Below are 57671 nucleotides of genomic sequence, written 5' to 3' on the forward strand. Positions count from 1 at the left end.
GTCTGTCTGTCTGTCTGTCTGTCTGTCTGTCTGTCTGTCTGTCTGTCTGTCTGTCTGTCTGTCTGTCTGTCTGTCTGTCTGTCTGTCAATTATATCCCTGTTCACGCTTTTTGTAACCCCCTTCTTCCCGGTTTTCGTTACATTTTTATAGTCCGGCGGATACTCGGAATCCGCTTTGCTGTTTCCTCGTAATCTTACGCAGCTTTTGTAAAGTTATTCTGCATACAGCTTCACCAGCTCTGTCACAATATCCACAGACTTTTCCATTCCCTCGGCTGTGATGTGCTCATAAGGACCGTGGAAACCGTGTCCGCCCGTCCCAAGATTCGGGCACGGCAGCCCCTTAAAGCTCAGCTGTGCTCCATCTGTGCCTCCGCGAATCGGAAGAATCTGAGCCGGAACCCCCGCTCTTTCGCAGGCGGCCTTCGCCCGGTCAATCAGATGCATATGTTCTTCAATGATCTCCAGCATATTTCGGTACTGCTGGGTGATCGTGAGCTCCACTGTCCCTGCTCCCCATTTCTCGTTCATGATTTTTTCGATGTGGCGAAGGGTCTTCTGACGTGCCGCAAAGGAAACCGTATCGTGGTCACGCACAATGTACTGGAGTTTTGCCTCGCCCACCTCACCGCTCATGCTCAGCAGATGGTAAAACCCTTCATATTCTTCGGTATCCCGCGGTGTCTCGCAACCAGGCAGCATGGCGTTGATCTCCATAGCAACCAGACTGGCATTGACCATCGTATCCTTGCTGGATCCCGGGTGAACATTTACCCCTTTTACCAGAAAGTCCGCCGCACATGCGTTGAAATTTTCATACTGAATCTCTCCCTCTGTGTCGCCGTCCAGTGTGTAGGCAAACTCTGCACCGAATTTTTTTACATCGAAGCGTGCCGCTCCCATTCCGATTTCTTCATCCGGAGTAAATGCGATGGAAATCGGTCCGTGCGGGATATTCTCATCCCTGAGCCGCTCAATCAGCGTCATGATCTCAGCGATCCCCGCCTTGTCATCCGCCCCGAGAATGGTCGTCCCATCGCTGGTAATCAGTGTACGTCCCTTGAGCAGCGGCAGTTCCTTGAAAACATCTGTACGGATCGTGCGCCCGCTTTCCCCAAGAACCAAATCCTTTCCGTCATAATTTTCCGTCACGACCGGCACGATCGCATGGCTGCAAAAATCCGACACCGTATCCATATGTGCAATAAATCCGATACTCTGCCTGTCCTCATACCCTTCCGTGGCCGGGATGTGTCCGTAAAGATAACACTGCTCATCGACCACCGCATCTTCCACTCCCAGTTCTTTCAGTTCTGCTGCCAGCATGCGTGCAAGTTCAAACTGGCACTTGGATGACGGCACCGTGTCGCTTTCCTCATCACTCGGAGTGCGCACCACCACGTAACGTAATAATCTTTCATAAGCTTTCATTATATTATTCTCCCTGATTTTCTTTTTATTTTTCTCTGTAACCAGCAGAAACTGATGCCGGTTCTGGCATTCACTATTACCTTCCTAAGTATACCATGGAAAGAATGGTTTATCCATAATGAAACGAGGTTTTCATCCGTCATGCATAGCGGATAAAAACCTCCTCTCAACACCCTGTAATTTTCACTTCTATAGGTAATGCAGACACTCCTGAATCTGCTTCGCCGTCTGATTGTGAACCTTCCATGCTATATCTGAAGCAGCACCGCTGAAAATGCCGGCAGAGAAAATACTAGCTTTCCGTCCACCACGCGATAGCACGCACTGTCCTCCGGTGTCTCTCCACTGAAGCGCTGCCAGTCACTGTTCAGCAGTATCTCCACATCCTTCGGTTTTGCACCCGGAATCTCCAGGATATAATCCTCCTGCATCTCCGCACCCAGATTAAACAGTGCCGCCAGCCGCTCTTTTTCCGTTTTTCTCTCTATCGCGTAGATGCACCGCTGCTCCTGATGGCAGTCCAGCCACTGAAAGCCCTGCTCTTCATAGTCCTCTGCCCACAGTGCCGGATGCGCCAGATAAATCCGGTTCAGCTCCGACATATAATGATAGAAAGAATCGTGTATCGGATATCCCAGAAGCTCCCAGTCCTGCTCACGCTTCTCATCCCACTCCCGCAGCTGACCGATTTCATTTCCCATAAAGTTCAGCTTCTTGCCCGGATGCACCATCATGTACAGATACAGTGCTCTCCCCTGTGGGAATTTTTGTTCATACAGCCCGTTCATTTTCTGTAGGATGGTCGCCTTGCCGTGCACCACCTCGTCGTGTGAGAATGGCAGCAGGTACTTCTCATTCCGGAAATACATCATGGAAAACGTCAGTTTATGGTAGTTCGCGGACCGGTACTCCGGATCCATCTGGAAGTACTCCAGCGTGTCGTGCATCCAGCCCATGTCCCATTTATAATCAAAGCCCAGCCCGCCCTGCTCCACAGGCTTCGTCACGTCCGGGTAGCTGGTGGAATCCTCCGCCATGAGGATGCAGTTTGGATTCTGCTGTTTTAGTCCGCTGTTCATGAATTTCAGAAAATCCACACCATTTCCGTTCACGCCGCGGCTCTCCTCGCCGTTCCAGAAAATGATCCGGCTGATGGCATCCATACGCAGGCCATCAAAATGATACTCCTTCAGCCAGTAATTTGCCGCCGACTGCAGAAAGCTTCGGACTTCGCCGCGGGAATGCATGAAATTGCAGCTTCCCCACTCGCTCACGCCCACATCATTGCTAGGATACTCATATAAAAAACTTCCGTCATACCGTGCAAGCGAGTAATCATCCACTGCAAAATGCACCGGAACAAAATCCAGTACCGCACCGATTCCCGCCTGGTGAAGCCGGTCGATCAGTTCCATAAGCTGGGCGCCCGTTCCATACCTGCTGGTTGGTGCAAAAAATCCGGTGTTCTGATATCCCCAGCTCTCATCGCAGGGATGTTCGCTCAGGGGCATAAATTCCACATAGTTGTAACCACTTTCTTTTAAGTGAGCTATCAGCGGCTCCGCAATCTCATCGTAGCGGTACCAGGGTCTTGCCGGGTCTGTCTTTCTGTGCCAGGACCCCATGTGAAGTTCATAGATATTCAGCGGCGTATTCTCGCAGGTCGTTCTCTGCCGCATCCATTTCGCATCCTGAAATGTATATTTCGACAGGCTGCTGACAATCGAGCGGTGTGCCGGACGCAGTTCCATCTCGAATCCATAGGGATCACAGTGGTCCGTGTAAGTGCCATCCTTCTGGTAGATACGAAATTCATAGGTTGTCCCCTCCCCGCAGCCGGGCACCGTCACTTCATAAAAGTTACCGTCATAGGCGCGGTTCATGGGGATTTCTATCTCCTTCTCCCCATAGCGCAGGCACACCCCCGCCGCAGCCGGCGCAAAGGTGCGGAAGGTCACTCCGCCGTCAGTTGCATGGGACCCCAGAAATTCATATGCATCAAATCCTTTGCCTGTATAAAAGCCATACATATCCATAGTGTTTTTCTCCTTTTTTTCTCATCAAAAATTGTGTAACTTTAATTGACTATCATCTATTATCTTCTTATAATTAGTATAACAAGTTTTTAACATGATTAAAATTCTCTGTTTTTGTTATTTGTCAATTAATGGACATTTAGTGGAAATTGGCCAGAAAGTGGGGTTCTATGGATCTGAGAGAAAAGAAAACAAAACGAAATATCACCAACGCATTTCTGCAGCTGCGTGCGCAGAAACCGCTGGAGCGGATTACCATCAAGGAACTGGCCGGGCTGGCGGAGATCAGCAAAGCCACTTTCTATCTGCACTACCATGACATTTATGACTTGTCCGATACTCTGGAGAAGGAAATCATTCAGGACATTCTGGACGGGCTCCCTCACGCGGACTCCGTCCTGTCCGATACCTCCCAGTTTTTCAGGGAACTGATCATCGCCTTCCACGCGCAGCAGCATTTGATCGAGATTCTTTTTTCGGGTTCCCGCGCCAATATTCTTCCCTATAATATTGAACAGGGCATTCGGCAGCACATCTTTCAGCGCAATCCCGATCTGCGGGATGATGCCGCATTTAACACCCGGCTGACTTATCAGATTCTGGGATGTTATTATGCATATACAGAAAACCGGCATCTGTTCGGCGAAAAGCAGGTATTGGACGCGCTGGACCAGATCATGCAGACAATGATGGTCTCGCCCACCACTTAGTGTTCTTCACACTTGAAGTGGGGGACTTCCTTGATGAGGTTAAAAAATCCAGAAATGAATGTCCTGCGACTTCATTTCTGGATTTTTTACTACAGCTCCTGGAACAGCCCCTTGAGTGTGGGATAAATCTTACGGAATTTTTGATATTTTTCCTCATACTTTTTCACCAGTTCTGCTTCTGGCTCCACCGTATCGACCACCTTCACGAGTTTCCCGGCCGCCTCCGCGACGGACGCATACTCCCCGCAGCCCACTGCCGCCAGAATTGCACCGCCGAAGCCCGGGCCCTCCTCGCTCTCGATCACATCCACCTTCAGGTTCATGACATTGGCAATGATCTTCTTCCAGCGCGGGCTCTTCGCTCCACCGCCGCAGATCTTCGTCCGCTCGATCTGGATGCCGAGACTTCGCGCCACCTCCAGCGAATCGCGGAGTCCGAACGCCACTCCCTCCAGCACAGCCTGTGTCATGTCTGCACGCGTCGTGTCCATGGTCATGCCGACAAAGGTCGCTCTCGCTTTCGGATCATTGTGCGGGGAACGCTCCCCCATCAGGTACGGAAGATAGTACACATTATTTTCTCCCAGTTTTGTGATGTGTGCCTGCTCCTTGGCATAGTCCTTTGTCCGAAGGATCTCATCCATCCACCACTTGTTGCAGGACGCCGCGCTGAGCATACATCCCATCAGATGGTACGCGCCGTCTGCATGGGCGAAGGAGTGAAGCGCATTGTGCTTATCTACCCCGAAGTTCCTGCTGGAAATGAAGATTGTACCTGATGTTCCCAGGGAAATGTTGCACATCCCGTCGCCCACCGTTCCGGTTCCGACTGCCGCCGCCGCGTTGTCGCCCGCCCCGGCGATCACCTTCACCTCTGCAGAAAGTCCAAGCGTATCTGCCACCTCCGGCTTCAGCGTTCCGACCACCTCATAGCTCTCGTAAAGTGTTGGCAGCTGATTTTCCGTCACACCGCAGATTTCCATCATTTCCTTAGACCAGCAGCGGTTTTCCACATCCATGAGCAGCATGCCGGATGCATCCGAATAATCGCTGCAGAACACGCCGGACAGCTTATATGCCAAATAATCCTTGGGCAGCATGATTTTTGTGATCTTCGCAAAATTTTCCGGCTCATTTTCCTTCATCCACAGAAGCTTTGGTGCTGTAAAGCCCGCAAACGCGATATTTGCCGTATACTGAGACAGTTTCTCCTTTCCGATTACTTCATTGAGATACGCCGTCTCCTTTCCAGTTCGTCCGTCGTTCCACAGAATTGCCGGGCGAATGACATGATCCTGTTCATCCAGTGCAACAAGACCATGCATCTGTCCACCGAAGCTGATACCGGCCACCTGCGATCTGTCGCAATTCGCCGTCAGCTCCCGGATCCCCTCCACAGCATTCACATACCAGTCCTCCGGATTCTGCTCCGACCAGCCCGGATGTGGGAAACTGAGCGGATATTCCTTCGAAACAATATTTTCAATTTTACCAGCTCCGTCCATCAGCAGTAATTTCACCGCGGACGTACCTAAATCAACTCCGATATATAACATAAATTACCTCCTTTTCGTGTCAATTGTCAATTGGGGACACAGCAATGGTCAATTGGGGACATAGCAATGGTCAATTGGGGACGTAGCAAAGTTGCAACTTTGCTACGTCCCCAATTGCACTTTTGCTCTGTCCCTTTTTATGCAAACGGATTCTCTGTCGGGTACAGCATGTCTTTTGGCTGGTTAAAACCGATCTCTTCTACCGGCACTCCGATGTATTTGAATACTTCGTACAGTGTTTTACCCCAGTGACCGAACGCCACAGCACCGTGATGCGGATAGTTCTTCTCAATCAGCACGTGGCGGTAGAATCTGCCCATCTCCGGGATTGCGAACACACCGATGGACCCGAAGGATCTGGTTGCCACCGGAAGTACTTCTCCCTGTGCCACATATGCTCTGAGCTTGCAGTCTGCGGTGCTCTGCAGTCTGAAGAATGTGATGTCTCCCGGCATGATGTCACCCTCGAGTGTTCCATTCGTCACCTCGATCGGAAGACTTCTCGCCATGATCTTCTGGTACTTCATCTCACAGAAGGACAGCTTTCCGGCTGCGGTATTTCCGCAGTGGAATCCCATAAATGTATCTTTGTGTGTATATGGGAATTTGCCGCTGATGTCCTCGTCGTACATATCCTTCGGCACGGAGTTGTTGATATCGAGCAGTGTCACCGTATCCTGGCTGACTACGGTTCCGATAAACTCGCTCAGTGCTCCGTAGATGTCTACCTCGCAGGATACCGGAATGCCCTGTGCAGTCAGCCTGCTGTTCACGTAACACGGAACGAATCCGAACTGGGTCTGGAATGCCGGCCAGCATTTTCCTGCAATTGCCACGTACTTGCGGTATCCTTTGTGATCGTTGACCCAGTCTTTCAAGGTCAGCTCATACTGCGCCAGCTTAGAAAGGATCTCCGGTTTCTTGTTGCCTGCACCGAGTTCTGCCTCCATCTCTGCCACTATGGATGGGATTCGCTTGTCTCCCGCATGCCTGTTAAATGCTTCGAACAGATCCAGCTCTGAGTTTTCCTCAATCTCAACCCCCAGATCATATAATGGCTTAATCGGTGCATTGCACGCAAGGAAATTCAGCGGACGTGGGCCAAACCCAATAATCTTCAGTTCGCTGAGCGCGATGACGGCTCTTGCCACCGGCGCGAACTCCGCGATCATGTCAGCACATTCTTCCGCTGTGCCGACCGGATATTCCGGAATGTATGCTTTGATGTTGCGAAGCTTCAGGTTATAGCTTGCGTTGAGCATCCCGCAGTAAGCGTCTCCGCGGCCGTCCAGCAGACTGTTTCCCGACTCCTCGGCTGCGGCAACGAACATCTTCGGTCCGTCGAAATGTTTAGCGAGCAGTGTCTCGGCAATCTCCGGTCCAAAGTTCCCAAGATATACGGCAAGCGCGTTACATCCGGCCTTCTTGATATCCTCCAGTGCCTGTACCATGTGAATCTCACTCTCCACGATGCAGATCGGACATTCGTAAATGTCGATATTGCTGTATTTCTCTCTGCAGGCCTTCATCAGCGCCTCTCTTCTCGACACGGACAGACTCTCCGGAAAACAATCCCGGCTGACCGCAACAACTCCGATTTTTACTTCTGGCATATTCATTATTTTTCCTCCTATAATGGTGTTATATTACCCTCGGCTTCTCTAACGCCGTGTAATAAAGCACATGAATTAAAATTGACTCTTTTACATTTCCGTTTTATTATAGCAAAGAACATATTCAATTGTGTTCAATATCTTCCTGACTTCTGTCGTTTTTTTACGGAAGTATCTCCGGTTACACAGACAGTAAAGCGGACGGTTACACCGTAAGATTCTCCCCTGTCAGCCCGTGAAATGCTCCCTCAATTCCCGCATCCGGATGCGCGATGAGCCATTTGTTCTTCGCCGTCATCAGGCAGTCATCGTCCGCGCCCTGCAGGGTGAAATCCAGTTCCAGATTTGTCCCCTTCGGCAGGATGACCACGCATTTAAATCCGGTCTCCGCTGCGCTGCACGGTGCATAGTGGAGAGTGGTTGCATAGACCTCGATCGCCGTTCCCGCCGGAACCCGGAATGCCTCCACAGCAGAAGTATCATAAGTGTGATCCTCCCGGATGTCCTGCTGTAATCCGAGCAGCAGAATCAGGTCCGTCACCGCCACATTGATTTCTGAAGAACGGTGATACTCCAGCGCATTCAGCGCATGATTGTCACCGTTACAGTACCCGATCTCGATGGGCAGTCCGCCGTAACCTCTGTTCTGGAACTCTTTTGCGACCGGCAGTGCTTCTAATTCCTCCACACCTGGAACATAGATGACATCCTCAGGGAGCGGTGTATGCTCCATCTCTTTGATGAGCCGCGTGCAGTCGTACCCTTTCAGCACTCTTCCATATTTTCCGAACGCGGTATCTGTTACATTTTGAATCTTCATTCTGAAAACCTCCTTTTGCGATATGTCGCACCCTCACGTCATTTTCCATGTCTCTACTATAGCAGTCTTCCTTATTTTTATCGACCGAAAACTTGACTTCTCAATGTCACTTTCTTGTCTTTTATTTATCCCGGACAGCAAAGTGGAGCACACGCCAGAGGGGCGGAAAAGATCCCTCTCTTCCGCCCCTCCGTATTTTTATTTCACACATCTCCTATTTTGCACATCTCCTATTTTCCACGCCCACTATTTTGCACGTTTCTTGGAAACAACATCGAAGATGACAGCCGCAAGAAGTACACAGCCCTTTACTACCTTCTGCCAGTTGGCATCCACACCCATGATGGACATACCAAGGTTGATAACGCCCATCAGTGTTGCACCGATGATAACGCCCGGAACCGTACCGGTTCCGCCGTATGCAGAAGCTCCACCGATGAAGCAGGAGCCGATGGCATCCATCTCGTAGTTGGTACCCGCCGTCGGGTTCGCTGAATTTAGTCTGGCGATAGTGATCATCGCTGCAACTGCCGCCAGCATTCCCATGTTGGCATAAGCGAGGAAATATACCTTGTTCGTATTAATACCGGATAACTCTGCCGCCTTCTCGTTGCCGCCCACCGCGTAGAAGTGACGTCCGATGGTTGTCTTCGAGGTGATATATGCATAAATCATAATGATCAGTGCAAGCCAGATCAATACAGTCGGAATACCTTTATACTGTGCAAGTCTCCACATGAATACCATGATAACCGCACTGATTACCACGCAGCGTCCGACAAACCCGCCCATCGGTTTCAGAGCATAGCCTTTTTTTGCCTTTGCGGCTCTTCCCGCAAAGGATGCAGCAAGGAATCCCACTGTGGCAATGAGACCAACCACGATACAGGTAATGTTAATGCTGTTCCCGTGGAATACATCTACAATATAGCTGTTGAACAGTGCCAGATATGACGCCGGCATCGGCGCAAGGGTCAGACCGTTCAGTACCACGTTGGAAAGACCACGGAAAATAAGCATTCCGGCCAGAGTTGTGATGAATGGAGGAATACGTACATAGGCGATCCAGAAGCCCTGCCATACACCGATGACAATTCCCACCAGGAGCATGACGACCATTGCCATTCCCGGGTTCCATCCCTTATTTACCATCAGCTGTCCACCGATTGCTCCCACAAAGCAGACAACCGAACCAACGCTAAGGTCGATGTTACCACCAGTCAGAATACAAAGCAGCATACCGGTTGCAAGCACGAACACGTATGCGTTCTGTGCAATCAGGTTATTGACATTCTGCGGAAGAATCATATTTCCGCCCGTTCTCCATGTAAAAAACAGTGTGATGAGAATCAGAGCGATGACCATCGTGTATTTTTTAAAAAATGCTGACATATTTGTTTTATCCATTGTCTACTCTCCTTTTCCTGATTTCAAAATATATGACATGATCTTTTCCTGTGTCGCCTCTTCTGCCATCAGTTCTCCCGCGATCTTCCCCTCATTCATAATGTAGATGCGGTCGGACATTCCCAGAACCTCTGGAAGCTCAGAAGAAATCATAATCACAGATTTCCCTTCCGCCACCAGATCATTGATGATACAGTAGATCTCGTACTTTGCACCGACATCGATACCACGGGTCGGCTCGTCAAGAATCAGGATATCCGGCTCCGCGAACATCCATTCCGACAAAAGAACCTTCTGCTGATTTCCTCCGCTCAGGTTCCCCACGTTCTGCTCCACTGTCGGACATTTTGTTTTCAGCTTCTTCCGGTACTCCTCTGCGACAGCGTACTCCTTGTCATGGTCGATCACGTGATGTTTGCTGACGCCCTTCAGGTTCGCAAGTGTGTTGTTTATTTTTATCGGGTTGGAAAGAATCAGTCCGTTGCCCTTTCTGTCCTCTGTCACATACGCGATCTTATGGTCGATTGCCTCCCGCACATTATGTAAATGAATCTCTTTTCCGTCCTTGAACAGATGCCCTGAAATACTCGTCCCGTAGCTCTTACCGAAAATGCTCATGGCAAGTTCTGTTCTTCCGGCACCCATCAGTCCCGAGATTCCCAGCACCTCACCCTTGCGCACGTTGATGGCCACATTGTCCACCACCTTGCGGTCCGTGTAAACAGGATGATATACCGTCCAATCCTTCACCTCCAGTGCCACTTCGCCGATGTTCTTATTCTCGCGCTCCGGGAACCGGTCTGTCAGATCTCTTCCTACCATGCCCTGAATGATGCGGTCCTCTGAGACATCGTCCACCGCTTTGTCCAGCGTCTCGATCGTCGCTCCGTCACGGATTACGGTAATCTTATCTGCAACATATGCGATCTCATTTAATTTGTGTGAGATAATGATCGAGGTCATTCCCTGCTGTTTGAACGCCAGAAGCAGATCGAGCAGGGCCTTTGAATCCGCCTCGTTCAGTGAGGAGGTCGGCTCATCGAGAATCAGGAGTTTGGCGTGCTTGGCAAGTGCCTTCGCGATCTCCACAAGCTGCTGCTTGCCGACTCCGATATCCTTGATCAGTGTCTGGGAAGATTCTGCCAGACCGACCTGCTTCAGATATTTGTCAGCCTCATCGTAAGTCTTATTCCAGTCGATTGCCATCGGACTTCCCTGTTCATTTCCAAGGTACATATTCTCGCCGATGGTCATATATGGTACCAGAGCCAGCTCCTGGTGGATGATTACGATTCCTTTCCCCTCGCTGTCTTTGATTTTTCCGAATTTACATACTTCCCCTTTGTAGATAATGTCCCCCTCGTAGGATCCATGTGGATAGATTCCGCTGAGAACATTCATCAATGTGGATTTTCCGGCGCCGTTTTCTCCTACAAGTGCATGGATCTCTCCCGCTTCCACCTGCAGATTGACATTGTCAAGCGCCTTTACTCCCGGGAATGTCTTGGTTATATTTTTCATCTCTAATAGTATATCCGCCAACTATATCCCTCCCTTTCCGATACTTCTAACTTAATGCAGGCGGGAATTCACCCGCCTGTCAGTCATTTTTTCTATCTGTTGCTATTATTTCAGATCATCCTCTGCATAGTAACCGGAGTCAATTAAGATTTCTTTGTAGTTGTCTTTTGTAACTACGACTGGCTCACACAGGTATGAAGGAATGATGCCTGTACCATTGTCATAAGTCTCATTGTCGTTTGTCTCAGCTTTTCCGCCGCCCATGAGTGCATCTACCATAGCTACTGTCTGTTTTGCAAGATCACGTGTATCTTTGAAGATGTCCATAGACTGCTTGTCTGCGATCAGGTTCTTTGTGTTTGCAACGTCACAGTCCTGACCTGTGATTACCGGCCATTCGCCATTGTAGTTTGCTTCCAGTGAGTTTTCAACACCAAGTGATGTAGAATCGTTTGAGCAGAGTACTGCGTCAAGTTTCTTGTCTGCATAGTTTGAAGCGATGATGGCATCCATTCTTGCCTGTGCCTTCTCTGTTGCCCAGTCTGCTGTTGCTACTTCTGCGAAGTCGACCTGTCCGGACTGTACTACTAATTTTCCATCATCCACGTATGGTTTCAGAACGTCCATTGCGCCATTGTAGAAGAATTTTGCATTGTTGTCACCAGGATCGCCTGTGAAGATCTCGATGTTGAATGGGCCTGCTGCGTTTTTCAAATCAAGTTTTTCTTCTAAGTATTCGCCCTGTTTTGTACCTACCATGTAGTTGTCAAATGTAGCGTAGTATGAAACTGCGTCAGAGTTCATGATCAGACGGTCATAAGCGATTACCTGGATTCCTGCGTCCTTTGCTGCCTGGAGTGGAGTTCCGAGTGACTCACCGTCGATAGAAGCGATAACCAGTGCTTCGCATCCACCGGAAATCATGTTCTCGATCTGGGATACCTGTGTTGCAACTTCGTTGCTTGCGTACTGAAGGTCTACTTCATAGCCAGCTGCCTCCAGCTCTTTTTTCATGTTCTCGCCGTCCTGATTCCAGCGCTGCAGATCCTTTGTCGGCATTGCCACACCGATCTTTCCGGTTCCAGCCTCTGTCTTCTTCGCTGTGTCTGCTGTTGAGCCGCCGCTTGATGCAGCCTTGTCTCCGCTGGTACATGCAGCCAATGAGAACATCATTGCCGCTGCAAGTCCGATTGCCACTAATTTTTGAAATCTTCTTTTCATAAAAAAACCCTCCTGTATAGTGTATTTTGCAATCGCTTTCGCAATTACTTGTTGAAACTACTATATCACGAGGGTAACAGGACATGTTTGTCATGTCCCGCACAATTTTATGAGGATTCTTTCATCCTGTTTTTTATTAGCACATTTTTGTTTTTTTGTCATATCAAAAGAATGCTACTCCACATTCAGATATACCTCATCGCGGAGATGAAAGCCCGAGTCGACGATCACCTCGTCCATATTTTCCCGGGTCACCGCAATCGGATCCAGGCCATAATACGGTATCTCCGCCACCTGATTATCCCTGGTATCCTTCACGGACTTGATCGTCCCTTTGTCCGCCAGCTGCACCGCGAACTCTGCCGCCATCCTCGCAAGTTCTCCGATGGGCTTGAAACCGGTCATGGCCTGGGTTCCCTCCACAATCCTCTGGCAGGCCTCCAAGTCCGCATCCTGACCGGTCACGACTACTTTCCCCGCCAGCTGCTGCTCGCTGAGCACCTGAATGGCAAAACCGGCCAGCCCGTCATTTCCGCACATCAAGCCGTCGATCTGGTCCGTCTGGCTCAAAGCCTCCCGCATGGCCTGCGTTCCATATTCCGAAGTCCATGCCTCCACGTGCGTCTTATACACTACCTTCAGATTGCTGTCAGCGATCGCCGTCTCGAATCCGTGCGCCAGCCACATGCAGTTGGTGTCCATCTCCGGTCCGCAGATCATCACCACATTGCCGCCCTCCGGCAGCTTCTCCACCATGATCCGGCCCATCTCTTCTCCCACCTTCTCACTGTCGACCGTGATGTACAAATCGGTTTTCGCATTCTGGATCATGCGGTCATAGGAAATCACTTCGATTCCATGATTTCTCGCATTCTCCACTTCCTCTCCCAGTTCATAGCAGTCCACCGGAATCACCACGATCACATCCACCTTGTCCTGCACGAACCGGTTGATCTGTTCCTTCTGCTTCTCCACATCCCCGTTGGCGTTCTGCACATTCACCTCTGCCCCCATCTTCTGGGCTGTGGCAACGAACACATCGCGGTCCTTCAGCCACCGCTCCAGCACAAAGGTGTCAAAGGTGATCCCGATCTGTGTCTTTTGAAGTGCTGACTCCGCGGTGGTCTTCTCCTGCGGCTCGGTCTTGGCACAGCCCGCAGCAAACACAAAAACAGCACTGAGCAGTACGCAGAGCATGCGCACACGTTTCTTACTCATAATTTATTTCCTCCCTGAACTCAGAGGGGGTCTTCCCCACACTCTTTTTAAACAGCCTGCTGAAATAATTCGGATCGCTGTAGCCCACCTCGACGCAGATGGATTTGATGCTGTTCTCCGGATTCATCAGCAGCTTCTTCGCCTCCTCGATTCTTGTTTTCGTCACATACTCTATGTAGTTGCCCCCGGTCTCCTCCTTGAACAATTTGCTGAAATAGTAGGGGCTGATGTTGACCTCCCGCGAGATTTCATCCAGAGACAATTCACTCGCATAATGCTCTGTGATATATTCTTTCGCTTTCTCCACGATACTTGTATTTTTTTCTTTCTGCTTGCTCTTGACGTTGCTGCACGCCCGGAGCATCTTCGTCATGAACCACGTCATGAGACTCTCATAGGAATCGCACTCCAGCACCTCCTCCAGGAATCCGTCCCGGCCACGGAACTTGTACACCATCCCGCCATGCCGGTATGCCTGCTCCTCTGCACGCAGCACAAACTCCACGGCCTTGAGCCTTACATTGTTGTCCAGCTCCGGCGTATTCTGCTCCATCCACACCACGAACTTCTCACACTGTACTCTCAGCACATCCGCATTGCCCTTCCCGAGCGATTCGAAAATAAGCTCCTCCACTTCCAGCGGATACTCCGTCTCATAGCTGCATCCGGCCGGAATATCCCGGATATGGGTCACCTTTCCGATACTCTGGCGCACTGCCGCCACTGCCTCCCGGTAGGATTCGCCGATCTTTGTCATGGGCTTGAGCGAACCGATCCCCATCTTGAACTTCAGGCTGATCCGCTGTTCCAGTTTCCGGATCATTCCTCTGGCCGTCTCAATGACCTTCACGCGGTCATCATATTCCAGCACCGTCTGCTCCGTGGGCACACAGATCATCACCTTGTTCGACATGGGTGCCCCGATGACGCAGTCCAGAAACTCCTTCACGATCTCGCGAAATTCCTGATAATACTTCTGCATCTTCACGTTGGAGCCCACCGGTTTCGTCATGCTGCCCTCTCTCCGGTCATCGCCGAACTCGACCACGATCATGTAGCCATGCTTTCCCTGAATATCCAGCAGATTCTCGTATCCGGTCTCCTCAAAGCACCCCTCATCCTGCAGGATCACGTTGTAGATAAATCCGTTCTCGATCATGGGGATTACTGTCTCCAGCTTCTCCCGCACCTCCAGCTCCTGGCTTTTCTTTTTCTTGTGCTCCTCCACCACATTCATTGCACGGCGCAGCACCTCCACCACCTTATCCCGGCTGATGGGTTTTGTCAGAAACTCCAGCACCCCCAGGTCGATGGATTCTTTGGCATAACAAAATTTGTCGTACGCCGTAAGCACAATGAACTGCATGTTCGGATTCTCCCGTTTCATCTCCTTCATAGCTTCGATCCCGTTGATCCCCGGCATCTGAATATCCATGAACGCCACGTCCGGGCGGACACTCTGGGTGAGCTCGATCGCCTCGCGCCCGCTCTTTGCCTCCGACACCCGGCACTCCTCCCCGAACGCTTTGTTCATAATAAACCGCAGCGACTGCCGCACGATTCCCTCATCATCACATACCAGTACTTTGATCATCTGCGCTGCTCTCCTCCTTTTGTTCTGTCTGTGTGGCGGGAATAAATATCTTCACCGTTGTCCCCACGCCATCTGTTCCTTTTTCTATTGTAAATACTTTCTCTCTCCCAAAGGAGCGCTTCAGGCGACTGATCACATTGCTGAGTCCGATGCCGCCCTCCGGGCTGTCCGACTGTGCCTGCTGCGCCTCCGCTCTGCTCGTCATGAGCATCTCAATGGTCTCGTCTGCAATTCCGGCTCCATTGTCGCTCACCTCCACGCAGACATCGCCCTCCTGTGCATACACGGACAGAAGGATTCTTCCATCGCCCTCCATTCCCCGGATGCCATGGTTTACCGCGTTCTCCACGATGGGCTGCAGAATCATGCCCGGCATGGTGACCTGAACCAGCTTTTCATTCACTCTCTTCTCGAAATGAATGTCGCCCGCGAACCGCACATTCAGAATATAGATGTAGCTGTCCACCAGCTCCAGTTCTTCGGCCAGTGTGGTCTCCTGTCCAGTCTTTCGCACATTATAACGGAAAAAGTCCGCCATATTCTCAATGAAAATGCAGGTTTTCTCCGCCCCCTCCATCATGGCAAGCTGTGCCCCCGCATTCAGCGTGTTGAACAGGAAATGAGGGTTGATCTGGGACTGGAGATAGCGCAGCTGTGCCTCATTTAAGTCGTTCTTCATGCTCAGTTCATTTTCAATGTGCTCCGCCTCCCTCTGATAATTTTCCATAATACGGGCGATAAAGTCCCGGATGCTGTCCATCATCTTGTTGCAGGCTTTTGCCACAATGGCGACCTCATCGCCGGTCTCCACAATAGGAAATCCTACGTCTATGCTCCCGCACGCGATTTCATTGGCCGATTTTGCAAGCTCCTCCAGCGGTTTCGTGATGCTCCGGGTGATGAACGTCATCCAGAGTATGGCCACCGTCATCGCGGCTGTCAGCAGAACGAGCGCGCTGACCATTAGTGAATTGAGGCTCCCACGGAGCACCGTATACTTTTTTGAATTTTGCTGAAAGTTATCCGCATTCAGCGTATCGATCGATGACCGCAGATATTGGTAGAGCTTCTGGCTCTCTGCATACCCTTCTTTATATTTTGAGACATTTCGTCCCCGCTTCGCCTGCACCGCCCCATCCGTCTTGCCCAGGTAGGTATTCGATATATTATAGATATTCTTCTCCAGCAGGGCGCCCTGACTGCCGGTGATCTCCGTGTTGAACCCACTGTAGAGATCCTGATAGCTCTGCTCGTACACATAATATTGCTCCAGAGCGGCAGAGCTTTTCGTCTCCAGATACTGGTACAGAGACTGCTGCACCCCATCCAGACTCGCCATCAGCTTATTCAGTTCCAGATTGCTGCTGTACACGCCATCCACCTGGCCGATGGTCTGCCGCAGATTAAAATATACGATTCCGTTGACCAGGACCAGCAGGATGCACACTCCCAAAAAGGAGGCGCTCAGCTTGTATCGAAGAGACATGTTGTGAAATCTTCTTTTCAGTTTTCTCATAAGCTAGTCGCCCCCGTCTTTATTCTGTTCCAGATACGTTCCCACGTTGTCCTTTGTGATCATTTTGATCTCCACGGTCTCGTATTCGCTGACGTAACCCTTTAGCAGAAATTTATTCAGACTGGACACACAGGTCTCTCCCAGAGCAGCCGCATCCACATCCACCGAGGAGCGGATGGTTCCGTTCTGGATTCCCGACAGAACCTCCGGCGCCGAGTAATAACCGATCACTTCGATCTCTCCCGCCAGATTGTACTCGACGATCGTCTGGCTGCAGCTGATGGTATCCACACTGCTGAGGCAGACCACCACATCCGGTCTCGTGTTATGGTTGACCACAATATTACGAATCTGCTCCTGGGACTCAAAGTCTTCACTTTTATCCAGATCCAGGCTGGTCACCTGAACGGAGTTCAGTGAGCGTGATATGGTCTCCCGAATGCTGGAATAAATCAGCGTGACACCGGAGTCCTCATTGGAGGAATCCGTCAGGATCACCACCTTCGGTTCCCCTTCCGAATAATCCGTACTTCCGTTTTTTTTCTGCAGCGCATCCACCACCTGGTTTCCGTACATTTCTCCCAGCGCGTAGGTGTTGATCCCGACGAAGGTCTTTCGCTTGCTGTCCGCCACGTCGTGCATCATCGTCACCACCGTGATATTCTCCGCCTCCGCCCGGTCGATCAGCTCTTTCATCTCCGCGGACTGGTTTCCCTCCACGATGATCCCGTCCACTTTCGCTGCGATTGCCATCTCCATCAGATCTTCCGTGGAATAATCCTCCGACACCGCCGCCCCGAAATCCTCCACGTAAGCACCGGACTTTTCCCCTTCTTTTCTGGCTCCTTCATAAAGTGACTTCCAGAAATCATCATCCACACCCGAATGGATCATCACCAGATGATATTCATATTTCTTCCCGGTTCCCGACACTTCCGGGCTCTCCACGTGGAGTGTGATTCTAATGGCATATACCGCCATTCCGATTGCCAGAATCAGTATTCCCGCACAAACCAGAAGCATCGCCCTGATTTTTTTGCTTTTTCCACTCATCTTCCTCCAACCTCTCATCTGTTCTTCCTGTACTCACTGGGGAGCACCCCATAACGCCTGTAAAATGCCCCGGAAAAGGCCTTGCTGCTGGCAAAACCGTTGTCCGCGGCGATATCGCTGATGGTATGCTCCGTGTTCATCAGCTCCCGCATCCCATACTCCAGACGAATATTCTGCAGATACGTCTTATAATTGATCTTCGCATACTTCTGAAACATTCTGGACAGATATGTCGGTGAATAACCGAATATTTCTGCCAGACTCTCCAGCGACAGTTCTTCTCTGTAATTACTCCGCAGATACTCCGTAATCTGCGAAAGGCGGTTCAGACGCTTATTCTGCCTGACCGCCTCCGGGTTTACCTCGGTCTTGCGATACTTGCTGACCAGAAGGTACATAAGCTCAAAAAAGAGGCTCTGCACCTTAAAGTCATATCCTGTTTTTTGCTCCTCATAATTCTTATACAGCTGACCAAGCACACTCATGAACCGCTCATCCTGCTCCCGTGGACTATGGGAGAACAAAATGAACCGCTCATCTGTATAGTAATTTTCAAATGCCCCCAGCGGAATCTGCAGCACCAGGGTCCTGTTCGGCTCCGGTGCCAGAATCGAGTGTACCTCGTTGGTGTTGACCAGTATAAACTCGCCCTGCTGCAGCGGGCATTCCTTTTCATTTACCATAAATGTCAGCGTCCCCTCGAAGACTGCGAAAATCTCAATGGAACGATGCCAGTGCTTTTCCCGGATATAGCCGCCGTCCTTCCCCTCGAACAAGAACAGCTTGAAGGGTAGATTGTCATTGGGAATAATCAGTTCGTGTGTATACTCCATAGGTTCTTTATGCCTCCTGATTTTCTTATTGAGCGGACAGCCTGGATCCGCTTCGCTTAAAAGCAGTCTACGATAATCGTTCCGGGTCGAGATACATCTCCAGCGTCGCGTACAGAATCTTCGGATCAATGGGTTTCGAGAGATGTGCATTCATCCCCGCATTCTTTGATGCCTCACGGTCCTCCTTGAACGCGTTCGCCGTCATTGCGATGATCGGAATGCTCTGCGCATCCTCCCGCTGCAGCGCGCGTATGGCCTGTGCTGTCTCCAGCCCGTTCATCCGCGGCATCCGGATGTCCATCAGGATTACATCATACGTACCCGGGTCCGTATCCCAAAAGCGTTTCAGCCCCTCTGCCCCGTCGCGTGCCTCCTCCACGATCATTCCTTTGCGCTCCAGCAGGCGCCTTGCAATCTGAGCATTCATCGGATGATCCTCACAGAGCAGAACACGCCTGCCAGACAGCACCCCGGATTCTCCCGGTGCGCATACCGTCTGCTGTCTGGTCTGCACTTTTCCATTGCCGTTTTGCTCCCCCTCAGCACTGCTCTGCATCTGAGCAATGCGGCTCGTGACATACAGTTCGAATGTGGTTCCCTTCTCCGGAACGCTCACACAGTTCATGGTTCCTCCCATGAGCGTGATGATCTGTCTGGCGATGGCGAGCCCCAGCCCGGTTCCGCCACCGGTACGTCCCTCCTGTGCAAACGGCTCGTACATCTTTTCCTGAAATTCCTCACTCATCCCACAGCCGTTATCACTCACCCGGATGAAGTTCACCACCTGCTCCTCGTCCTTCCCGACTTCCATCACTTCCAGTCTGACCGTTCCTCCCGGTTCAGTAAACCGCACCGCATTGGACAGCAGATTCATCAGCACCTGGCTCATTCTCTGGCTGTCACAGTAAAACGGAGTCTCGGAATCATCCGCTTTGATCTCGAACTTCACGCCCTTCTTCTGCGCGATCTCCCGAATCATCGGCACCACTGCCACCAGCAAATTCTTCTGCGTGATCACATTCTCCCGCAGCTCCATCTGCTGCATCTCAATCTTGGACATATCCAGAACCTCATTGATCAGCGTGAGCAGATAACTCCCGGAGGAATGGATCTTGTCCATATAATCCCGAATCTGTTCCGGATCGGCAGACTCAAGAAGCTCTGGCGAAGAGAAACCGATAATGGCATTCATAGGCGTCCGCATGTCATGACTCATCCGGGAAAAAAATTCTGTCCGGGTGAAGTTTCTGCTCACCTTTTCGCTCAGCCCCTCAATCGACTCCACAAGGTCATCAATCTCGTCGATATTCAGGCGCTCCAGGCGCAGATCTGTCCCACCGTCCATCCCGCGCACCTTCTGGGACAGCTTATTAATCGGGCGGGTCAGTCTCCTGCTGATCAGCAGTACCGAAAGACATCCAAACAGCATGACCAGAGCGGACACGAGAATCAGTCTCTGCTTCACGATCGTATTGATTCCATAAAGAGCATTCTCCCGCACCAGCCCGATAACCGCAAACTTCTGCTTCTCATAAGGCGTGTTATGGTTATAGATCTGCAGATCGCTGACACTTCCTATAAACTTTACATCACCCTCCGTGTTCTCACACTCGATCATACCGCCTCCGCGGCTCTTCGCCTGAAATGTTGTCTTACCTCTGAAGCACTGCTGAAACTGTGCACCATTATAAGCCACAGTCTGATATGTCTCTGAGTCTTCCGTATACTGTGCCAGCACATAGCACCCGGCATTGTCACCGGATAAGGTGGCCGTCGGCATCAGCGTCTTCAGATAATCCGTAGTCAGCTCGATCCCCAGAACCCCATACGGATATCCCGCTTTATCCCGCAGGGGAATGGAATACGATACGACTGCCCGATCAGCCTGCATGAAGCTGTGAGGACCATCAAAGTATGCAAGATCATCTGTTTCCGCATCCGGATTCTCATAGGCCATCTGTATCGGCTTATAGTAATAGTCCCCCGGTGTCTCAGAATTAAACGTAAAGCGGGCATCCCACCACGCCTCCATAGAGCATCCCATATCTGCCACCAGGGAAGACGGGCTGCGCACCACCAGAAGATCCTCCCGGTCCGCATATTCCGATGTGGGCGAATAATCTCTGATACAGAGCCCGTACCGTTCCTGCTGCGTTCCGTCACGAAGCGGCTCATAATCTTTGGCATTATTCAGAATCAGAAAAACTCCCGTAACCTCATTTGACCGCAGCATATCGATCAGGGCACCCGATGCATCTGCCAATACCGCTCTCTGTAATTGTGCATCCTCATACAGATTCCTGCCGGATGCACCCGCCACATTGTCGTAAATATGTCCGATGTTATCGGATGCCCTGCCGAAATTGGCCCACTGTGTTGTAAACTTTGCCTCCAGTTCCTGCTCCTGGTTTATGACCCGTTCTGCAAGAATATCCTCTGCATTCTGGTTGATCGTGCCCGATACACCCCCGTAAAATGTCGCGCCGAAAAAAATAACGGACTGCAGCAGCATCAAAACAATCAGTGGAATAATAATTTTCCTGAACAATGAATGGGTACGTTTTCCTGTCATAGCTGTCATGGGGTGAACCTTGTCATTCTCCCCGCTCCTTCCTTCTCTCATGCCTCAAGTCATATTTTTATCATTCTGCCATGCTTTTCACCGAGGTACAAAGTGCATCAAACCACGTATCAAAATATGCATCCGAGCTGTAGGCGGCCGTCGCCTCTTCCCTGCTCACGCCCTGCCCGATTGCCTGAACGACCGCTTCCCTGTCCCTCGCGGCAGTGTCCTGCAGCGCGCTTTCAAGAAATGCTCTGATATCCTTACTCCCCTTGAACGGTGCCGTGGTATATGTTTCCTGATTTTGGTACACATCCACACTGATCAGAAGCGCATTCAGAATGTTCTGATCCTTCCGTGAATCACCGGTCCCCACAAAATTCTCTTTGATCAGCCCGGCATCGTTTGCCTCCTTTGTGACTGCGGAATAGCCCGAAGCCACCGAAAACTGCAGATTCCGTTTCGATTCTGTGAACCATTTCAGAAACTCTGCCGCTGCATACTGCTCCTTCTCGGAGCTTTTTATCACACAGTAATCCGCTCCCTGCTGTACGGAAATTTCTTTGCCCTTCGCGAATTTCAATGGTTTTTTCACTTCGATCTCAATGTCATGGCTGTTGTCATCCGCATCGGTCACCGCAGTCGGCAGATAACTGATTCCGGATGTCGATGCGATCATGGCAAGAATCATCCCTGTCTTCATGTCCTCGGAACGATGGCTCGCTGATGCCTGAAAGTATCCATTAATATAAGGAATATAATAATTGTCCCACAGCGTTTTCAGAGTCGTCCGGTCCAGATCTATCATCAGTTCCCCGTTTTCCACCCGGAACAGCTCATGTCCGAGCTGTGCGGCTCCGATATAGATATAGTTCGCCACAGAGTCCCATCCAAACAGAGCTTTTCCATCCTCCGCCACATCCGGCGTGAGGGAATCGCTCCATTCATAGTATTGCCCCGCCACATCCACCAGACGCTCCAGACTGTCTACACTGTCAATCGTAATTCCCGTTGCCGCCTCAAAGTCTGCCCAGCCCGTCTTGTTCACAGCAAAGCACTCCGTCGATTTTGAGACCGGAAACAGCAGCAGCTGCCCTTCCTTCACCATTCTTCCTTCCTCAATAAAACCGGGGACGTATTTCTCCAGCTCCTCCGCCGTAAAATAGTCTTCCAGATTCACCAGAAGATCCTTCTGTTCCAGGATGTACGCCGTCTCCGCGTAGATTGCCGCCATGGTCGGAAGATCCTGTGCTCCTATTTTCTCATCGGCTGCGTCGAGCAGCGAATCCGCCAGATTTTCGATACTGCCCTGACTGACGCTATCCACCGCAATCCCCTCGTCCATACCGACGGTACTGTTGAACTCCGAAACCAGTTCATCAAATGCGGTCAGCTGATCGCCGTTGTAATAATTCCAGATTCTGATCGTAGTCGGATCCTTCGGATCCAGCGGTGACTTCCCCTGCGTTTCTCCCGTCGACCCTGTTGTTTTCCCTGCACACGCCATACATCCGATCGTCAGAATCCCGGCCAGAACCGCTGCCACCAGTCTATTGTACTTCTTCATATGTTCCCCTCCTTGTATAATACCACCATATGTGATATTAAATTTTCGCTCCTAATGGGTTAATTTTACAACAATCCCCTCGCGATGTAAAGCAAATGTCCCACACGTAAGCAGAGCCTGGCCTTTCACAGAAACGGAGCAATCGAACATGGCTTGCTGTACACTCCTTATCTTGTGCATAAAAAATGAGGTATCGGATTTCTCTGATACCTCATTTTTTTATTTGGAAAGAATGCAGATTCTATTCCTGTGCTCCCTCTTTCACAACAACGGGTGCAGCGGCTGCCTCTGCCGCCTTCTTTTCCTCTGCCGCCTCATAAGCCATCTGATAAAACGTCTCCTGTGAATCCAGTTTCACATCTGAGAATTTCTGATCCTCATAGTCCCCTTTTGCATTGAGAAGTTTCCCCTTCTCATCGTCCCTGAGCATCGTCTTAAACATCGCATCTAATCTGTCCCGAAGCTTCTCATCCAGAATCGGTGCGGCAACCTCCACACGACGAACCGTATTTCTGGTCATAAAGTCTGCTGATGCGATATATACTTTCTCGCGTTCCTTTGTTCCAAACCGGTAGATTCGCGAATGTTCCAGAAATCTTCCAACGATGCTGACCACTTTGATGTTTTCCGTATATCCCTCTACTCCCGGAATCAGACAGCAGATTCCACGGACAACCATCTCGATTTTCACGCCTGCCTGAGATGCCTCGATCAATTTGTCTATGATTACCTTATCCGTCAGCGAATTAATCTTAATTCCCACATAGGAATCTTCACCGTTCTTCGCATGCGCAATCTCTTCGTCAATCATATCCAGAACTTTATTCTGCAGACATTTTGGTGCTACCAGAAGGATGTTGGTCTCTTCAATAAATTCGCCTCGAAGAAGACATGCAAACACTTCCGCTGCCTCTTTTCCAATCTCCATATTGGCTGTAATCAGAGACAGATCTGTATATAATGTAGAGGTTTTCTCATTATAATTTCCTGTACCCACCTGTGTAATATATGCGATTCCATTCTCTGTCTTTCTTGTAATCAGACATAATTTGGAATGCACTTTATAATTGCTCAGCCCATAGATCACATGGCAGCCTGCTTCTTCCAGCTTTCTGGAATATTCTATATTGCTCTCCTCATCAAAACGTGCCCGAAGTTCAACAAGAACCGTAACGTCTTTTCCGTTCTCTGCCGCTTCTACCATTGCATCTACTACCTGGCTCTTGTCTGCCAGACGGTACAGCGTCATCTTGATCGATACAACCGATTCATCCTTCGCCGCTTCATACAGCAGATTTGTAAACGATTTGATGTTTTCAAAAGGATAAGATAACAATACATCTTTCTTCGTTACCTGTTCAATCAGACTCCCCTTTTCGCTCAATTCCGGAGTCATTCTTGGTGATCGTTTCCGGAAGAATAATTCCTCCTGGTTTTTGCTCTTAAGATAATTCTGAATTGTAAATACAAAGGACATGTCAAGCGGTACATTGCATAAGAACACGTGCTCCTTATTGACATGAATATCCTTGCACAGCGCATCGATCAGCTTTTTATTCAGTTTTCTGGATAATTCCATACGCACCGGATTCATTCTTTTTCTCTGTTTGATCAGGTTCTCCATAGCGTCCCGGTAATCCAGATCCTCATCGTAGATCGTCTCTGTATCGATGTCCGCATTTCTTGTCACACGCAGAAGAGATTTTTCTCTGATGCTGAAATTTTTAAACAATTTCGGCAGGAAATGAAGTATGATTTCTTCAGAAAGCATGAAAGTTCCCGGTCTGGTCGGAATCTCAATCAGTCTTTTAAATACGGTATTGCTGCATGGTATAATCGCCGTCTTTGTCTTCCCGCCCTTTGTCGCAAGAAGTGCAACCGCATAAATTTCTTTATTTCTTAAAAACGGAAATGGCTGCTGTTTGCTGATAATGCTTGGAGACAGATAAGGTGCTATCTCCTGATCAAAATAGGTCTCCAGTAATTTTCCTTCTTCATCTGATAAACGGTGGAAATTAATCAGTCGGATACCTTTTGGTTCCAATTCTCCCATCAGCTGTTCATAAATTCTGCCCTTTTTCAGATCCAGTTCTCCGGTTGCCTTCACGATTGCCTTCACCTGTTCGGCGCTGGTCATATTGGTTTTATTATCCCGAATAATCTCCGATGATTCCATCTGGTCCATTAGCGTTCCGACTCTGACCATATAAAATTCATCCAGATTTGACTGATAAATAGAAGCAAAGGTCAGACGCTCCGCCAATGGTACTCTCGGATTTCCCGCTTCGTTCAGTACCCTCTCATTGAATTTCAGCCAGGATAATTCACGATTCATCATATGTGGCTGCCTAGCAAGCCCCTTTTTTTCACCGCTCTTTTTTTTATTTCCTTTTTTTGCCATTTCCGTACTTCCTTCCTCTCTTTTTATCATGTGTTTCAATCGATCAATGATCCATTGTAATATCCTATTCCATGCCATGCACCGCATCCTCCCCAAGTCATTCATTTCCACAGTGCCGTATCTGCAATTAAGTATCTCAAAACATAAAAAAAACAAGCAAATATTACCTAAATGTCTGGCCAATAATATCCACTTGCTCATACAATTCCTGAGAAGACCATTCCCGTCCAGGCACCACAGTATTATATATCTGCATTGAAGATTTCAAAACTATATTACATTATACATAATTCACTTATAAATAAATCTATCTAATTCCGCATATAAAGTCAATGTTTTTTCGGCAGTTTTACGTACATTTAACATACCTCTTACAAACACTTGATACCTACGGATTATTCCGCACTTCGTGCTTCCATAATCCTAAAAACATTCGAAATCCGTCCTAATCGGGCTACTTTCTCATGTTTTGCGGGTCCCAAATTCATGCTTTTTCGTGCAAGAACGAAACGCATGACCTTTTGACCCTGATATCAAAATTAAGGAACCATGTGATAAAACCACACAGTTCCTTAAAAAAGGCAGGAATTGAATCCTGTACCTACTTCATGCATATCGTCTGTACATATTCCTCGATTTGCTTATTCTCTTCAAGTTTTTCTTTCAACAGTTTTTCAAGCTTTTTGTTTTCTTTCCTGCAGTTTCTTTTCTGCATGAGCAGGCTCTGCATACTGCTTAAATCTTCTGTCCATTGGAGAACAGAATAGACTTGCTCTACATCTTCCTCAGATACCGCGCCCTGGATAATCTGAACTACAGGCTTTAACAGTCCAAAGCATTCTCCCTGCAATCGAATCATATGGTCTTCTGTTTCTACTCTTGTCTTTTCTCCAGATAACATCTGTTCAAATGCAAGGCGTGTGAGTTCATTTATGCAGAAGCAGATTCTCTCGTGAAAACGAATTAATAATTGTATATGTAAGTCAGTCCAGCGGCTGTTGCAGGAGACCAGATGCGCATACCCGGCTTTCAGGATTCTTATTTCACAAAAATGAGACGTTGTGCTGTAATCCTCTGCAAGTATTATGCTCTGCTCTTCTTTCGATAGCCTTCATTTGCTCTTTTTGGCTTTTTTTGCCTTTTTCTCCTTGAGCGCGTTTTTCTTCTTTTCTGCCTTTGCTTTTTTGGTTTTTTTCTTTTTCGCCTCTTTTTTATCCGGCTCTTTCGCGAAATCTGCTTTCTTCGCTTTGCTCTCTTCACTCATAGTCTTTTCTCCTTTGGTTCGCTATGCTTAATATCTCACGGTTTATATTATCTGAATACAACTTGTAATTCAGATTTTTCTCAGGATCTTCAAACTGATATGGAACATTTCTGATTCCATCGTAAAACGGATAATCCATTTTACATTTTTTCCGAAGTTACATTATAAACCTATATCTCCAAAAAGAAAAGAGTATGAAAGAAATCTTTTTTAGTCTTTTTTAGTCTCTCCGCCTTACTCTGTATAGAGATCAAACAGCTTTTGTCCTACCTGATTCCGAATTTCTTCATATAAATCAGAGGATTCTTCTCTCATGTCATCCTTTAAATCGTCCGGAAGGGTCACAATTTCAGTGCCAGATTCTTCTATGCTCCCAAGCCGGTCTGTCACTCGTTCATCCGCCTGTTCTCTGGCATATTGTACGGCAGTCTCGGTAGCCTCTTCTAAAATTTTCTGCTGCTCCTGCGTAATGTCCTTAAAAAGATTGTCATTCATAATCAGCGTAATATAATGTGGTAAATGATTTGTTTCAATTACATATTTCTGCTGTTCATAAAGTTTCCCCGAAACGATAACCTCTACCGGATTTTCTTCCGCATCAATTGTTTTCTGCTGAAGTCCGATATACACCTCACTAAATGCCATCGGTGTCGGATTGGCTCCAAGCGTCTGCCAGAAGGCAAGATGGTTTGCATTTTCCATGGTTCGTATTTTGAGCCCCTTGAAATCCGAGATTTGTTCGATTTTCTTATTTGCCGTCATCACACGGAACCCCTGATCGGCAATTCCCAGAAGATGATACCCACCGTCTTCATAGACCGTTTCAATCTGCTCATAAAAAAGCTCATCATCCACGGCATCCCGCGCCTGCTCAATCGTATCAAAGACACACGGCGTATCAAATACCGCCGTTTTGGACATGTAGCTCACCTGCGGTGCTGTGTTCTGCACCACAAATGGGATGTCCCCTTCCTTACAACAGTCAAGCAGCTCTGAATCATTGCCGATTGTTGAATTGGGATAGATTTCAATCTGCATTTTCCCATCACTTAAGCGGTCTGTTTCCTCCGCAAATTTTTCGGCAAACACCTGTGTTACCGTATCCTCCGGGCTGCTTGTCCCAAGCTGCCAGACATAAGTCTTCTCTTTCGTTTCCGTCTCTTTCTGTACGCATCCGGTCAGGGCAAGCAGCATGGTTCCTGCAAGCAATGCCGCCCAAATACGCTGGTTCCATTTTCTATTTCTTCTTTTTCTCATGTCATTTCCTCCTTACAGCGTCAGACTGATTGCCGGAATAAATGTGATCATAAGCAACGCAACCAGAAATAGAAGAATCATCGGTAATGCTTTCTTTGCAATATCCATAACCGGAATGTCTGCAAGTGAGCTTGCGACAAACAGATTGACCCCGATTGGCGGTGTTACAAAACCAATTGCCAAATTCACGACCATTACAATACCGAACTGAATCGGGTCCATTCCGATTTCCACGATAATCGGAAGAAGAATCGGTGTTGTAATCAGGATAGCGGGACTGGTGTCCATGACCATTCCAACAAACAACAGGAACAGATTGATTACAAGTAAAATAAGAATCGGCTGTGTAAATGTATTCAAAATCCATCCACTGACTCCCTGCGGTACTTTTAAAAGTGTCAGCGTTCTCGAAAATGCAGTCGAGGAGATCAGAATAAACATCAGCGGTCCGTATGTATGTACTGCCTCCGAACAAATGGCAAGGATATCTTTTACTTTTAACGATTTATAGATCACAATACTGACAAAGAGTGCATAGAAAACGGAAATAACCGCTGCTTCTGTAGGTGATGCGATTCCACCATAGATACAACCCAAAATGATAACTGGTGTCATCAATGCCCAAATTCCCTCTTTCATCAGTTTTAGAAAACCACGTTTTCGTAGCATCCCGACAACCGCATCAATCTGCTCTTTATCTTCTCCATACTTCCAGCAATGATACTGTGCGTATCCCATGAGAAGAAGTGCAATTAATATTCCCGGCACAATCCCGGCTTTGAACAGATTTCCGACGGATTCTCCGGAAGCCATAGAATATAGAATAAACGGAATACTCGGCGGTATAATAACTCCAAGACCTCCTGCCACGGCTACGATTGCTGTCGAGAACTTTTTATCGTATCCAAGATTTGACAAGATAGGAATCGTCATGCTGCCCACCGCCGCTACCGTTGCAGGCGCGGATCCTGAGATTGCTCCGTAGAATAAACAGGTAATAATAACCGCGCATGGAACACCGGCTCTGAATTTTCCGAAAAAATAGGTAAAGATATCAAAAAGCTTTCGCGACACGCCGCCTCTTGCCATGATAATTCCAGAAAGAACAAACATCGGAATTGCCAGCAATGGAAAGCTGTCGAGTCCGCTCAGCATGGAGCGCACGATATAATATACGCTGACTGGAAATTCCTGATCCAGTATCCCCGGCAGAGTTGACACAATTCCAAGTGAGCTGCCGATCGGTATCGATATCACAAGAAGGATAAGAAATACTACAAAAACAATCGCTATCTGCATGATGTATCCTCCTTTATTTTCCGAATCTCCATAAACATTTTCTGTATCAGCCGGATTTCAGCAAGCAGAAATCCGACGAGTGGTGCCAATTGAAGTATCCACATTGGCATCTGCATTGCCGTGCTGACCTGACCGCTTGCAAACACGCTGACAAGGCTTCTTCCTGCCGTCGGTATCAGATACAGAAAGAAAAGAAATTCAATTGCATAGTCAATGAAAAATACGATTGATTTTGCCTTCGGCTTCATTTTTTCTGTCAATTGTTCCAACCGTATCGCAATGGATTTTTCGACTGCAAAGCTGATACTCAGGAATCCGCTCCACACAAACAGATAACGTGTGAGTTCTTCCGTCCATGACATAGAAGCATTAAAAATATACCTCATACAGATTTGAAACCCCATGACCAGTGTCATAATAATCAGAAAAAAAATCATCATTGCTTCTTCAAAGTTCTCATTGACCCATTTTATTTTTTTCATGGACACCTCCCTACTCGGCTGCGCAATTCACCATGTGACTGTATCTTAGATTTACGAACAGTGCCAGGATCACACCTGCAACTGTAATTACAATGTTCAGAAGAATCACGGCTCCCGCACCGTTGGATGCACCCAGTGTACCTGCAAGTGTCAGTATTGTATAGTTTGACAGGCTCGAAGCAATCATGATAATGCTGGTGATCGTCCCCTTGATCTGCGGAAACAGGTCATTTACCGTTGCCGTCGCAAGCTGAAGGACTCCCCCTGCTGCAAAATAGCCGATCACAAACGCTCCGACCAGACAGACTGCCGGCGTACGGATCAAATAGACCAGAGTCAGCATTACAACTGAAACCATCGGATAGATAAGCAGGAATCGCACTTCCTTGATTTTATTGACCAGAACCGCCGTCACAAAGATTGCAACAATGGTTCCTGCAGAATAATAAGTCTGCATCATACTTGGATCCGACATCTTTGCCACTTCTTTTCCAAAGGTCTGTGCGCAGTTAAGCCAAAGCTGAAACGTTGCCGTGCAGGTAAACCCGATCAGTATGAGTGCAACGCTTTCCAGCGAAAATTTTGCACTTTTCAGACTTTGAAAAAACGAAGGCTGCGTTCCACCCTGCTGTTTCTTCTGTGGCAGTGGAATCTGAGTCACCATGATTCCAATTACAAAGATTGCTCCCGCCGCTGCATACATCAACACGTTATAAGAAAGGCTGTTTGCTGCAATTGCGCCCAGCATAAACGGAATCAGAAGTTGTGCCCCGGACAGAAATAATTTTGTCAGCATCGTTGCAAGACCGGATCTTGGTTCAAGTAATTCAACACACGCAGGAATCACGCCTGTATCCAAAAATGAATTTGCTGCACCGCCGAAAATAGCTGCGACGTATGCCGTCTGCATATTCGGTGACCATGCAATTCCGACAAAAAACAAGATATAAAGACCAATTCCAATTAACGAGGAGCATCTTCTCCCCATCCGGTCTGATATCGGACCGGAAAACGGAAGGGAAATCAATCGTCCGAGTCCCAGTGCTGCCGCGACCATCGTTACCTGTTCCAGTCCTGATCCCCATCGACCGGACAGAAATTCCTTAATTGCCTGCTGCCCAAGAAGAGACGCACCGATTCCATGAATAAAGTAATTTAGATATAGTACAAGCGCACTCCCGTAATAGGACTGTCTGCTCCTCTCATTCCCCTTCTTTTTTTCATTCATCGCTCTCTCCTTGTATGTAAAATGTCCAACATGATTTCCACATCCTTCAAATGCATCTGTCCCGGTGCTGAGCTCCTGACTGTACTGCCAAATGTAAGTGCTGAACCAAATATTTCACCGCTCACCCGGCTGATCTTACCCAGATCATTCATTGACATTGTAATCAGCGGTCCATCTGCATGCACATTCGCATACTGATTGGTTGCCGATAAGAGCGTCAGTACATCCTCGGCGTTGTGAGGCATCACTGCAATTTTCGGAACATCTGCTCCAAGCTCCCGCATCCTGCAGAGACGCTCCACAATCACCTGTTCATTTGGCGTGCGGTCAAAATCATGATTAGAAATGACCACGACACAATTGTGTTTATGTGCAAGCCGACTGAGATTTTGACAGACCTCATCTCCCATAAATAATTCAATATCAATCATATCCACGACTTCTTTGCGAATCACATACTCGTTGATTGCTGTATATTCTTCCTGCGTAACTGCATTGTCACACCCTTCCGTCCGAAAGGTAAACAGAATCGGCAGATTCTCCAATATCTCACGCATGCTTTTCGCGATTCGAATGACAGTATTAAAATTGCGAACTTCCACAAAATGGTCCACACGCCACTCTACGAGGTCTGCTCCGCCTTCTTTGGCAAGCATTGCTTCTTTCAGGATTTCCATTTCTGTTTTTCCCGTGATCGGCACGCATGTCTTCGGTTTTCCAGCACCCAGTTCCATCTCTCTTATGATTATCGATTTTCTCATGCCGTTCCTCCATACTGGTTATTCGCCAGATATCCATGTTTTTTAAGAATGTTCTGTATATTTCTTCCCTCGCTTACACCTTCAATGATGCGGCGGGCACTGACACTGTCTCCTACATTTACTACTTCCACCCGGTCATCGGCAAAGGCTTCTTCTAATTCTGTTAATACCGGACTTTTCGCTTTCATTCCCAGACAGACAAATCCATGATCAAACGTGTATTCTTTCCGGTCACCTTCCGGCGTCTTTACTGTGAATCGATCACCTTCCACTTTGGAAAGCGCCGTTTTTGTAAGCTCGGTAACTTCATACCTTTCACTGATTTCTTTCATTCGAAGCTTGCTGACCGGATCTAAGTCTTTTCCAATCTGATCCAGCATCTCAATGATTGTCACACTTGCTCCGCGCGGTGCAAAAAATTCAACCACATCCAGACCAACTGCACCTCCGCCTACAACAACGACCTTTTTTCCAGCCATGTTCTGCGGATACTCCGGAATTTTTTGAATCATGCCGAGAATTGAGGATACTTTTCCATCCTGATTGTCGATCCATTCATTTAATCCCTCGATCGGTGGCAGCAGCGGTTTCGACCCTGTTGCGTTCACGATCAGATTCGGCTTCAGGCTTTTTACGAACCGCACCGTTGCATCTACTTCTGTAAATGCATATAGATTCGGCAGCCGTTTTGCGCGCTCCTTCTGATATTTCACGAAATCGCCGATTCTCCACTTGTCCGGAATCTTGCTGATTTCATTTGCCAGGCCACCCAGTTCTTTTTCCTTCTCAATCAAAAAGGTCTGACAGCCTGCCTCTGCCGCTGTACAGGCAGCCTCCATTCCCGCCGTGCCGCCTCCGATCACGACAACATTACATGGTTTTACCACCTTCTGTGTCCCTTCCCATTGGTTGACGCAAGGATTGACCGTGCACCGGATCGGTGTATTCTGTGCAAGTCGGTGCCCCGCACATCCAATGTTGCAGGAAATGCATTTGCGCAGCATCGCTTCTTCTCCAAATTCGACTTTATTGACCCAGTTCGGATCTGCGATCAGACCACGTCCCATTCCAATAAAATCAGCATCTTCGTTTTCCAGAATCTCTTCTGCACGTTTTGGTGAACGTATATTTCCGGTCGTAATCGTTGGCTTATGAAATTTGTCTCTGACAGCCTTTGACATATAAGAACGCCATCCGTCCTTTAACTGGCAGCTGTCGATCTGATACTGCAGAGAGCTGTTCAATCCCGCCGACACATCGATCAGATCAATTTCTTTTTCAAAATAAGTCAGTAATTCCAGCGTATCCTCCAGCGTATTTCCACCTTCGACCAGTTCGTCCGCACTGATTCTGCAAAACACCGGAAAGAATGGCCCTACTTCTTTTCTGACTTCTTCTAAAACCATTTTTGCAAATCTTGTTCTATTCTCTGCGCTGCCGCCAAATTCATCCGTTCTTTTATTCATCGTAGGTGATAGGAACTGACTGATCAGATATCCGTGACCCGCGTGGATTTCAACCGCGTCAAATCCCGCCGTCTGCGCACGTTTTGCCGCCTCACCGTATTTTTTTACGATTGCTGCAATTTCTTCTTTTGTCAGCGGTCGCGGCAGCGATCCGCCCGGCTTTGATGGAAGATCCGATGCTGATACCGTCTGCATTCCGATTCTGCTGTCCAGCGCCGAAGCTCCCGCATGATTAATCTGAATGGCAATACACGTTCCATACTGGTGTACTGTCTCGCACAATTTATATAATCTCGGGATATAATTATCATGATCAATTCGAATCTGTGTCGTTCCATTCGATCCAAGTGGGAAATCCACACATGCATTTTCCACGATAATCATACCAACCCCGCCCTGTGCACGCTGCTCGTAATAGTTCATGTGAAGGAAGCTCATCTCTCCATTCTGTTCCCCATAATTGGTTCCCATCGGAGCCATTGAAATTCTGTTTTTCACGGTCATACGACGGATTGTCAACGGTTCAAATAGTTTTGGATATTTCTCGTGTTTCATCATCACTTCACTCCTTTCCCTACGTTCTACGCACCCATCTGTTTCTCTTCTTTGGCACCGTAGGAATAGATATTATAATGTTCCAAAAGAGAAAGTCCCTTTCTTATATCCGTCTCGAAGTCATCAAATGTATTTGCTTCATAGGAAATGTAACCCTTATAAGAAATCTCTTTCAGTGTTTCAAATAATGTTCCATAGTCAAATCCGTCGCCCAGCATTGGGACACGTCTCTCTGGAAATGGAAGCAGTGGATTATCTACATGTACATGCTTGATAAAATCTGCATACTCAACAATATCCGAATAATCATGTCCGCCTGCGATAAACCATCTAAAATCAAGCAGTGTCTTTAAATTTTTACATCCCAGCTTCTTTGCATATTCATAAGCCTCCGGAATACTTAAGACGGAATTACAGATTGCTCCTGCCAGCGGTTCCATCATAATCGTGATGTTATATTCCTGCGCGATTTCACAGAGTGTCACAATCAACTGATCATTTTTCTTTCTTGCCGTGTCTTTTTCCACTCCGTCAGGAAGACTTCTTGTCTTCCCATTTCCATATACAAAATATCTTCCGCCCATCTGTGCTGTTCTCTCTACCGCTTTTCTCAGATAGTCACGATAAAAAGGAAAATCAAAGCTGTCATCTGCGATTACTACATCCAGCGGAAGTGGATTATCAAATACTTCACTCGCAAGACCACTATCTCGAAGCATTTGTTTTGCCCTGCGAAACTCAAAGTCATCAAACGACATGATTTCTTTAATATGAAGTTCGATTGCATCATAACCTGCTGCTGCAATTGCATCAGCTTCTTTAACAAAGCCAAAATGGCTGGTTTTCATCTTCATACGTCCACCTCTTTTATTCGTTTACTAAAATGACTTTTACTTCCTTGGAATGTCCGGATACAAGATCTTCGAATTTTTCCTGTACTTCATTCATCGGCGCAACCGTCGTAATCAGTTTCTTCAGATCAATTTTTCCTTCTTCGATCATTTTTGGGATCTCATATAACTCATCCACATAACAGTAGCTTCCCTTTAATTTCATCTCGTGTGCAACTGCATACTTATATTCAAATCCATCCATATGTTCCGTTGCCATTCCGATCATTGCAACCTCTCCGCCATTTTTTACCATCTTCATACTGGTATTTAAGCTGATCGCGATTCCAACGCAGTCTGCACCTGCATCTGCCCCTTTTCCTTTTGTAATTTCCATCACACGTGCAACCGGGTCTTCATTTTTACTGTTGATCGTATAAGAAGCACCACATTCTTTTGCTGTTTCAAGTCTCTGATCATTCAAATCAATACTGATGACATCTTTTGCGCCAAGATATTTTAAGCACTGCAGTGCAAGAAGTCCGATTGGTCCGGCTCCAAATACTGTAACCACCTTATCTTTTACATCGCTGAGCATCTTGACACCGCGCAGTGCGACGGAAGTTGGCTCGAACATCGAACCTTCCTCAAAGCTGATCTGATCCGAAATCGGAATTAGCTTATCTGCAGGTACCACGACATAATCTGCCATTGCTCCATCATATCCACCTGCCGGCATTGTTGTTCCGGGAATGAATCTCTCTTCACAAAGGTTTGGAAGACCCGCTTCACAGTCTGGACATTTCTCGCACTGAATATTCGGATATACCACAACTCTGCTGCCAACAGGAACGGATGGATTTGTCACACCCTCTCCGTACTGGTCTACGACTCCGGAAAATTCATGTCCCATCACAAGCGGTGCGACACGCATCGCGCTCGTCCCCTTGAATCCACCTGTATCTGAACCGCAGATGGATACTGCTTTTACTCGGATTCTCACCTCATTTTTTCCGGGCTGTGGAATCTCTCTCTCCTGTTCCTCAATAGTAAATGGTGCTACATAACAATATGCTTTCATAATGTAATCTCCTCTCGTTTTATAATTCAATCTGCACTTTGATTTCCTCATTGTCAGGGGTATTTAATACATCAAAGGCTGCTTTTCCGTTTTCCAGTGTGTAAGTAGACGTAATCAGATCTTCAACGACCAGCTTTTCATCCGCCAGCATCTGTGCTGCTTCTTTCATTTCTGTTGTAAACATATAGCTTCCGACAAACTTCAGTCCTCTGCCTACGATTTCCATTGGATCGATTTCCACTTTTTTATGAGCAAGTGCAACCAGCACGCTTGTTCCACCGTTTTTCACCATTTCAAATGACTGGTTGATCAAAAATTCTCCCGCGGCATTAATCACACGGTCAGCACCGTAACCATCAGTCAGTTTCTTGACTGCGAAAACCGCATCTTCCTTTTTGGAATTGATGATATAATCCGCTCCACACTCTTTTGCTTTTGCAAGGCGTTTATCAATGATATCTGACACAATGACTTTTTCAATTCCAAGCGCTTTTAGGAATTTTACTATTAAAAGTCCAATTGGTCCGGCTCCGAGTACGACGGTAGATTTTTCATCCCGACTCATTTCTTTTTTTGCACATGCAAGTGTTACGCCACATGGTTCTAACAGTGCTGCCGCTTCATACGATACATTGTCTGCCACCGGTACGACCATCCAGTCCGGAACGGTCACATACTCTCTCATCGCGCCATCTGTCTGTGTTCCGCCAATCGCGGTTCCCATACTCTTACGATTGCCGCAGAGGTTTCCCTCTCCTCTTTTACAGAAATAACAGTCATTGCAGAGAACCATCGGGTTTACGGTAACTCTCTGTCCTTCCTTCAGCATTGTCACGCCTTCGCCAACCTGTGTGATATCTCCCGAGAACTCATGTCCCAGCACCAATGGAGGTGCAAAACGATCGGAAGCAAAACGATACGCTCCCAAATCCGAACCACAGATTGATACTTTTTTTATCTTGATCTGCACTTCTCCTTTTTGTGGAATCGGAATCTGCCTTGTCTCTACTTCCAGCTTTCCGGGTCCCTGATATACTAAAGCTTTCATTGTATCCGCCATCTTTTTCTTCTCCTTTTTTCGAACTCCCACACAGCCCTCTCTAAGTCCCCGGAATCGTCCGGCAATTTAGAGAATGCTGTATGAGCATGATTCTGAGTTATCAGCATTGATTTTTGTGCGGTCTCCCATAAGTAAGAGACCGCACACCTGTGTCCTGCAAATGTATCTTAGCAAGGCCATGCAATCGTATAGATGTGTTTTCCGCCTTTTGTAGGTCCTTTTAAAAGCTTTTCGATTTCTTCCGGATCTCTCTGGCTCATGTATTTCGCATCCGGCAATACGCCAACCGGGCACGCTTCTAAAATGTCATGGTGTAACTGAACAAGATAATCACATACTTTTTCAATACAGTCTGTTGCTTTCTTCGGATCTGCTTCTGTTGCATGTCCAAGAACTCCCTGCGGTGCTGTCACGCACTCAATACCTGCATTACCGACCACGCAGTGTCCCGGGATCGGATTTCCATAAATGTCTCCGCCACGGTCCACATGTCCTGCTGGAAGAATTCCATGTACATCTGTATCTTCTGCATGCTCCATATCACAGTACTCTGGGAATAATGCAAGTGAGATGCTCTGTTCCGCTTCACACGCATGCTGGAATGGTCTTGTAAATGGACCGCCATGTTCTTTGTCCATTAATGTCTGTGCCATAACACGTGGGAAATCTACGAAGTAGATCATAGCCGGAACCTGATATTTCTTGCCCCATTCCTGAATTGCTACCGGCAGAGAATACTCCTGTCCATGCATACTGATAAAAATAATCTTACGAAAGCCTGTATTCCAGAATCCTGTAATGAGTGCTCTTAAATATGCACAAAATACATCATCCGGAAGCGGAATGGTACATGGCTGACCGATGTGATGGAATGGATGTGAGCCATACCACACTGGTTCTGCTACTGTACAGCCAACCTTCTCTGCTACCATCTCTGCCACACGTGATACAATAAATGTATCCTCTCCGATCGGACCTGAATTACCGTGATTTTCTGTAGATCCTACCGGAATGATGATAATATCATCCTTTTCCAGTCTCTCTTCTACATCTTTCTTCGTCATTGTCTGATAGTACATCTTCTTTGCAGATTCCATCTGCCCTTCGTTTGGAAAACTCCAATTAGCCATAGTGATTACCTCCTTAAGTTCACTGTTTACTTGTTCTTTTATATGATAATGGTGTTACCCATTGATCACTCGTTCTTTTGTTACTTTGCAGATAATGTCCGAATCCTCTGCTGATAGCTGTCAATGCCTTCTCCCTTTACAAGCTTTACGATTTTCGCTCCGGCGTCCATGATTTTTTCAAAATCCATTCCGGTCTCTATCCCCATCGAGTCGAGCATGAACAGTACATCCTCTGTGGAAATATTACCGGTTGCTCCTTTTATGTAAGGACATCCGCCAAGCCCTGCAAGCGACGTATCAATTCGTGTAATGCCTGCCTCCATTGCTGCTACCACATTTGCAAGTCCCATACCTCTCGTGTTGTGCATGTGAAGCATCCACTCCATATCCGGAAATGCGTCTCGAAGTGCCATCGTTCTTTCATAAACCATCTTTGGCGTTCCCAGCCCTGCTGAATCAGAAAGCGAGACCTGTGTTGCTCCTGCATCCTGAAATACCTTCACGATTTCTTTGATAAAATCAAATGGTATGATCCCTTCCCACTGTGATGCAAACGGAAGAGAGATTGAACCGGCAAACCCCATATGATTGTCTCTTGCGACCCGCCCGGACTCCGCAAATGTCTTCATGGCCTCCAGCGGTGAACATCCTGCGCCTGCTTTGTTGTGCTCCATACTCGCTGACACATTTAACTTGATTTTCTGGCAGCCACATGCGGCTGCGCGCCTTACATCATCTGGGAAATATACAAGACCTCTGTATTCCACGCCCTCTTTTTTATGGAGTTTTTCAAACACCTGATCTGTATCCTTCATCTTGTACATGGTTTCATAGGTTGAGAACGCTCCGACCTCTACCGATTGACACCCGGCATCTACAACCTCCTCTATAATTCTTACTTTTTCCTCCACCGGGTAAATCTCCGGCGCTGTTTGGAATCCGTCTCTTGTGACTACCTCACAGAGCGTCACCCTTTTTGGTAAATTCATTTCTCCACCCTTTCCTTTCTAGTGATTTTATGTGATACTAAGTGATGCATCACTTATCTTTGAAAATATGTTCAGATAGTTTTTTCGTTTACACGCCTATCTGAACATAACCTTCCTTCATGCGTTCAATCGCTGCATCCAAGTGTTCCTGCATACACGACAGTGCTTCCTGATACTTCTGTTCTTCTACAAGATCAAGGAATCTTTCATGCTCCTCGATCGGAATACTGCTATGCTTTTTCACGATTTTCTTAGAGCCCATCCGGTATTGATTGCGAATGCTCTGATAAAAATCGGAAAGCTGCCTATTCTGTAATAAATCAATCAGGTAAATATGAAATTGTGCATCCACCTCTGTATATCGTGAAATATCCCCCTGTTCCATCGCCTTCTTCTGTCTGATAATGTAAGCCCGGAGAATCATGATATCGTCTGTGTCAATCTTGTCAATTATTTTGGGCAGGACATACTGCTCTACACACTCACGGCTTTGATAAATATTCTGAATTGCTCTCATGTCGATCTTGACCACAGAGAAACCTACATTCGGAATCACTTCCAACACACCTTCGCTCTGCAGTTCCACCAGTGCTTCACGAACCGGTGTATAACTCAGCCCCAATTCACCTGCGCTCTTACGGACACTAAAGATCGTACTCGGTTCCGCCTCCATCACTTGCTGCTTCAGTGCTCTATATGCCTGCTTTTTTAGTGTCGTCATTTAATTTTCAATGTGTCCTTTCTCTTTCTGATTTCTTGTGATGCATCAATCATATCACCCCTAATACTTTTTGTAAATATTACAATTTACATAAAAATCCTCTCTTTTTTTGTGCATTTTTCCAAAGTTCAGACAGCACTATGTGAAACATATGGTTATTTAATGACGATTATACTCCGGGAACTCGCCTTTTAAAGCGATAACGCTTTTCGGTTCGAATTTTACGACCGTCCCTTTTTCTCGAATGTCTTCCGGCAATACAGATAAATTGAATACTGATTCACATTCGTATTCTTTCCATATTTCTTTTAGCTTCATCTCGTATCCTTCCATCAGGTTCTAATTCAATCCTATATTTTTAATTATTGTCAATGCATCGGTTGCCTTTTCACTCGAAACAAAGATCATTACACTGTCATTGAGCCCCCGGCCCATACCATAGCGTACCGAAGCGAACCCGGCATCTCCTGTATCCTGTTTATATGCCGCAATATCATTTTGCTTTAATGCTTCTATTATCATATCAGCCTGCATATTTCCATCCGCGACAAAAATATTCACCGGCTCCGCTTTATCAGCTACGGAAGACTCAGCAATGATACCCTCTTTATCTTTTCTCTTAAAATTAAAGTAAGCCAGTACTCTTAATAATACGAACCCCAATATTGTAATTCCGACAAAGAACAGGATTGCAATCTGCACGATCAGGTCCGTTTCCGCACCCATTCGACTATAACAGAGCGCTAATACGACAGTAAACAGCGCAGAACATACCACGCTTACCAAAATATCTTTAGACGGTGTGCTTTGCACGCTCGACCCGGTTGACCACGTACCATTGTACACCATGATCCCAATATAAGTTATCCCGCCAATCAACAATATTGCCGTTTCTCCTATTACATTCACCAGACTACTTGTCATAATCAGCTGAATCACAATCATTACCGCACAAATTACAAATGTGAGTCCAAATGCAGTATTTCCGGCTTTCGCAGTCTTTTCTTTTTCCATCTCACTATAATCTGCAACCCTGGACAACGTCTCCTTCAGTTCTTTGTCCATAATCTCGCCTTTCCTTTCTCCATCAATGATTTCCCTGATATCAACATCGTAATAATCCGCCATTTGGACCAGCACACTCAAATCCGGCATATTCGTTCCCGTTTCCCAACGGGAAACCGTTCGTCCTGATACCAAAAGGATCTCCGCCAACTGTTCTTGTGTTAATCCTTTGCCCTTACGAAGTGTTCTTAAAAACGCTCCGATCTTTCTAGTATCTGTATCCATCGGCCGCCCTCCTTCCTTTCATACCAAGATTACCATTTATGATTTAAAAATAACACGACACAAAGCGAGAAATGTCATGTATCTATTCTTAGACACTGCTGTCTATACTTACAGATTTGCTTTGCAAGTCTCTGAATTTATCTTACTAACATAAAACCTTGCATCCTCCTGTTCTGACACAGTGTCAATACGTTTCTATGCTTTTATTTAGTTTTTATTAATAGCCGCTCCCATTTCATAGGCAGCTTTTGATTTTTTCTTCCGAATACAGGGAATTTCACGCTCACCCGTTAAAAATTTCAGTACCGCCTCATTAAATGCTCTGGATTTTTTGTTGGCAATAAAGTGATTTCCTTTTATAAATATCAACTCACTCCCGGGAATATGGTCGGCAATAAACCTTGTATGCGTTTCTTTTATCAGATCATTTGTTCCTGCAATCACCAGCGTTTTTGCTTTTATGCCTGACAAAGCAGGCACCGGAACATTCAACTCATTTACCATAAGTTCCAGCATTTCTGCATTCCGCCTTGCGACATCGCTTCTACCGGCAAACCTTTTTGCAATTTTGTAACCAATTTCAATGAGAACTTGTATCATTCTTTTTACTCCGTGTGTGCTCTGATTCGCGCCGTTTAATACAAGCAGATTCACTCTCTCCGGATAATCAATCGCAAATACCATAGCGATATTAGCTCCATCAGAAAAGCCGAGTAAATTAGCCTTTGCAATTTGATGTTCATCCATAAACCTCAACAAATCGTCAGCAAATTGTTTTATCGTAAACGGCTGCGTTCCTCTCGGCGTCCGCCCATGTCCCCGGGTATCTATAGCATATACATGAAAGAACCGGGAAAAGTCTTCTATTTGATTCACAAAATAATGACTGCTCTCTCTGTTTCCATGAAGAAGTATCAGCGGTTCTCCCTGACCTTTTTCAATATAAAAATGATGTATATTCACTCCGTCCTCCAAACCTATATCCAAAGGATTTTATTGTATCTCCTTTAACATCTACTATTCTTTTTGATGATCCTGCTCCGCCAACTTTTGGAACAACATGTGTTTAGCCTCATTTCTTTTAGCTTCATCTCGTATCCTTCCATCAGGTCCTGTCTTTTCTCAGGCAATTAACGTAAGCCAGTGCTCTTGATATTACGACCACCAATATTGTAATTCTGACAAACAACAGGATCGCAATATGCACAAGCAGGTCTCTGTATCATATTTTATTATCATAGCACTTTGTTCGGAAGTACGCAATTAAGTGCACACCATGCAGATTCCATATGCCATCAACAATATTCCGAGAAGCCTGTTCATTCATCCTTAATTACAAATGCACTGCGGAGCATCTCCTCCACTCCATCTGCATCCGGATTATGTATTCCTGTGCCCTTATCCAATCCGCGGATTGCTTCCATCTCTTCCTCCGACAGCTCAAAATCAAACACTTCCAGATTTGTCTTGATTCTTTTTGGCTCTGTGGACTTCGGGAGTGTAATCACCGCCTCCTGTATCTGGGAGCGAATGATGACCTGCCCAACATCTTTTCCGTGTTTTTCGGCGATTTTTACCAGAACCGGGTCTGTAAGCAGTTCCTTATTTCCCTGCCCTAACGGTCCCCATGCTTCCAGCTTCACGTGATCCTTTGCCATTATTTCCCGAATTTCCTTCTGCTGATAATAAGGATGAAATTCCACCTGATTCACAGACGGTTTCGTATCGAACTGTGGTACAAATTTGTTCCAGATCGCCGGCGTCATATTGGAGACTCCGATGGAACGAATCTTTCCGTTTTGTTTATACTCTTCCATTGCCTTCCAGGCTCCAGGGACATCGCCATATGGCTGATGAATCAACATCAAGTCAATATAGGTGTCCAGGTGACGCAGACATCTTTCGATACCAGCCTTAGCCTGTTCGTATCCATAATCCTGAAGCCATAACTTCGTGGTAAGAAATATGTCCTCACGTACTACTCCACTGTCTTTGATTGCCTTCCCTGCTTCCTCTTCATTAAAATAAGCCGCAGCCGTATCAATATGACGATATCCAGCCTTCAGTGCTTCGAGAACTGCCGCATAAGCCGAGCCGTCTGCCGGAATCCTATATGTTCCGAATCCGATCTGCGGGATTTTGACTCCATCATTTAAGGATATATAATTCATAAGCTTACCTTTCCTTTCTATTTTCCAACTGTGTTTAGAAACTCAGTTATTTTCCAATCGTAGTGATCGATGATTTCTGTGTGCCCTGTTTCTAAAGATGCGATCTGCTTCATCTCATCATCTGTCAATGCAAAATCAAACACATCGATATTTTCCTTGATTCGATCCTTATGAACAGACTTCGGGATTACCACGACTCCCCGCTGAATATTAAAGCGGAGAATTGCCTGCTCACACTCTTCATGATCTGGGACCTGATATACGCCGAGTCCAAGCATGGGCATTTTGTTTCCATTTGGCAATGTTGTATATTCCATCGCTCTTCACCTCTTCTATTCATTCTAAGTAAAGTATAATTGTGCTACAAATATACTTTACAACGCAAACTCAAAATTGTACAATATCAATAACGAAAACTGCTATTCATAAAATGAAATCTGAATAAAGAAAGGATTACCAGTATGATCAATTATGAGGAATTAGAGCATTTTGTAGCATTCGCCGATTATGGCACCTTGTCCAAAGCTGCAGAACATCTGCACATATCACAGCCAACCATTACGCGTAGTATGCAAAATATTGAAAATGCCTTTGGCGTAAGCCTTTTTATCAGAAGCAAAAATCGAATCGAATTAAATTCAGTCGGTGAAGAAGCCGTAAAATACGCCAGAAATCTTCTTGATAATACGTCACAGATGATTGCCCATATCAGAACTTATGACCGGTCACTTCGCACCATTTTGATAAAGTCCTGTGCTCCGGCACCACTATGGTCATTGGTTCAGAATCTTTCTGCCAAATTTCCGAATATGGCCGTTACTTCTGAACTCAATGACATGAACGCCATCATCGAGGCCGTAAAAAATGGCGCATGTCAGGTCGGTGTCCTGCCATACGCCATTGAAGATGAACTTCTTTTTTGTAAAAAATATGTTACCGAAAATCTATCTGTCTGCCTTCCATCAGATCACCCGGCTGTCTCCAACGTACGAAAGGAACTGACCTTTCATGACATCAATGGTTTTAACTGTCTGCTCAAATCCGAAATAGGGTTTTGGGAAGACCTCTGCCATATAAAAATGCCCGCGTCCAAATTCCTCGTCCAAACGGATATATTTGAATTTTTAGAACTTGCAAACCACTCAACATTACCATTTTTCACCACGAATCTTAGTAATGTAACGGAAGAGCACATAAAAAACCGTGTTGAAATTCCCATATCGGACATCGAAGCAAACGTCACCTATCACATCATTTCCAGAAAAGATGCCAAAATACAGATATAAAACCTTGCATCATCCTGTCCTAACACGGTATCAATATGTTTCTATGTTTTTATTAAGCTTTCATTTTGCTTTCATTCATAGCAGCTCCCATTTCATAGGCAGCTTTTAATTTTTCATTTCCTCCAATGTCTCCCGATGCATTTACCCCCACCACAGAATACCGTTCCTTTTACTACTTTTTCTTCGTTTTCACTAAACCATATTCCTGATATAATTTGCTGCGAAGTTTTTTGTCCTTTGCTGCCTGCTTCAGATCCTCTACTCTATCATCACTGATCAGTCTCTCCGTCAGGCTTGCAAACAATTCCTCTCCCTGCTCTAAGCCCCGCTCAAGCCCCTGCTCAAGCCCACGTTTAACTCCAACCTCAAGAATGTTCATCTTTACCGCCTCCCATTCTTCCGACTCTTTTACCTCTCTCACTATCTGATCGAGTTCTACAATCCGCTCATCTTTCACAATAATTTCCGGATTATCAATATCTGTCTCTTTCATATATTGTAGCAGACTTATAAGATCTTTGGAACCATTTTTGCTTGTCATATTCAGAAATATTTTCTTTGTTCCATCTTCCAGATGGAGATCCTTTACTTCTTCACACTGTTCTGTAAATGTATACTTCGCCAAATCCTTTCCAAACAACTTTGGTATGCTCAGCGCACTCCTGCACTGCCAAAAGGCAGCTGTGAAAATTCACAGCTGCCTCTTCATACTCTCTCGTCATCTTACTCCATGTTACAACATATCATCAGCCAAAAACTGATGATATACTACACAATATTTCTCAATAATTTCCCAATCAGCTTTTCATTTACCGGAAGAAACACCCCCGCGACCGGTCCCACTAGAAACGCACAGATAATTGTTCCGATCCCGAACGAACCGCCAAGCAGAAATCCGATAATTACAAATGAAAAGTCTACAATAATACGCACAATACTAAACTTCTTATGTAATTTATCGCTGATCACCACCGCTACAAGATCATTGGGTCCAGTTCCCGCATCCGATTTGATCACAATCGTCATCCCATAGGCTAAAACCGCACAGCCGATTGCAAGCACAACGATCTTGAAGACAAGTGTGCGCTCACCCAGGGCTAAAAAGGCCAGTGCTCTTGTAAACAGATCGATGATCGGCCCGCCACAGATCATGCAGAGAATTGTGCCGATCTTGATGTAACTGCGATCCACAAATAACAGCACGATGATGATCAAAAAGCATAGCATGATATGTGTTTTTCCATGAGTAAGTGCGCTCCACCCCATCAATTCAGACAGAGAGCGGTACACGCCCTGCACAAATACATTAAAGGGATCCGCGCCCAAATCCGCCAGCAAAAACAGTGTCACCCCCAGGTGGGCAATCGTCAGTCCCACCAGTAAGATTACTACCCGAAATACAGTTTCTCTCATACTTCTTTTCATATCATGTCCCCCTCATGTAATAGGCCCAGGCCGTACCATTTTCCATATGCACCTACGCTTATTATAACATTTTGAGAGAATATTCCTAGTATAAGCCACATAAAGGTATTTAATGTGGCTTATACTAGTACATCGTAAACTAAATAACTACCCGAAAAGCGCAGGATAGATTTTCGAGAGTAACAGACAAAAAGCCTTAATTCCTTGACTATCTTACCAATAATCAATCGGTAACACAATCAGATTTTTTCTAAGATATGTTTTCTTTTCAATCAGACACAAGATATTTCCCGGCTCCAAACACAAACTCTCCATTAAGATAAACTGCCTTCACAGATTTCAAGGCTTCAATATCCACAGATGCATCTCCGTCTGCAATCAGCAGATCTGCGAAAAGACCTTCCTTGATCTGTCCGATTTCTCCGGCCATATCCAGCACTTTTGCCCCATTCATTGTTCCGATCTGAATGGCCTGCAGCGGCGTAAGACCATATTCCACCATGTATGCCAATTCCTGTGCCACATACAGATCCGTCCTGCCGTCAGGCGTTATATTGTCTGTCCCTGCGCCCACGAGAACGCCCATATCATAGTATTCTTTGAAATGTTTTTTGTAGCTGTCCGCCGCTGCCCTACTGTAATAATATTCTTGCGGCTTGTCCTCCATCGCAGCATATTTTTCTTCCAGTACATTATAAATTGTTGTATAAGGAAGTATGGTAGGTGTCCACGCTATCCCTTTTTCAATCATCCGCTGTACCTGCTCTCTGGTCACAAAGGTAGCATGCTCAATGGTGTCAAATCCCGCCTCAATGCACATTCCTATGGATGGCTGCGTTCCTGAATGCACCGCCAGCTTCACTCCCAGCCTGTGGCATTCTTCCGCTGCCGCATTCAGCTCCTCCTGGCTGAACTCGCATATGTCTGAGCGGTGGCTTGTCATAATTTTGATCCACTTACTTCCATGTTTTACGCGTGTTCTGATTGCTTTTCTGAGCGCATCTATTCCGTCAGTCTCTTCCACGCCTTCTCCAAGTCCGTAAGAACTGCCGTGTCCTCCAGTTATACACAATGCAGAACCGCAATATTCCATTCTGGGAATCTTGAAAAATCCGCGTTCAGCTGCTGCCTTCATGGTCATACAGACGCCTTCCGGAGAGCCCACATCGCGAAGAGCGGTGATTCCTCTGGAAAATGCATTCTGCGCATGCTTCTGGGTTATAAATCCCATCATGAAATCATTCTGCACCCGGGGTGCCGGGCGGCACCCCCAATGTCCCAGATGTGCATGCAGATCAACCAGTCCCGGAAGGAGTGTGCTCTCCGGATACTCTACGACCTTCTCGCCCAGATATCTACCTTTCAACTTATCAGCATTTCCGATTTTCTCAATCTTTCCATCAGCATTCACGTAAAGTGCCGACTTCTCCAGAACTGTTTTTCCATCACCTGTTATAATTTTTTTTGCAGAGATAATCATTACTGTTCCTCCATCTGATCATGCATCAAATTAGATTTTTCCTTTTTTATACATCCATAAAGCAAACGCAATGGTACCGAATGTGCCTACTAGAGTTGTAACATATGACGGGTTCGGTCCCAAAAAGCTGAATACACCTTTATTTACCATAATGCAGAACGAGATACCTAATGCTAATGCAACCGGAACAATCTTTGGTTTGGACATTGCAAATTGTACAAATACTGCTCCGAATAATGCCGGGAGCAGGAAGTTGAAAGCATCCAGAACACTTGCCGGCAGATAATTCATGATAATACTGCTTAAGATCGCACCCACCGCCAGAATCGGAATGTTCACAAAACAGGATGTACAAATACCTAATGTTGATACAACAGAGCCTTCCGGTGTTCCCGGTTCCACTCCCGCCTCCTTCTGTGCCATAACCGCACAGGGCACACGCATATTAGAAGTATTTCCCGCAACAACGTTAATATATGTTCCTGCTGAGCCCACAATCGGGAAATTGGCAATTGGTTCTATGAACCATACAACGCCGATTGCGCTGGCTATGGACAGCCATCCTGTCAGTACTGCAGCAAAAGGAATCTTTACTCCATATACGAGCGCTACCAGTATTGCCGGAATAAAACATAAAACTACGCAGAAATAATTTCCTATTTTTCCTGTTTTATGAATAGCTTTCAAATAGTTGTTCTGATAAATATCTTCTCTTACATTATCTGGTTTTAACATATTTTCTACCTTACCTTTCTGTTTTATAATAATGCAGTAATAATCATTGCAGGGAAAATCGCAATTGTAAGACTCCACTGTGAAAGCCATTTAATATCTTTCTTCTTCGCAATAATACAAGCTGCTGCCATGATTCCCGCACCGAGCAGACAAGAAATTGTTGTTTTGTTCAGTGCTGTCAGGTATGTAGCATTATTTGCACCGAGTGCTCCTAAAAGTGCTCCTGCCGAGATGACCGGAAGAATAGATTTCCCCATCTTTTTAACAATAACATTCTGGATCTTGTCCATCTTATCCGATGCAAAGGTTCCGAAAAGTACCCATGGGATAGATCCCAAAATCATTACCAGAAGCGATGCCATAAACGCATCCTCTGTCATCTTGTCTACACCGACCTGTACTCCCGTAGCTGCCGCTCCAAAGCCTGCTGCCATAAGTTCAAACATAGAGTTTCCAACAAAAGACAGCCTCATAAATGAAACCGGGCCCCCCATAACCGCCATGACTGCGAACATACCTGCAAGACACGCAATAGATGGCCCGATTGCCGTGATCGCACTTGTTTTTATCGCTGCCTTTAACTGTTTGTCTTCCAGCCCCATCTCGATTCCTGTCTTATAGGATTTTTTCCATGATCTTCCTGCCATGAACAGCAGAAATATGACCGGCAAGCTGCATCCTGCCCACATTAAAACACCATTAATACGACTTAAATCCATTAATTCCATGAGTTTATCCTCCTACATTTATCTCTCACCTGATTTTTGCTCTAGTTCCCTTTTCGCATCTGCCACAATCGCCGAATCATTAAAAATGTCCACGCCCGTCATTGCCAGTGCTTTTGCCGCTCTGATCGCAATATCCGCGCCCTTTTCACCTTTGCACGCTTCCGCAAATGCTTCTGTATGCGGTACGGCAGGACTGTTCACACTGATCATTACCTGAAATGTAGGGATTCTGTGAGATATATTTCCCACATCACTGGATCCCAATCCTTCTGTCGCATCTCTGACATCGATCTGCTCACCCATATCTGCAAGATTTTTTTCCACCAGCTTTAACAGTACCTCGCTATTGATCAAATCCATATAGGATACGCCAATTTCCTTGATATCCACAGTGCACCCTGTTGAAAGTGCCGCACCCCTTGCACAGTTTTTCACGCGCTCTACCAGTTCATTCAGTTCCTCCTTTGTCACCGCCCGGATACCAAACTGTGCCTCCGTCAGATCCGGAATGACATTGGTCACAGCACCTCCCTGCTTAATAATCCCGTGAACCCTTGTGCTTGGCTTTGTTGTTACCCTCATCCCATTTACGTTATTGAACATTTGAACCACCGCCTCAACGGCACTGATTCCTTTATCCGGGCAAGCACCCGCATGGGCCGGTTTCCCATGGAAGGTGAAGGAATATGCAGCGATCGCCAGCAAAATATCATTGATTACCGTCTTCGGGCCCGGGTGGAACATCATCGCACAGTCCAGATCATCCATAATTCCCGCCTGATACAGGAGCTCCTTTCCACCGCCGCTTCCTTCCTCCGAGGGGGTCCCCAGTACCACGATATTTCCAGCATATTCTCCGAGGCCGTCTGCCAGGCCGACCGCTCCCATTACTGCGGAAGACGCAATAATGTTGTGACCACAGGAATGGCCGTTAGGCAGCGCATCGTATTCGCACAAAAATCCTACCACAGGTCCCTCTCCTGTTCCTCTTTTCTCTGCTCTGAAAGCAGTTTCAAGACCTGCGACTCCCATTTCCACCGTAAATCCATGCTTTTCAAGAAATTCCTTTAATGCTCTGCTTGACTTGAACTCCTGAAATCCCAGCTCCGGATTCTCAAAAATATACTCACAAAGTTCCGTGATTTCCGTCCGGTTTTTTTCTATTTCTTCTATCGCTTTATTTTTACAATACATATTTTCTTGCCCCTTTACTTATTGTTTTCCGGAAAAAATTCTGTAATAGGAAGTTCGCTTACAGAAAGTCCCAGCTTTTCTAATGTGGAATACAGCAGCACCTGGTTCACTGAGAGCATCGGAACTTTTATATACCGCCTCACCTCGTCGATAATCGGACGTAGTCTATAGGTCGGACTGTCAAATATGACCGCCTTCACATCGCCAAAATCCGCCTGTTTCACTTTTTCCAATATCAGATGGCTGTCAATCTGATCAATTATTTCCCTGTTCTCACTCGGATCGTCAAACACGTTGATCATCTTTGTTACTTCGATTCCATGATTACCAAAAAACAATTGTTCAATCAGTCCCAATTCCACGCCGAAGGCCGAGACAATGGCAATCTTATCTGCCCCGATTCTCTTTAAAAGCTTTTCCATTTCCAGCGACGGAACGATTACCGGTAATCCACTGCACTGCTCCAGTATATTCACAATCTCGAAGCCTCTGATGCAGCTGCCTGTCATACTTGGAACGACAATGATATCCGGATTGCTTTGGGCCAGCTCCTCCACCCTGTCTGGCAGGGAATCTAAAAAACCCATTAGTCCCTCGTAAGAAACAACCTCCAATGGAGCATAGGACATGACCAATTCTACGTTTTCAGGCATGCCTCTCCTAAATTCCTGTTCAATCACTGTGCTGAGTGTATTAATTACATTTATTACCCCGACTACAAATTGATTCCTGTTCTTTTCCATCATCCTATTTCACTCCAGTCTCCAGATACCGGTTGATTTCTTCCGGTGTCATTCCATTTAGTCCAAATCGTTCCATGGTTCTGCCCTGCTCATAAAAATCGGTTCTGTTCAGAGCCGAGGCAATGGCAAGCAGCCCGGCCAGCACCGGCATTTCTATGGCAAAGGCTCTTCCCAGCGACAGCAGCAGGCTATTTCCCGCATACGCATCCTCTGTAACATATCTGTGGTTTATTCCCGTCGGGCCTTCGAGTCCCCGGAATATATCCAGCTGTGGATGCTGATCATACTGCATAAGTGCCTTGATTTCTCCTGACGCTCTGCCCATCTCATATCCCATCCTGTCCATTACCTTTTCCTTCTCAGCCTCGACCACTCCGATCAGTTCCGCGACAGAGGGCGACAAACCGTCCCTGTACAATCTGAAATCTTCCATTGTTTCCATTTTTGCAGTTCCAAGAATGGTTCCTGCCAAATGAATGGATGTATTGGGTGAATTTAGCGTTGCCTGAAACACATTCTTCACAGGATGACACGGGTATACTTCGCTCAACACTTCTGCAAACCTGTCATTATCTCCGGACGGGAAAGCAGCTACCGCCTTTTCCTTGTAGGGAAGTGCACTGATCAGGCTGCCATCCGCAAGCAGGCGGCAAGGATATATGTTTCCCTGCATTTCCCCTGTCAGCACATCTTTTCCTGCTATCTTTTTTTTCAATATAAGTGATGCGCAGCTCCCTGCAGAAAAGCACACCGTCTGGCCGTTCTTCAGATAAGGCAGCATCAGATCCATGACCGCCTCCTGCCTCTGCGCCATCAGTGAAATCAGAATAATCTCCGCATCTTTTAAGGCTGTTTCAATATCTGTAGTTATCTTTGCGATGACCGCACGTCCGTTCACCGCATTTCCTGTGATATCTACATACCCCCTTTTCTGGATCGCCTCAAGGTTTTTTGCATGCTCTTTTTGTTCATATAATGTAACTTTATGCCCTTTCAGCGATAAATCCGCCGCCATCATAATTCCCGTACCACCGCCGCCGATTACAGTAACCTGTTTCATTTTTCTCATCCCTTCCTATACAAGCAGTTCATGAATTGCCGACATATCCTCTGCCTTTTCAATATTCAGCACAAAATCAATTACTTTTTCCGTCTGCTGAGGTGTTAATGCAAAGGAGGCTTCTCTACGGAACAGATCGCAGAACTCTTCTCTGCTCAGCATATCCAGCGGATGCCCTTTGTGGGTTCTTTGCGTCTTGCTGTATACAGTCTTGTCTTTCATTGTAATTGTGACTGTTTTTTCCGGGTGACTGCCATTCTGATAAGTATGGAAACTTTGAAGCAATGTATCTTCCGGATCTTTTCCGGCTTTTACCCTTCTTGCATATTCCATAATCTTCGGATCCCTGAAGTTTTCCTTTCTGTACCAGTTCGGACCCGGAGCAGGGTCTGCCAGCAATGCCCCGATTACATATGGCATACTGAATTGTGCCTCCATCAAAGTTTCGAAACCATCTTCGAAGAAATGCATACGGTACTGCGTTGGTGGATTAATAACAATCTCTTCAATTTCGTCTGCATCAATGTTATTTTCTTTCACAAGCAGATCAACAATTTCGACCGGTGTATTGACCCACATATTTGCAGGCCAGTGTTTTACGAGAATGTCCATCATGTAGAATCTGTCGTTCAGTCTTCTGTCAAGCCATGTTCTGTCTGTCACCGTCGTAAGCTGTTCACAGTATGCATGAGGAATATCAAAACAGTCCAGCAAATTATCAATTCCCTCTTTTGCACACTGGGCAGCAAGCACGCCGTTTTGTGCTGCGATCCCGTGCTGATAATGATAAGCATTGCTCATCGTGGCCTGCTGCAGATTGGACGGCATTGCCGCAAACAGGACGCCCATGCCGAATGCCTGGTTCATTTCCTCTTTGTTCAGTCCCATCAGTTTCGCTGCCGGTGTCGCTGTCGCAAAGATCTGCCAGTTTCCCAGTGCCCACCCCTTATTGTGGTCAAAGTCTTCCGGTGGCTGTACCGCCATTGCCACTCTTTGGTATACCTCATACGCCGCAACGACCGCCTCCAGATACTCTTTTCCGGTTTTTTTAAGACTTTCTGCCACTGCTGCCGCTACCGGAATGACTCCTGCACTGGGATGCCCTGTCCATGCACAATCTTCCCAGTCGAGCATATCTGCGATTGTTCCGTTGGCAAATGCTGCACTTGCTGCGGATAATTTGTCACCGCCTACCCACACAGATGCTTCACCGCCATTTCCCCCATTTGCCGCTTTTGCAACTTTGATTGCCGCTGCTGTCAGATCGATGGGTTTTGCTGCCAGAGATACGCCCAAGGTGTGCAGTGTAAACATTTTTGCTCTTTCAATCACCTCTTCCGGAATATTTTCATATTTTAATTCCACTGCATAATCAGCTAATTTTTGTGTATAATTTGAATTGTTTGATGCAAAATATTTTCTTGCCATTTTCTTCTCCCTGTTGTCTTTATTCTAAATTGATAAGTTGCCCCATATTTTTCTCCACCGCTCTTCGGTAGACAATGTCTCCCACCGCCACGTCCAGGGCACCCATGCCCATATGGGTGTACACGATAATCTCGTCATCGTTTTCTCTTCCGGCACAATTTCCGGTCGCCACTTCCCCCAGATCACCTGTCACGTCGTCCATGCTGAGATTATACTGCGCCAATTGGGGGGCTTTTACGATTTGATGATAATCCGTATCCTTAGAGCCCAAATACCATTTATCCGCCTTTCTGGAGCACTCCGGATCCAGATCATTAAAGGAATAGAGCCCGGATACAAAGCATCCTTTTTTCAGCCATTCAAACATGACCACCGGTTTTCGTGCTGTTGTGACAAGCAGTACGATATCAGCCGGGCTCACTGCCTCCTGCGCACTTTCACATGTTGTTACCAGAATCCTGTCCCCATAGGTTTCTTTCACTGCTGCCATAGCCTTTGGATTAATGTCGAATACACGCAGTTCCTTCAAATCCGGGAACGCATATAAAAAGCTTTTAATTCCCGCTTTTGCCTCCTCGCCGCATCCGATCACACTGAGCACCTGCGAAGATTTTTTTGCCAGGTATTGAGCGGCTACAACGCCATGGCCTCCGGCCGTTCTCATGGTAGTAATTGCAGTTGCTTCTACGATTGCGTAGGGCTGCCCGTTCTCCTCCTTGCTGAGAATCAATATATTTCCATAAGAGGAAGGAATGCCCTGCTGCTGAAATGTATACATATTTACCCACTTCATGCCCACTATTTTTTTATTTTTCAAATGTGCCGGCATTGCAATCAATAAATTGGCATTTTCTTTTCCGCTCCAGATTCCCTCCTTTACTGGATGAAAGATTTCCTTCTTCCCTAATGCAATAAATGTTTCATTTACCGCCTCTAAAACATCCTGCGGGGTAATCAGTTCTTCCACCTCTGTTTTAGAAATCATTCTTACTTGAATTGGATATTTCATCTCCTCTTTCTCCTTTCTTTCCTACATGCCAATCTATAGAGCAATCTCCGTGCCAACTTTTATTCTTTTAATTTTTTTCTCTGTTTTCCGCCATTTTCAGCCAAGTATTTATTTTTCTTTTGACAAGGCTTTTCTTTCAGTTTATAATTACTATTAACTTTTAATATTAATATCAGAGAGGTCAATAGTAATTATGGATCATTTGCTGCGCTCCGAAAAAATATATCTGATTCTGTCTGAAGCCACCCGCAGATTCAGTCCAGAATCTCCAATGAAGATCATTGAGTCCGTTTACATCCAGACTCTTTCCAAGGCTACCGGCATCAGCCCCAACAATATAAGCATGGAACTGAACCGTCTTTTTTTAGACGGACGCGTCATGCGGGTCCGGGGGCGGCCCGTTATTTACTTCACTTGCGAAGATATGGAAAAAATTTTAAAAAAGAAGCTCCCAACACATGAATTTACAGGGCTTGACTCCTTTTTGGAGTTTGTGCAGCCACGCTCTTTTATGGAAAAGGATAAAGACCGGGCCGCTTTTCCTTCTTTAGATGCCTCTGTTTCTTCGGACTTTGATTATCTGATCGGGTCTTCCAAAAGTCTAAGAGCACATATTGAGTCCGCAAAAGCGGGGATTCTTTATCCTCCCCATGGTCTGCATACGCTGATCACGGGACAGACAGGAGTTGGAAAAAGTCATTTTGCCAGTGCCATGTACGACTTTGCCAAGAAAAGCAACCGCCTTTCACCTACCGCTGCCATGGTCACATTCAACTGCGCCAATTATGCAGAGAACCCGCAGCTGCTGGCCTCCCAATTATTTGGCTACGCCAAAGGCGCATTTACCGGAGCCGATTCCGACAAACCGGGGCTTGTGGAATCCGCTGACAAAGGGCTTCTATTTCTCGATGAAATACATCGTCTGAATCATGAAGGGCAGGAAAAGCTGTTCCTTCTTATGGATCAGGGAGTATTTCGCCGACTGGGAGAAACTACAAAGACACGGCATGCAGATGTACTGATCATCGGTGCAACAACGGAACCTCCCCAGAGCTCCATGCTCAGCACCTTTTTGCGCAGAATCCCCCTGCATATCGAACTTCCGCCCTTAAGTGAGCGTTCTGTTTGTGAGCGTCTGCAGCTTGTTCTTTTCTTTTTTTGGAAAGAAGCTATGAATTTACAGAAACGAATGATAATAGACCGAAAGATAATTGTTACCTTTGTCCACTATAACTGTCCTTCTAATATAGGACAGCTTGCCACAGATATACAGCTTACCTGTGCGAATGCTTATTATAAGCACCTCGTTGAGCGGACTGACTCTTTGCACATAGAATTTGATAATATAAATAGAAATGTTGCCCTTTCTCTTTTTACAATAGGTAATAACAGCAGGATTTTAGATACAGTACTGAAGGATTGTCCGATTGTTATTGAGAAAAATGTGACTTCAAATGACTTGCTGTCCATGTATCTTATATGACAGTAAAAAAGGGAGAACCCGCAGGCTCTCCCCTGTCTCAGTCCACTCAAGTATCTGAAACACATGTCATCATTTTATTCAGCGTACATCTTCTTCCTGCTTAATCATGCAATACCCCACTCCAATATGTGTCTTAATACTGGTCTCACACTTAGACAGCTTCTCTATCTTTTTCCGCAGAGTTGCCACATGCACTCTCAGAGAAGCAATGTCACTTTCAAAGGTGCTCCCCCATATCTCCTTTGTAAGATACGCATGGGTTAAGACCCTCCCGACATTTTGAGACAGCAAATATAGAATTTTATATTCCGTCGGTGTGAGATGTAATTCTTCTCCTCCTATATAGGCACACTGAAGCGAATAATCAACCTTTAGTGTTCCGTTGACAAAGACAGAGCTTTCCTGGTTCACAGCCTCTTTTAAGTAAGAAATTCTACGGCAGGTACTTCTGATTCTGGCCAGTAACTCTATTGTGGAAAAGGGTTTCGTCAGATAGTCATCTGCCCCCGCATCGAGTGCTTCTATTTTGTCTTTGTCTTCGCTTCTTGCTGTAATAACGATAATTGGTACCTTTGACCAGCTTCTTATTTTTTGGATCACCGCTACCCCGTCCATATCCGGCAGCCCCAAATCCAGCAATATAATGTCCGGCTGCCTGGTAGATGCCTCGATAATCGCCTGCGACCCATTCACTGCCACATGGTATTTATAACTTTCTGTCTCCAGTGCTGTCCCGATCAAATTCCGAATTGCTGCATCATCTTCTACAATTAAAATCTTACTGTTATTCATGAATTGCCACCTCCTCTGCTATTAACGTAAATCGGAAAATTGCTCCCTTCGGGGTATTATCAATCACATCTATACTCCCTCCATGTGCATTTACAATCGACTTGCATAATGCAAGTCCCAGACCGAGACTCCGGTTGGAATCTGCGACTCCCGTATTTGCGGTATAAAACATATCAAATATCCTTTCTTTATCTTCTGTACTGATTCCCCCGCCATTATCCGACACTTCTATGCGCACCATTCCATCCATTTTTCTCGTTCGAATGAAAATGGTACTTCCGGAGGGCGTGTATTTGATCGCATTGTCTACCAGATTAATGATGACCTGCACAATCAGTCGGGAGTCTGCTTTTACCAACTGCATCTCATCTTCCATCTTTAATTCGATATGATATTCTACGGATTTTCTATTGATATGCCGGAAGGCCTCTTCTATGATGTCTTCCAGCATTTCTGCATGCATTTTAATCGCCATGGTACCATCTTCAATCCGGGTAACCGATAATAGATTTTCTACCAGGTTAATCAACCACATGGAATCATCATAAATGTCTGTGCATATTTTCCGTCTGTTTTCTTCATTGAAATCATTTTGGAGCAACATACCTGCATTCCCGGAGATACTTGTCAGTGGCGTTCTCAGGTCATGAGAAATCGCACGCAGCAGATTCGCTCGCAGCTTCTCGCTATTGGCCTGTTCTGTGGCTTTTTCTTTGCTGTATCTCAGCGTCTCTCTCTCCATTGCCGCCGCTGCTTCTGACAGGACTGCAAACAACAGATTGCTCTCAAATGCTGCCAGGTTGTCATTTAATTTCATGGCGACTGCAATCACACCATATACTTCCTTTTCATTTCGAATTGCCAGATAGTAGCACTTCGCATTTCCGAGTGTTCCTGTCGATGCACCTGCTCTTTTTCGATTTTTATAGACCCAGGCCGCAACTGCCTGCTCACTATTTGTTATATATGCATCTCCGTTTGAAGTTTCCGGTGTTAAGGTCAGTCTTGGCTCCAACAGCACATTGTTTTCTGCTTTATAAAATACAATGTCACGATTTAATAATTTTACCAGTTGATCTGAAATAATTTTTCCGATACCGTCCACATTGTTTTCATCCTGTAATAATTGATTGGTATCTAATATTACCTGGGTCCGATAAGCTACCTTTGCCAGTTCCTTTGCCTGGAGCTTCATCTTCAGTGCCAGATTACTGGATATAAGTGCTGCCAGAAAGGTAATGAAAAAGGTAACTGGATAGCTCGAATCGTATGCCTGCAGCGAAAATCTCGGTTCCGTAAATAAAAAATTAAAGATAACCACACTGAAAATAGACAGGCAAAAGGTAAGCATTCGATTGGAAATCGTAATTCCTGAAATCATACCCCCCAATATGTAAACAATAATAATATTTGCCTCTGTAAAACCCATATGATAAAAACCAAGACCAATCAGCGTTGCGATTGCAAGAATTACTATGGATTTTGCGATGTCTTTCCAGGATATTTTTTCTATCGTTTCTTTCTTGGCAATTCCGGGCCGATAATTGGCCGGATCATCCGGTATCACGTAAATATCAAGATTCGGAGCTAACATGGTGAGTCTTTCTACAAAAGTTGTCCGTGGGAAAAGCCTTCTCTTTACATTACTTCTTCCAATTACCAGT

Annotated in this window: 50 protein-coding genes (1 of these 50 cut by a window edge); 3 read left to right on the forward strand and 47 right to left on the reverse strand. The window is 46.3% G+C overall.

The genetic code is table 11. The features are described from left to right. Positions 1–213: 213 nt before the first annotated feature. A complete protein-coding gene (gene pepT / locus BUB85_RS06790; RefSeq protein WP_073107337.1) occupies positions 214–1431 on the reverse strand; it encodes a peptidase T in 1218 nt (405 codons plus the stop codon). A 248-nt stretch (positions 1432–1679) separates the two neighbouring features. Next, positions 1680–3467: a 1,4-alpha-glucan branching protein GlgB gene (gene glgB, locus BUB85_RS06795; protein ID WP_073107340.1), complete on the reverse strand. Its 1788-nt coding sequence runs from the start codon at positions 3465–3467 to the stop codon at positions 1680–1682. A gap of 170 nt (positions 3468–3637) precedes the next feature. Here glgB and BUB85_RS06800 point away from each other — a divergent pair, with 170 nt between their 5' ends. Beyond that, on the forward strand, positions 3638–4177 hold the full coding sequence (locus BUB85_RS06800; RefSeq protein WP_073107343.1) for a TetR/AcrR family transcriptional regulator: 540 nt from the start codon (positions 3638–3640) through the stop codon (positions 4175–4177). Positions 4178–4266: 89 nt separating this feature from the next. Here the strand turns inward: BUB85_RS06800 and xylB are convergent, their stop codons facing one another. The 33 genes from xylB to BUB85_RS06955 all read right to left on the reverse strand — a co-directional run bounded on the left by xylB (position 4267) and on the right by BUB85_RS06955 (position 42961). After that, positions 4267–5733 carry a xylulokinase gene (gene xylB / locus BUB85_RS06805; RefSeq protein ID WP_073107346.1) on the reverse strand — a complete coding sequence of 489 codons (1467 nt, stop codon included), beginning with the start codon at positions 5731–5733 and terminating at the stop codon, positions 4267–4269. Between the two features lie 137 nt (positions 5734–5870). Further along, positions 5871–7355: an L-fucose/L-arabinose isomerase family protein gene (locus BUB85_RS06810; protein ID WP_073107349.1), complete on the reverse strand. Its 1485-nt coding sequence runs from the start codon at positions 7353–7355 to the stop codon at positions 5871–5873. 196 nt (positions 7356–7551) lie between these two features. Next, positions 7552–8166, reverse strand: coding sequence for a DUF4867 family protein (locus BUB85_RS06815; protein WP_073107352.1), 615 nt, complete (start codon positions 8164–8166; stop codon positions 7552–7554). A gap of 246 nt (positions 8167–8412) precedes the next feature. Continuing rightward, a complete protein-coding gene (gene mmsB / locus BUB85_RS06820; protein WP_073107355.1) occupies positions 8413–9573 on the reverse strand; it encodes a multiple monosaccharide ABC transporter permease in 1161 nt (386 codons plus the stop codon). A gap of 3 nt (positions 9574–9576) precedes the next feature. Continuing rightward, on the reverse strand, positions 9577–11115 hold the full coding sequence (gene mmsA, locus BUB85_RS06825; RefSeq protein WP_073107358.1) for a multiple monosaccharide ABC transporter ATP-binding protein: 1539 nt from the start codon (positions 11113–11115) through the stop codon (positions 9577–9579). An 84-nt stretch (positions 11116–11199) separates the two neighbouring features. Next, positions 11200–12264 carry a multiple monosaccharide ABC transporter substrate-binding protein gene (chvE, locus tag BUB85_RS06830; RefSeq protein ID WP_408607070.1) on the reverse strand — a complete coding sequence of 355 codons (1065 nt, stop codon included), beginning with the start codon at positions 12262–12264 and terminating at the stop codon, positions 11200–11202. A 225-nt stretch (positions 12265–12489) separates the two neighbouring features. After that, positions 12490–13533 (reverse strand): sugar ABC transporter substrate-binding protein, encoded by a 1044-nt coding sequence (locus tag BUB85_RS06835; protein ID WP_073107367.1) that lies wholly within the window; start codon positions 13531–13533, stop codon positions 12490–12492. Further along, positions 13526–15127 (reverse strand): response regulator, encoded by a 1602-nt coding sequence (locus tag BUB85_RS06840; protein WP_073107370.1) that lies wholly within the window; start codon positions 15125–15127, stop codon positions 13526–13528. The genes BUB85_RS06835 and BUB85_RS06840 overlap by 8 nt, the downstream gene beginning before the upstream one ends. Next, positions 15105–16643: a sensor histidine kinase gene (locus BUB85_RS06845; RefSeq protein ID WP_073107373.1), complete on the reverse strand. Its 1539-nt coding sequence runs from the start codon at positions 16641–16643 to the stop codon at positions 15105–15107. The genes BUB85_RS06840 and BUB85_RS06845 overlap by 23 nt, the downstream gene beginning before the upstream one ends. Before the next feature lie 3 nt (positions 16644–16646). Continuing rightward, positions 16647–17696: a sugar ABC transporter substrate-binding protein gene (locus BUB85_RS06850; RefSeq protein ID WP_159434622.1), complete on the reverse strand. Its 1050-nt coding sequence runs from the start codon at positions 17694–17696 to the stop codon at positions 16647–16649. 14 nt (positions 17697–17710) lie between these two features. Then, positions 17711–18529, reverse strand: a complete 819-nt coding sequence (locus BUB85_RS06855) for an AraC family transcriptional regulator (RefSeq protein ID WP_073107377.1) — start codon at positions 18527–18529, stop codon at positions 17711–17713. Between the two features lie 67 nt (positions 18530–18596). Continuing rightward, positions 18597–21152, reverse strand: a complete 2556-nt coding sequence (locus BUB85_RS06860; RefSeq protein ID WP_084533939.1) for an ATP-binding response regulator — start codon at positions 21150–21152, stop codon at positions 18597–18599. A 19-nt stretch (positions 21153–21171) separates the two neighbouring features. Beyond that, positions 21172–22659 carry an extracellular solute-binding protein gene (locus BUB85_RS06865; RefSeq protein WP_073107383.1) on the reverse strand — a complete coding sequence of 496 codons (1488 nt, stop codon included), beginning with the start codon at positions 22657–22659 and terminating at the stop codon, positions 21172–21174. Between the two features lie 241 nt (positions 22660–22900). Further along, entirely contained in the window at positions 22901–25060 is a 2160-nt protein-coding gene (ppk1, locus tag BUB85_RS06870; protein ID WP_073107520.1) for a polyphosphate kinase 1, read from the reverse strand. Positions 25061–25661: 601 nt separating this feature from the next. Next, on the reverse strand, positions 25662–25919 hold the full coding sequence (locus BUB85_RS06875; RefSeq protein ID WP_073107386.1) for a hypothetical protein: 258 nt from the start codon (positions 25917–25919) through the stop codon (positions 25662–25664). 252 nt (positions 25920–26171) lie between these two features. Beyond that, positions 26172–26324 carry a hypothetical protein gene (locus BUB85_RS21430; protein ID WP_159434623.1) on the reverse strand — a complete coding sequence of 51 codons (153 nt, stop codon included), beginning with the start codon at positions 26322–26324 and terminating at the stop codon, positions 26172–26174. Between the two features lie 234 nt (positions 26325–26558). After that, positions 26559–27581, reverse strand: coding sequence for a TRAP transporter substrate-binding protein (locus BUB85_RS06880; RefSeq protein WP_200803553.1), 1023 nt, complete (start codon positions 27579–27581; stop codon positions 26559–26561). Positions 27582–27593: 12 nt separating this feature from the next. Then, positions 27594–28880 (reverse strand): TRAP transporter large permease, encoded by a 1287-nt coding sequence (locus tag BUB85_RS06885; protein WP_073107389.1) that lies wholly within the window; start codon positions 28878–28880, stop codon positions 27594–27596. Further along, a complete protein-coding gene (locus BUB85_RS06890; protein ID WP_073107392.1) occupies positions 28871–29362 on the reverse strand; it encodes a TRAP transporter small permease in 492 nt (163 codons plus the stop codon). The genes BUB85_RS06885 and BUB85_RS06890 overlap by 10 nt, the downstream gene beginning before the upstream one ends. 10 nt (positions 29363–29372) lie before the next feature. After that, complete coding sequence (locus BUB85_RS06895; RefSeq protein WP_073107395.1) at positions 29373–30590, reverse strand: MFS transporter; 1218 nt, start codon at positions 30588–30590, stop codon at positions 29373–29375. Continuing rightward, complete coding sequence (gene aroD / locus BUB85_RS06900) at positions 30587–31351, reverse strand: type I 3-dehydroquinate dehydratase (protein ID WP_073107398.1); 765 nt, start codon at positions 31349–31351, stop codon at positions 30587–30589. Before aroD ends, BUB85_RS06895 begins: the two co-directional genes overlap by 4 nt. Continuing rightward, on the reverse strand, positions 31348–33372 hold the full coding sequence (locus BUB85_RS06905; RefSeq protein ID WP_073107525.1) for an oxidoreductase: 2025 nt from the start codon (positions 33370–33372) through the stop codon (positions 31348–31350). The genes aroD and BUB85_RS06905 overlap by 4 nt, the downstream gene beginning before the upstream one ends. Positions 33373–33398: 26 nt before the next feature. Further along, on the reverse strand, positions 33399–34226 hold the full coding sequence (locus BUB85_RS06910) for a sugar phosphate isomerase/epimerase family protein (RefSeq protein ID WP_073107401.1): 828 nt from the start codon (positions 34224–34226) through the stop codon (positions 33399–33401). 13 nt (positions 34227–34239) lie between these two features. Then, positions 34240–35283 (reverse strand): zinc-dependent alcohol dehydrogenase, encoded by a 1044-nt coding sequence (locus BUB85_RS06915; RefSeq protein ID WP_073107404.1) that lies wholly within the window; start codon positions 35281–35283, stop codon positions 34240–34242. A gap of 19 nt (positions 35284–35302) precedes the next feature. After that, positions 35303–36343: a zinc-dependent alcohol dehydrogenase gene (locus tag BUB85_RS06920; protein ID WP_073107406.1), complete on the reverse strand. Its 1041-nt coding sequence runs from the start codon at positions 36341–36343 to the stop codon at positions 35303–35305. A 167-nt stretch (positions 36344–36510) separates the two neighbouring features. Then, the gene (gene iolN / locus BUB85_RS06925; RefSeq protein WP_073107408.1) at positions 36511–37473 is read right to left on the reverse strand and encodes a 3-dehydro-scyllo-inosose hydrolase; all 963 of its coding nucleotides are present in this window, start codon (positions 37471–37473) and stop codon (positions 36511–36513) included. 80 nt (positions 37474–37553) lie between these two features. Beyond that, positions 37554–38462, reverse strand: a complete 909-nt coding sequence (locus BUB85_RS06930) for a beta/alpha barrel domain-containing protein (protein WP_073107411.1) — start codon at positions 38460–38462, stop codon at positions 37554–37556. Between the two features lie 88 nt (positions 38463–38550). After that, a complete protein-coding gene (locus BUB85_RS06935; RefSeq protein ID WP_073107413.1) occupies positions 38551–39183 on the reverse strand; it encodes a GntR family transcriptional regulator in 633 nt (210 codons plus the stop codon). A 159-nt stretch (positions 39184–39342) separates the two neighbouring features. Further along, positions 39343–39501, reverse strand: coding sequence for a hypothetical protein (locus BUB85_RS21435; protein ID WP_159434624.1), 159 nt, complete (start codon positions 39499–39501; stop codon positions 39343–39345). Positions 39502–39522: 21 nt separating this feature from the next. Continuing rightward, positions 39523–40473, reverse strand: a complete 951-nt coding sequence (locus tag BUB85_RS06940) for a helix-turn-helix domain-containing protein (protein ID WP_073107415.1) — start codon at positions 40471–40473, stop codon at positions 39523–39525. A 207-nt stretch (positions 40474–40680) separates the two neighbouring features. After that, positions 40681–41436 carry an alpha/beta fold hydrolase gene (locus tag BUB85_RS06945; protein ID WP_084533943.1) on the reverse strand — a complete coding sequence of 252 codons (756 nt, stop codon included), beginning with the start codon at positions 41434–41436 and terminating at the stop codon, positions 40681–40683. A 356-nt stretch (positions 41437–41792) separates the two neighbouring features. Beyond that, positions 41793–42644, reverse strand: a complete 852-nt coding sequence (locus BUB85_RS06950; RefSeq protein ID WP_073107420.1) for an aldo/keto reductase — start codon at positions 42642–42644, stop codon at positions 41793–41795. Between the two features lie 17 nt (positions 42645–42661). Then, positions 42662–42961: an aldo/keto reductase gene (locus BUB85_RS06955; protein WP_073107423.1), complete on the reverse strand. Its 300-nt coding sequence runs from the start codon at positions 42959–42961 to the stop codon at positions 42662–42664. Between the two features lie 144 nt (positions 42962–43105). On the opposite strand from BUB85_RS06955, the gene BUB85_RS06960 reads away from it, so the two are divergent. Continuing rightward, entirely contained in the window at positions 43106–43930 is an 825-nt protein-coding gene (locus BUB85_RS06960) for a LysR family transcriptional regulator (RefSeq protein ID WP_073107427.1), read from the forward strand. A 172-nt stretch (positions 43931–44102) separates the two neighbouring features. Here BUB85_RS06960 and BUB85_RS21990 read toward each other — a convergent pair whose 3' ends face one another. The 10 genes from BUB85_RS21990 to BUB85_RS07010 all read right to left on the reverse strand — a co-directional run bounded on the left by BUB85_RS21990 (position 44103) and on the right by BUB85_RS07010 (position 53732). Next, on the reverse strand, positions 44103–44555 hold the full coding sequence (locus BUB85_RS21990) for a hypothetical protein (protein ID WP_242945372.1): 453 nt from the start codon (positions 44553–44555) through the stop codon (positions 44103–44105). Positions 44556–44698: 143 nt separating this feature from the next. Next, positions 44699–45355 (reverse strand): YczE/YyaS/YitT family protein, encoded by a 657-nt coding sequence (locus BUB85_RS06970; protein WP_073107432.1) that lies wholly within the window; start codon positions 45353–45355, stop codon positions 44699–44701. A gap of 268 nt (positions 45356–45623) precedes the next feature. After that, positions 45624–46835 (reverse strand): amidohydrolase family protein, encoded by a 1212-nt coding sequence (locus tag BUB85_RS06975; RefSeq protein ID WP_073107437.1) that lies wholly within the window; start codon positions 46833–46835, stop codon positions 45624–45626. 30 nt (positions 46836–46865) lie between these two features. Further along, positions 46866–47570 carry a hypothetical protein gene (locus BUB85_RS06980; RefSeq protein WP_073107444.1) on the reverse strand — a complete coding sequence of 235 codons (705 nt, stop codon included), beginning with the start codon at positions 47568–47570 and terminating at the stop codon, positions 46866–46868. A gap of 23 nt (positions 47571–47593) precedes the next feature. Further along, the gene (locus BUB85_RS06985) at positions 47594–48298 is read right to left on the reverse strand and encodes a DUF5058 family protein (protein ID WP_073107448.1); all 705 of its coding nucleotides are present in this window, start codon (positions 48296–48298) and stop codon (positions 47594–47596) included. Between the two features lie 18 nt (positions 48299–48316). Then, positions 48317–49492, reverse strand: a complete 1176-nt coding sequence (locus BUB85_RS06990; RefSeq protein ID WP_073107453.1) for a M20 family metallopeptidase — start codon at positions 49490–49492, stop codon at positions 48317–48319. A 14-nt stretch (positions 49493–49506) separates the two neighbouring features. After that, positions 49507–50238 (reverse strand): hypothetical protein, encoded by a 732-nt coding sequence (locus BUB85_RS06995; protein ID WP_073107459.1) that lies wholly within the window; start codon positions 50236–50238, stop codon positions 49507–49509. A gap of 1 nt (position 50239) precedes the next feature. After that, positions 50240–51295, reverse strand: a complete 1056-nt coding sequence (locus tag BUB85_RS07000) for an NAD/NADP octopine/nopaline dehydrogenase family protein (protein WP_073107464.1) — start codon at positions 51293–51295, stop codon at positions 50240–50242. A gap of 15 nt (positions 51296–51310) precedes the next feature. Further along, on the reverse strand, positions 51311–52723 hold the full coding sequence (locus BUB85_RS07005; RefSeq protein WP_073107469.1) for an MmgE/PrpD family protein: 1413 nt from the start codon (positions 52721–52723) through the stop codon (positions 51311–51313). Positions 52724–52742: 19 nt separating this feature from the next. Then, positions 52743–53732: an ornithine cyclodeaminase family protein gene (locus BUB85_RS07010; RefSeq protein WP_073107474.1), complete on the reverse strand. Its 990-nt coding sequence runs from the start codon at positions 53730–53732 to the stop codon at positions 52743–52745. A 193-nt stretch (positions 53733–53925) separates the two neighbouring features. Here BUB85_RS07010 and BUB85_RS07015 point away from each other — a divergent pair, with 193 nt between their 5' ends. Beyond that, positions 53926–55215 carry a sigma 54-interacting transcriptional regulator gene (locus tag BUB85_RS07015; RefSeq protein WP_073107477.1) on the forward strand — a complete coding sequence of 430 codons (1290 nt, stop codon included), beginning with the start codon at positions 53926–53928 and terminating at the stop codon, positions 55213–55215. Positions 55216–55293: 78 nt separating this feature from the next. Here the strand turns inward: BUB85_RS07015 and BUB85_RS07020 are convergent, their stop codons facing one another. Both BUB85_RS07020 and BUB85_RS07025 read right to left on the reverse strand, forming a co-directional pair. Next, positions 55294–56007, reverse strand: a complete 714-nt coding sequence (locus tag BUB85_RS07020) for a response regulator transcription factor (RefSeq protein ID WP_073107483.1) — start codon at positions 56005–56007, stop codon at positions 55294–55296. Continuing rightward, positions 56000–57671, reverse strand: the 3' portion of a protein-coding gene (locus BUB85_RS07025; RefSeq protein WP_073107487.1) for a sensor histidine kinase. It continues 1016 nt past the right edge of the window; only the last 1672 of its 2688 coding nucleotides appear in the window; the start codon falls outside the window, past its right edge; the stop codon is at positions 56000–56002. Before BUB85_RS07025 ends, BUB85_RS07020 begins: the two co-directional genes overlap by 8 nt.

Source organism: Hespellia stercorisuis DSM 15480 (genome assembly GCF_900142165.1).
GTDB classification, from domain to species: domain Bacteria; phylum Bacillota; class Clostridia; order Lachnospirales; family Lachnospiraceae; genus Hespellia; species Hespellia stercorisuis.

What these genes read in the sequence shown, in the direction of transcription:
- BUB85_RS06980 (WP_073107444.1), bottom strand. Translation starts at nt 47,570, where the DNA reads ATGTTAAAACCAGATAATGTAAGAGAAGATATTTATCAGAACAACTAT.
- mmsB (WP_073107355.1), bottom strand. Translation starts at nt 9,573, where the DNA reads ATGGATAAAACAAATATGTCAGCATTTTTTAAAAAATACACGATGGTC.
- BUB85_RS21430 (WP_159434623.1), bottom strand. Translation starts at nt 26,324, where the DNA reads ATGAGTGAAGAGAGCAAAGCGAAGAAAGCAGATTTCGCGAAAGAGCCG.
- glgB (WP_073107340.1), bottom strand. Translation starts at nt 3,467, where the DNA reads ATGGATATGTATGGCTTTTATACAGGCAAAGGATTTGATGCATATGAA.
- BUB85_RS06840 (WP_073107370.1), bottom strand. Translation starts at nt 15,127, where the DNA reads ATGATCAAAGTACTGGTATGTGATGATGAGGGAATCGTGCGGCAGTCG.
- BUB85_RS06940 (WP_073107415.1), bottom strand. Translation starts at nt 40,473, where the DNA reads ATGGATACAGATACTAGAAAGATCGGAGCGTTTTTAAGAACACTTCGT.
- BUB85_RS06970 (WP_073107432.1), bottom strand. Translation starts at nt 45,355, where the DNA reads ATGAAAAGAAGTATGAGAGAAACTGTATTTCGGGTAGTAATCTTACTG.
- BUB85_RS06845 (WP_073107373.1), bottom strand. Translation starts at nt 16,643, where the DNA reads ATGAGAAAACTGAAAAGAAGATTTCACAACATGTCTCTTCGATACAAG.
- BUB85_RS06995 (WP_073107459.1), bottom strand. Translation starts at nt 50,238, where the DNA reads ATGATGGAAAAGAACAGGAATCAATTTGTAGTCGGGGTAATAAATGTA.
- chvE (WP_408607070.1), bottom strand. Translation starts at nt 12,264, where the DNA reads ATGTTCTCATTGGCTGCATGTACCAGCGGAGACAAGGCTGCATCAAGC.
- BUB85_RS06955 (WP_073107423.1), bottom strand. Translation starts at nt 42,961, where the DNA reads ATGGAATATACAACATTGCCAAATGGAAACAAAATGCCCATGCTTGGA.
- BUB85_RS06860 (WP_084533939.1), bottom strand. Translation starts at nt 21,152, where the DNA reads ATGAGAGAAGGAAGGAGCGGGGAGAATGACAAGGTTCACCCCATGACA.
- BUB85_RS06890 (WP_073107392.1), bottom strand. Translation starts at nt 29,362, where the DNA reads ATGAAAAAAATAAAATGGGTCAATGAGAACTTTGAAGAAGCAATGATG.
- BUB85_RS06935 (WP_073107413.1), bottom strand. Translation starts at nt 39,183, where the DNA reads ATGACGACACTAAAAAAGCAGGCATATAGAGCACTGAAGCAGCAAGTG.
- BUB85_RS06815 (WP_073107352.1), bottom strand. Translation starts at nt 8,166, where the DNA reads ATGAAGATTCAAAATGTAACAGATACCGCGTTCGGAAAATATGGAAGA.
- BUB85_RS06865 (WP_073107383.1), bottom strand. Translation starts at nt 22,659, where the DNA reads ATGAAGAAGTACAATAGACTGGTGGCAGCGGTTCTGGCCGGGATTCTG.
- BUB85_RS06915 (WP_073107404.1), bottom strand. Translation starts at nt 35,283, where the DNA reads ATGAAAGCATATTGTTATGTAGCACCATTTACTATTGAGGAACAGGAG.
- BUB85_RS06950 (WP_073107420.1), bottom strand. Translation starts at nt 42,644, where the DNA reads ATGAATTATATATCCTTAAATGATGGAGTCAAAATCCCGCAGATCGGA.
- BUB85_RS07010 (WP_073107474.1), bottom strand. Translation starts at nt 53,732, where the DNA reads ATGAAATATCCAATTCAAGTAAGAATGATTTCTAAAACAGAGGTGGAA.
- BUB85_RS06855 (WP_073107377.1), bottom strand. Translation starts at nt 18,529, where the DNA reads ATGGAGTATACACACGAACTGATTATTCCCAATGACAATCTACCCTTC.
- BUB85_RS06975 (WP_073107437.1), bottom strand. Translation starts at nt 46,835, where the DNA reads ATGATTATCTCTGCAAAAAAAATTATAACAGGTGATGGAAAAACAGTT.
- BUB85_RS06960 (WP_073107427.1), top strand. Translation starts at nt 43,106, where the DNA reads ATGATCAATTATGAGGAATTAGAGCATTTTGTAGCATTCGCCGATTAT.
- BUB85_RS06885 (WP_073107389.1), bottom strand. Translation starts at nt 28,880, where the DNA reads ATGCAGATAGCGATTGTTTTTGTAGTATTTCTTATCCTTCTTGTGATA.
- BUB85_RS06920 (WP_073107406.1), bottom strand. Translation starts at nt 36,343, where the DNA reads ATGGCGGATACAATGAAAGCTTTAGTATATCAGGGACCCGGAAAGCTG.
- BUB85_RS21435 (WP_159434624.1), bottom strand. Translation starts at nt 39,501, where the DNA reads ATGAAGCTAAAAGAAATATGGAAAGAATACGAATGTGAATCAGTATTC.
- BUB85_RS06880 (WP_200803553.1), bottom strand. Translation starts at nt 27,581, where the DNA reads ATGAGAAAAAGAAGAAATAGAAAATGGAACCAGCGTATTTGGGCGGCA.
- BUB85_RS06930 (WP_073107411.1), bottom strand. Translation starts at nt 38,462, where the DNA reads ATGAATTTACCAAAAAGGGTGACGCTCTGTGAGGTAGTCACAAGAGAC.
- BUB85_RS07005 (WP_073107469.1), bottom strand. Translation starts at nt 52,723, where the DNA reads ATGGCAAGAAAATATTTTGCATCAAACAATTCAAATTATACACAAAAA.
- BUB85_RS06875 (WP_073107386.1), bottom strand. Translation starts at nt 25,919, where the DNA reads ATGATTCGATTGCAGGGAGAATGCTTTGGACTGTTAAAGCCTGTAGTT.
- BUB85_RS07000 (WP_073107464.1), bottom strand. Translation starts at nt 51,295, where the DNA reads ATGAAACAGGTTACTGTAATCGGCGGCGGTGGTACGGGAATTATGATG.
- ppk1 (WP_073107520.1), bottom strand. Translation starts at nt 25,060, where the DNA reads ATGGCAAAAAAAGGAAATAAAAAAAAGAGCGGTGAAAAAAAGGGGCTT.
- BUB85_RS07020 (WP_073107483.1), bottom strand. Translation starts at nt 56,007, where the DNA reads ATGAATAACAGTAAGATTTTAATTGTAGAAGATGATGCAGCAATTCGG.
- BUB85_RS06990 (WP_073107453.1), bottom strand. Translation starts at nt 49,492, where the DNA reads ATGTATTGTAAAAATAAAGCGATAGAAGAAATAGAAAAAAACCGGACG.
- BUB85_RS06910 (WP_073107401.1), bottom strand. Translation starts at nt 34,226, where the DNA reads ATGAAGATGAAAACCAGCCATTTTGGCTTTGTTAAAGAAGCTGATGCA.
- iolN (WP_073107408.1), bottom strand. Translation starts at nt 37,473, where the DNA reads ATGGCTAATTGGAGTTTTCCAAACGAAGGGCAGATGGAATCTGCAAAG.
- xylB (WP_073107346.1), bottom strand. Translation starts at nt 5,733, where the DNA reads ATGTTATATATCGGAGTTGATTTAGGTACGTCCGCGGTGAAATTACTG.
- BUB85_RS06905 (WP_073107525.1), bottom strand. Translation starts at nt 33,372, where the DNA reads ATGAAACACGAGAAATATCCAAAACTATTTGAACCGTTGACAATCCGT.
- BUB85_RS06835 (WP_073107367.1), bottom strand. Translation starts at nt 13,533, where the DNA reads ATGAGTAAGAAACGTGTGCGCATGCTCTGCGTACTGCTCAGTGCTGTT.
- BUB85_RS06850 (WP_159434622.1), bottom strand. Translation starts at nt 17,696, where the DNA reads ATGAGTGGAAAAAGCAAAAAAATCAGGGCGATGCTTCTGGTTTGTGCG.
- BUB85_RS07015 (WP_073107477.1), top strand. Translation starts at nt 53,926, where the DNA reads ATGGATCATTTGCTGCGCTCCGAAAAAATATATCTGATTCTGTCTGAA.
- pepT (WP_073107337.1), bottom strand. Translation starts at nt 1,431, where the DNA reads ATGAAAGCTTATGAAAGATTATTACGTTACGTGGTGGTGCGCACTCCG.
- BUB85_RS06985 (WP_073107448.1), bottom strand. Translation starts at nt 48,298, where the DNA reads ATGGAATTAATGGATTTAAGTCGTATTAATGGTGTTTTAATGTGGGCA.
- BUB85_RS06895 (WP_073107395.1), bottom strand. Translation starts at nt 30,590, where the DNA reads ATGAATGAAAAAAAGAAGGGGAATGAGAGGAGCAGACAGTCCTATTAC.
- aroD (WP_073107398.1), bottom strand. Translation starts at nt 31,351, where the DNA reads ATGAGAAAATCGATAATCATAAGAGAGATGGAACTGGGTGCTGGAAAA.
- BUB85_RS06800 (WP_073107343.1), top strand. Translation starts at nt 3,638, where the DNA reads ATGGATCTGAGAGAAAAGAAAACAAAACGAAATATCACCAACGCATTT.